The sequence below is a fragment of the Pseudomonas fluvialis genome (assembly GCF_002835605.1).
GTDB lineage: Bacteria > Pseudomonadota > Gammaproteobacteria > Pseudomonadales > Pseudomonadaceae > Aquipseudomonas > Aquipseudomonas fluvialis.
In genome coordinates, this window is the sequence record NZ_PIYS01000003.1 from 55610 (window position 1) to 113280 (window position 57671).

Here is a 57671-nt window from a genome sequence, read left to right on the forward strand (position 1 = left end):
GGGCCAAGGCTGCCGGCCAGGTAGCGTACGCCGGCTTCCAGGCTGGCCTTGGCCATGCCCATCACGTTGTAGTTGGGCATGGTGCGCTCGGCGCCCAGGTAGGAGAGGGTGAGGATGCTGCCATTGCGACCCTGCATCAGCGGGCGGCCGGCCTTGGCCAGCGCTACCAGGCTGTAGGCACTGATGTCGTGGGCAATACGAAAGCCTTCGCGGGTAGTGACTTCGGTGAAGTCGCCGTCCAGCTGGTCGCCCGGTGCGAAACCTACCGAGTGGACGATGCAGTCCAGACCGTCCCATTTCTGGCTCAGGGCTTCGAAAACCTTGGCGATCTCTTCGTCGTTGGCTACGTCACAGGGGAAGCACAGCTCGGCGCTGGAGCCCCAGCCGGCGGCGAACTCTTCGACGCGGCCCTTGAGCTTGTCGTTCTGGTAGGTGAAGGCCAGTTCGGCGCCTTCGCGGTGCATGGCGGCAGCGATGCCCGAGGCAATCGACAGTTTGCTGGCGACGCCAACGATCAGTACGCGCTTACCGGCGAGAAAACCCATATCCAACATCCTCATTCTGTGTGTGTGCGACAGCCGGGAACCATGAAGGCGGCTTCCAGCAGTTGCCTGGTATAGCTATGCCCGGGGTTGGCGAAAATCGCCTCGGCCGGCCCCTGTTCCACCACCTGGCCAGCCTTGAGCACCAGCAACTGGTGACTTAAGGCCCTGACCACCGCCAAGTCATGGCTGATGAACAGGTAGCTCAGGTTGTACTTCTCCTGCAGCCTGCGCAGCAGTTCCACCACCTGGCGCTGAACCGTGCGATCCAGCGCCGACGTGGGTTCGTCGAGCAGAATCAGCTCCGGCTTGAGCACCAGGGCGCGGGCAATGGCGATGCGTTGCCGTTGTCCGCCGGAAAACTCGTGTGGGTAACGATGCCGGGTTTGCGGGTCGAGGCCCACTTCCTCCAAGGCGGCGATGATTGCCTGTTCCCGGGCCTGGCTGTCGGCGCTGCCATGGATTTCCAGGCCCTCGCCGACAATCTGCGCCACGCTCATGCGCGGGCTGAGACTGCCGAAGGGGTCCTGGAACACCACCTGCATATGCCGGCGCAACGGGCGCACCTGCTTTTGCGAGAGGTCATCAATGGCCTGCTGGCGAAAGCGGATGGCCCCCTGGCTGCCGAGCAGACGCAGGATTGCCATGCCCAGGGTGGACTTGCCTGAGCCGCTTTCCCCGACAATTCCGAGGGTCTGCCCCTGTGGCAGGTCGAAACTGACGCCGTCGACGGCCTTGACGTGGTCCACCGTGCGCCGCAACAGCCCCTTCTTGATCGGGAACCACACCCGTAGCTCCTCGACGGACAGCAGCGAGGGGCCGGCGGGATTGCCAGCCGGTTGCCCGTCAGGCTCGGCTCCCAGCAGTTCCCGGGTGTAGGGATGTTGCGGCGCATGGAACAACGTTTCACACGATGCTTCTTCGACGACCGTTCCGCGCTGCATGACACATACCCGGTGGGCAATCCGCCGCACCAGGTTGAGATCGTGGCTGATCAGCAGCAGTGACATGCCCAGACGGGCCTGCAGTTCCTTGAGCAGGTCGAGAATCTTCAGCTGTACGGTCACGTCGAGTGCCGTGGTCGGTTCATCGGCAATCAGCAGTTCCGGCTCGTTGGCCAGCGCCATGGCGATCACCACGCGCTGACGCTGCCCGCCGGACAGTTCATGGGGGTAGGCGCGCAGGCGCTTGTGCGGCTCGGGAATACCCACCAGCTCAAGCAGTTCGAGGACCCGGGCGCGGGCTGCTGCGCCTGTCAGTCCCTTGTGCAGGGCCAGCACTTCGCCGATCTGCTGCTCGATCGTGTGCAACGGATTGAGCGAGGTCATGGGTTCCTGAAAGACCATGGCGATGCGGTTGCCGCGAATGGCGCGCAGGCGCGCTTCATCCAGTTGCAGCAGATCGGCACCGGCGAAGAGGATGCGCCCGCTCGGGTGGCTGGCCAGTGGGTAGGGCAGCAGGCGCAGGATGGAGTGCGCCGTTACCGATTTGCCGGAGCCGCTTTCGCCGACCAGGGCCAGGGTTTCCCCGCGGCGAATGCTCAGGTTCACCCCGTCCACTACGCGCTGCGGCGTGCCGCCCTGGCTGAAGGCTACCGCCAGATCATGGATTTCCAGCAGGTTGTCGCTCATCGCTTCACTTCCGGGGGTCGAAGGCATCACGGGCCGCCTCGCCGATGAACACCAGCAGGCTGAGCATCAGGGCCAGCACACAGAAGGCGCTGATGCCCAGCCAGGGCGCTTGCAGGTTGGATTTGCCCTGGGCGACCAGTTCACCCAGCGAGGGTGAACCGGCTGGCAGGCCGAAGCCGAGGAAGTCCAGGGCGGTCAGGGTGCCGATGGCGCCAGTGAGGATGAACGGCATGAAGGTCATGGTCGAGACCATGGCATTGGGCAGGATGTGGCGGAACATGATCTGTCCGTTGCCCATGCCCAGGGCACGGGCCGCCCGCACATATTCCAGGTTACGTCCGCGGAGGAACTCGGCACGCACCACGTCGACCAGGCTCATCCAGGAAAACAGCAGCATGATGCCCAGCAGCCACCAGAAGTTCGGCTGCACGAAGCTGGCCAGGATGATCAGTAGGAAGAGCACCGGCAAGCCCGACCAGATTTCCAGGAAGCGCTGGCCGAGCAGGTCGACCCAGCCGCCGTAGAAGCCCTGCAGGGCACCGGCGAACACGCCGATCAGCGAGCTGATCAGGGTCAGGGTCAGGGCAAACAGCACCGACACGCGGAAGCCGTAGATGACCCGTGCCAGCACATCGCGGCCCTGATCGTCGGTGCCCAGCCAGTTGGCTGGTGAAGGCGGCGCCGGGGCGGGGACCTGCAGGTCGTAGTTGATGCTGTCGTAGCTGAAGGGAATCGGCGGCCAGAGCATCCAGCCGTCCTTGGCGGCAATCAGTTCCTGGATGTACGGACTCTTGTAGTTGGCCTGCAGGGGAAATTCGCCGCCGAATACCGTTTCCGGATAGCGCTTGAATACCGGGAAATACAGCGCACCGTCGTACTTGACCAGCAGCGGTTTGTCGTTGGCGATCAGCTCGGCGCCCAGGCTGAGGATGAACAGGCCAAGAAATAGCCACAGCGACCACCAGCCACGGCGGTGTGCCTTGAACAGCTGCAGACGACGTTGGTTCATGGGTGACAGGGGCATGGCTTACTGCTCACGGCTGGCAAAGTCGATGCGCGGATCGACCAGGGTGTAGGTGAGATCACCGATCAGTTTCACCAGCAGGCCGAGCAGGGTGAAGATGAACAGGCTGCCGAACACCACCGGGTAGTCGCGGTTGAGGGCCGATTCGAAACTGAGCAGACCCAGCCCGTCGAGGGAGAAGATCACCTCGATAAGCAGCGAGCCGGTGAAGAAGATGCCGATGAATGCCGACGGGAAGCCGGCAATGATGATCAGCATGGCATTGCGGAACACATGCCCGTAGAGCACGCGCTTTTCCGAAAGGCCCTTGGCGCGGGCGGTGACCACGTACTGCTTGTTGATCTCGTCGAGGAAGCTGTTCTTGGTCAGCAGGGTCAGCGTGGCGAAGTTGCCGATCACCAGCGCGGTGACCGGCAGCACCAGATGCCAGAGGTAGTCGAGGATCTTGCCACCGGTGGACAGCTCGTCGAAATCATTGGAGGTCAGCCCGCGTAGCGGGAACCAGTCGAGGTAGCTGCCGCCGGCAAACACCACGATCAGCAGGATGGCAAAGAGGAACGCGGGAATCGCATAGCCGATGATGATTGCCGAGCTGGTCCAGACGTCGAAGGCACTGCCGTGTCGCACCGCCTTGGCAATGCCCAGGGGAATCGACACCAGGTACATGATCAGCGTGCTCCACAGGCCGAGGGAGATCGACACCGGCAGTTTTTCGGCGATCAGTTCCAGCACGCTGGCATCGCGGAAAAAACTACTGCCGAAGTCCAGGCGCGCATAGTTGCCAAGCATCTGCCAGAAACGTTCACTAGCCGGCTTGTCGAAGCCGTACATGCGTTCGATCTCGGCGACCAGTTCCGGGTCCAGCCCCTGGCCGCCACGGTAGCTGGAGGATGCCGAACTGACCTCGGCGGCGCCGCCGGACACCCGCCCGGTAGCCCCGCCGGCAGCGGCATCGAAGCCTTCCAGCTTGGCGATCATCTGTTCCACCGGTCCGCCCGGGGCCGCCTGAATGATCAGGAAGTTGATCAGCAGGATGCCGAACAGGGTAGGGATGATCAGCAGCAGGCGGCGCAGGATGTAAGCCAGCATCTAGCGGGACTCCTCGTTGCCGGCAGCGTCGGCGTCGGCATGCCACCAGCTCATCAGCGCGTAGTCGTACTCGGGCGTGCGCTCAGGACGGCGGATGTGCTGCCAGTGGGCGATGCGCCAGGTGTCGATGTAGTAGTTGGGCACCACGTAGTGACCCCAGAGCAGTACGCGGTCCAGCGCGCGGGCGTGGTTGAGCAGGCTCTGCCGCGAGTCGGCATTGACCAGCCCGTCGACCAGTGCGTCGATGGCCGGGTCTTTCAGACCGAGGTAGTTGCGGCTGCCGGGGTTGTCGGCACTGCTCGAATGCCAGTATTCACGCTGTTCGTTGCCCGGTGAATTGGACTGGCTCCAGACCATTGAGGTCATGTCGAAATCCCGTGAGCGCATGCGGTTGATGTACTGCGAAACATCCACGCGGCGAATCTGCAGGTCGATGCCCAGGCTGGCCAGGTTGCGTTTGAAGGGCAGCACTACGCGTTCCAGATTGGCCTGGGCGAGCAGGAACTCAAAGGCCAGCGGCTGGCCCTGGGCGTCGACCATGCGATCATTATCGATACGGTAGCCGGCTTCCTGGAGCAATTGGTAGGCGCGGCGCGTCTGCTCGCGGATGATGCCACTGGCATCGCTGCGCGGCGCGGCGAAGGGCGTGCTGAACACTTCATCGGGCACCTGGCCGCGCCAGGGCTCGAGCAGCGCCAGTTGCGCGGCATCGGGCAGGCCGCGTGCGGCCAGTTCGGAGTTCTCGAAGTAGCTCTGGTTACGCTTGTAGGCGCCGAAGAACAGTTGCTTGTTGGACCACTCGAAATCGAACAGCAGGGCAATCGCCTCGCGCACCCGGCGGTCCTGGAACATCGGGCGGCGCAGGTTGAAGGCAAAACCCTGCATGCCCACCGGGTTGCGGTTAGGCAGCGCTTCCTTGATGAAGCGCCCGTCACGTAGCGCCGGGCTGTCGTAGCCGGTCGCCCAGTCCTTGGCCGAATACTCGAGATTGAAGTCGAAACGCCCGGCCTTGAAGGCTTCCAGCGCCACCGACATGTCACGGTAGTAGTCGACGCTGATCACATCGAAATTGTATTGGCCACGGGTCACCGGCAGGTCGGCTCCCCACCAGTCCTTGACCCGCTCGTAACGCAGGCTGCGCCCGGCATCGACCTTGACCAGGCGGTACGGGCCGCTGCCCAGCGGCGGCTCCAGGCTGGTCCGCGAGAAGTCCCGCTCGGCCCACCAGTGGCGCGGCAGTATCTGCAACTGGCCGATGATCAGCGGCAGCTCGCGGTTGTCGGCATGCTGGAAGTCGAAGCGCACCTGGTGCGGCCCCTCGACAACCACCGCGCTGACATCCGCATAGTACTGGCGGTACATCGGGTGACCTTTTTCGATGAGGATGTCGAAGCTGAACTTGACATCCTCGGCGGTCAGCGGCTGGCCGTCATTGAAGCGTGCTTGCGGGCGCAGGTGGAAACGCACGAAACGGTTGTGCGGGTCGCGCTCGATGCGCTGGGCCAGCAGGCCGTACTCGGTAAACGGCTCATCGGGCGAATGGAAGGTCAGCGTGTCGTAGAGCAGGCCTAGCTGATCGGCTGCATTACCCTTGGCAATGAACGGGTTGAGACTGTCAAAGCCGTTCAGCCCGGCCAGCCGCAAAGTACCGCCCTTGGGGGCTGTGGGGTTGACCCAGCTGAAGTGGCTGAAGTCGGCAGGATAGCGCGGTGCTTCACCGTACAGGGTCAGGGCGTGTTCGGCCTGGGCCAGCGGAGCCAGGCCGAACAGCAGGCAGCCAAGCTGCAGGCAGCGACGCAGACGGGGCAGGATCATGGACGACTCTCCGGCGTGGTTTGCCACCAGGCCCGCAGCCCCAGGGTGTAGGGCGGGGTGCTGACAAAGGCGAAACGGTTGCGGTAGGCAAGGCGGTGTTGGCCGCTGTACCAGTTGGGAATGCTGTAGTGCTGCCAGAGCAGCACGCGATCGAGTGCACGCGCAGCAGCGACCTGTTGCTCGCGGCTGCGCGCGGCGAGGAGTTTTTCCAGCAGCGCATCGACGACTGGGTCGTTAACGCCGGCGTAGTTCTTGCCGCCTTTGACGGTGACCTGGCTGGAATGGAAGTACGACCATTGTTCCAGGCCGGGGCTGAGGGTCTGCGGCAGGGTCATCAGCGCCATATCGTAGTCATAGTTGTCCAGGCGTTGCTTGTATTGGGCACGATCCACCGTGCGCAGGCGTGCCTGAATGCCGATACGTGCCAGGTTGCTGCGGAAGTGCTGGAAGATGCGTTCCAGATTGGGGTTGACCAGCAGTATCTCGAACTGCAACGGCTGGCCCTGGGCATTGACCAATTGTTGCCCGTTGAGTTTCCAACCGGCTTTTTCGAGAAGTTGCAGCGCCTGGCGCAGGGTGTCGCGGGGGATGCCGCGTCCATCGGTACGCGGCAGCTGGAAGGGCTGTGTGAACAGGGCTTCCGGCAGCTGCTTGCGGTAGGGCGAGAGCAGCAGCCATTCGCGGCCCTGGGGTAGCTCGCGGGCGCTGAATTCGCTGTTTGGATAGTAGGTTTGCGCCCGCTGGTAGGCACTGTAGAACAACGTGCGATTGGCCCACTCGAAATCGAACATCAACCCCAGCGCCTGGCGAACCTCCAGGCTGGCAAAGTGCGGCCGCCGGGTGTTCATGAACAGCGCCTGGGTCTGGGTGGGAATCTGGTGAGGGATCTGCGCGCGGATCACCTCGCCGCGGCGTACGGCAGGAAAGTTGTAGCCGTTGGCCCAGTTTTTCGCCTGCTGTTCGATGTACAGGTCGAATTCACCGGCCTTGAAGGCTTCGAACGCCACATGGCTGTCGCGATAGAACTCCACTTCGACGCGGTCGAAATTGTACTTGCCGCGATTCACCGGCAACTGCGCACCCCACCAGTCCTTGACCCGCTCGAAGACCAGGCGGCGCCCCGGATCGACCTCGACAATCCGATAGGGACCGCTGCCCAGCGGTGGTTCGTAGCTGGTGCTGTTGAACTCACGCGCCCGCCAGTAGTGTGCGGGCAACACCGGCAGCTCCCCGAGGCGCTGGATGAGCAGGGGATTGCCGGCGCGTTTGAAGACAAAACGGATGCGCAGTGGAGCGAGGACGTCCACGCGCTTCACTTCCTGCAGGCTGGTGCGGTAGTTGGGATGGCCGAACTGGGCCAGCTGCCGGTAGGAAAAGCGCACATCCTCGGCGGTGACCGGCCGGCCGTCATGAAAACGGGCCTTGGGGTGCAGGTTGAAGACCACCCAGCTGCGATCCTCGCTGAACTCCAGGCTTTGCGCGATCAATCCGTAGCTGGACGCCGGTTCGTCACCCGAGGGGTCGTAGGCACCGCTGCCGACCAGCAACGGCTCGTTCAGTTCGCTGACCCCGTATTGCTGGAAAATCGCGCTGCTGCTTGGGCTGGTGCCCTTGAGAATGTAGGGATTGAGGCTGTCGAAACTGCCGTAGGTCATCACCCGCAGGGTGCCACCCTTGGGGGCATCGGGGTTGACCCAGTCGAAATGACGGAAGCTGGCCGGGTACTTGAGCTGGCCGAACTGGGCATAACCGTGCTGCCTGAACACTTCGCCAACCGTCGGCAGGCACAGGCAGGACAGCAGCAGGAAAAGGAAGGCTCGCATCAGGCGCAGGGTTCATCCATGGCGGTTTTGTCGCTCTTTGTCGGTACAGTAACAGCTTGTCAGTACAGGAAAAAGTGCGTCGCCATGGCGGCAGCCTGCCATCACTTTGGCTAGACTGTGACAAAGCCGCTGGAGAACCATCCGTGACAGATCGTTGTATTGGCCTTGAGGCCTGGATCGAACGTATCAGCCAGGCAGAACTGCCGGCCCTGGCTGCCGTAGTGCAGGACCTCAATCATCTGGCCAGTGGCAGCAATGCCTCGGTCCAGCAACTGGCGGAAGTCCTTCTGCGCGACGCCGCATTGACCTCGAAAGTGCTGCGCGTGGCCAATAGCGCCTACTTCAACCCCCAGCAGGACAGCATCAAGACCATTTCCCGGGCGATCATCCTGATTGGTTTTGACAATGTGCGGCAGATCGCCCTGTCGGTGAGCCTGATTGACAGCCTGCTTGGCCGGCAGCCGCGTGAGCAGTTGCTCGAACTGTTGGCGCGCTCTTTCCACGCGGCCGTCCAGGCGCGCAACATCTGTGGCTATGTACAGCCGCGTTACCAGGAAGAGGTGTTCATTGCCGCGCTGCTCCATCATCTAGGGGAAATGGCTTTCTGGGGATGTGCGGGCAGTCAGAGCGACGAGTTGAGCCATGCACTGCAGCAGCCGGGTGCTAATCCTGAACAGGTGGTCCAGCAACTGTTGGGGACCAGTTTCCGCCAGTTGACCCTGGGCCTGATGAAAAGCTGGAACCTCGGCGAAACGGCCTGCCTGGCGCTGGCCAGTGGCGGAGTACACGATCCACTGGTGCGTTCGGTACGTCTGGGCGTGGAGATCAGCGCCGCCGCCCTGCAGGGCTGGGACAGTGCGCCGTTGCAGTCGCTGCTTGACCAGATGTCAGGGTTTACCGGCACCACGCCCGAAGAGGCTCTGCAGCAGGTGCTGGCCAGTGCCGACGAAGCGGTCAAGGTCGCCAGCACCTTTGGCGCGCCGAGTCTTGGCCGGTTGATTCCCAATACCGACCCGGAACTGATCCGCCTGCAGCAAGAGGAGCGCCAGGCTCGCCTGCTGCAGCCGGACCTGTTGGTTCTCCAGCAATGCCTGCAAGACCTGGCGCTACTGGCCAACAGCAAGAGTGATGTGAATCTGGTGCTGGATACCCTGCTCAAGGGGCTGCATCAGGGCGCCGGCCTGGAGCGGGTGATGGTCAGCGTACTGGCCGAAGGACAGCGCTGTTTTCGCGTGCGTCGCGCCATCGGTGCGCAGAGCGAGGACTGGAGCAGGGACTTCGTCTTGCCGGCGCACAGTCCCGAGCAGCCGCATCTGTTCAGCTACGTGCTGAAAAGCAAGGAAAGCCTGTGGATGGGCGTGCCGGCCAGTTACAGCCTGAATGATCTGGTGACCCAGCCGATGCGCCACTGGCTGGGTAATGGCATGTTCTTCATTGCCGCACTGATGGCCGGCACGCGCGAAATCGGCGTGGTGTATGCCGATTGCCGGGTTTCCTCGCGCGCCTTGCGCCACGAGCAGTTCGTGGCCTTCCAGCGCTTCGTGCAGGCGACCGGGCGCTGCCTGGAGGCGATGGCTCAGCGCAAGTAGAGGGTCAGTACCTGGCCAGGCTTGAGGGCCTTGCTGGCCTGCGGATTCCAGCGCTGCAGTTGGGCCAGTTGCACCTTGTGACGCTTGGCGATCAGGTATAGCGAGTCGCCTTGGCGCACGCGGTACTGGGTGGGCTTGCCGGCAGTACTGTTCGTCGCCGCGGCAGCCTGGCCGCCCTGCAGGCGCAGTACCTGGCCAACCTTCAAGGCATTGCCTGGCAGATTGTTCCAGCGCTTGAGCTCATTGACGGAAACCCGCTGGGCCTTGGCAATGCTCCACAGATTGTCACCCTGGCGCACCCGGTACTGACGGCTGCTGCTGGCTGTTTGGGTGACCTGGTGAAGCGGCTGGTTGGGCTTGAAGCCCGGTGGCACGGGAATGTTCAGTGCCTGGCCGATGCGCAGGTGGTTGCTTTTCAAACCGTTGAGGTCTTTCAGGCTATTGACGCTGACATGGTAGCGGTTGGCAATGCTGTGCAGACTGTCGCCGCTGCGTACCTTGTATTGCTGCCAGTTGAGCTGTTCCTCGGGCTTGAGCAGAGCCAGGCTGGCTTGCAACAGCTCGGCCTTGTCGGTGGGCACCAGCAGATGCTTCGGACCGTCGAAGGTCACCCCCTGTTTAAAGGCCGGGTTCAGACGCGCCAGTTCGCCTTCGTCGATCTCGGCCATGTCTTCCAGACGGTTGAGTTGCAGACGGTGGTCGAAGGCGACTCGCTCGAAATACGGCTGGTTGGCGATCTCGGCCAGCTTGACGCCATAGGCCTCGGGACTGGCCACGACCTGCGACAGCGCCAGCAGCTTGGGCACGTAGTCGCGGGTTTCCTTGGGCAATGGCAGGTTCCAGTAGTCGGTCGGCAGGCCGAGTTTCTGGTTGCGCTCGATGGCGCGACTGACCGTGCCTTCGCCGGCATTGTAGGAGGCCAGGGCGAGCAGCCAGTCGCCGTTGAACATGTCGTGCAGGTATTGCAGGTAGGTCAGCGCCGCGCGGGTGGAGGCGGTAATGTCGCGCCGTCCGTCATACCAGTTGGTCTGCTTGAGTTTGAAGTGCCGTCCGGTGGAGGGGATGAATTGCCAGAGGCCTACAGCATGGGCCCGCGAGTAGGCGAGCGGGTTGTAGGCGCTTTCGATCATCGGCAGCAGGGCTAGCTCCTGCGGCATGTTGTTCTTTTCCAACTGCTCGACGATGTAGAAGATGTACGGGCTGCCGCGCTGGCTGGACTTTTCGATAAACGAGGGATTGCTGACAAACCACAGGCGCTGTTGCTCGATGCGCGGGTTGACCTCGATATAGTCCTGTAGCTGGTAACCAGCGCGCATGCGCTCCCAGACATCGGCGAACTGTTCGCTGTCGCTGTCGAGGTCTTCGCCTTCCAGCCAGCTGCTTGGTTGTTCCAGGCCGAGCGCGGGATCGGTGTCCTGATCGGCATCGCCGACCGGATTGGGCAGGCTTTGGCAGCCGCTGACCAGCAGTGCCAGCAGGCCCGCCGCGAGCAGGCGCCAGGGACTTGCCAAGGCTGCCGTACGGGGTCGTCGGTTCAGCAAGGAGGGCATGGCAATGCGGCCGTTATCAGCGAAAAGGACGGCGATTCTAGAAACCCTGAGCAACCAGGGTCAACCCGACAGTCTGTCGCAGCGGTCTCAAAACACGTCTTTCCAGGCGCGCAGGGTGGCGAACAGCTCGACCTCGTCAAGCGCTGTGCGTCCGGCACGCTGCTCCAGTTGCTGGCGTATTTCCGGCTGCAGGCAACGCAGGAAGGGGTTGCCGGCTTTCTCTTCGTCAATCCGGCTGGGCAGGCTGCACAGGCCGGCCTGGCGCTGAGCAGTCACGCGCTCTTGCCAGACCTGCAGGTGCGGATTACTCGGTTCGACTGCCAGGGCAAAACGCAGGTTGCTCAGGGTGTATTCATGTGTGCAATACACCAGGCAGTCGTCATCCAGGCTGGCCAGACGCTTCAGCGAAGCGAGCATCTGTGCAGGGCTGCCTTCGAACAACCGTCCACACCCGGCGGCGAACAGGGTGTCACCGCAGAACAGCAGGGGAGGCTGGTTATCCTGGCGCGGGCAATACAGGGCGATATGCCCCAGGGTATGGCCTGGCACATGCAGCACCTGCACGGGGCGGTCGAGCAGCGTGAGCTGGTCGCCATCGTGCAGCCACTGGTCGCAGACGGGCAGTCGTTCACCGGCCGGACCATGGATGCGTGCAGCGCTGGTGGCCTGCAATGCACGGCAGCCAGCGACATGGTCGGCATGGTGATGGGTGATGAAAATCTGCTCCAGGCGCCAGCCTGGGTGGGCATCCAGCCAGGCCAGTACCGGGCTGGCATCGCCAGGGTCGATGACCGCACAGCGCTGCTGCTCGGCGTCGGCGAGCAACCATATATAGTTGTCATTGAAGGCGGCCAGGGGCTCGATGCTCAGCATGCGCGGACTCTCCAGATAAGGCTGCGACAGTCTACCAGCTCACCGTCCGGCTGCCGCCAAGCAACGCAGCCGGGCGCCTGGCTTGCATCCCGCCGAAGGGCAGACCAGAGTAGCGACATTGCCGCGGAGGTTTGCCATGTTAAAGCAGCGTTTCGACAGTGCCGCACGCCTGCAACGGTTGCATGACCTGCAGGCCCAGCAGTGGTTTGCCCAGCCCCACGGCCAGCAGCTGCTGGAAGCCGCCCAGCCGTTGCTGGAAGAAGCACTGGCCGGCTTGTTTGGCGGCTATCTCGTGCATTGCGGACCCGCCCCCGCAGGCGTGCTTGCCCCGCGCATCCAGCGGCAGGTGTGCCTGGGGCCACCGGGTACGGCTACGCAGATTCATTGCGAGGAACATGCCTGGCCGCTGGCTGAGCATGCCGCCGATGTAGTGGTGCTGCAGCACAGTCTGGAGTTCAGCGCCTCGCCACAGTTGCTGCTGCGCGAGGCCGCGCGTTGCGTGCGTCCGGGCGGGCATTTGCTGATCTGTGCGATGAATCCCTGGAGCAGCTGGGGCGTGCGTCAGCAGTTTGCCGATGATGGTCAGGGCCTGGCGCGCTGCCTGGGTGCTGCGCGACTGGGCGACTGGCTGGGCCTACTGGGCTTTGCGCTGGAGAAACGTGCCTACGGGTGTTATCGTCCGCCGCTTTCCTCGGTCCGCTGGCAGCAGCGCCTGCAGCCACTGGAGCGTTTGGGGGCTCGCCTGCATGCGCCAGGTGCCGGTCTCTATCTGCTGATGGCGCGCAAGCTGGTAGTGGGCTTGCGTCCACTGCAGCGGCAGCGTCGCGAGCCGATGGGAAAACTCCTGCCCATGCCGGTGGCCAAGGTCAGCCGGCGCAATTGCGAAGAAACGAAGAGCTGAATGACTGATCTGGTTCAGGTGTATACCGATGGTGCCTGCAAGGGCAATCCCGGCCCGGGTGGCTGGGGCGCCCTGCTGGTCTACAAGGGCGTCGAACATGAATTGTGGGGTGGCGAGCGCGATACCACCAACAACCGCATGGAGCTAACTGCGGCCATCCAGGCCCTGGCAGCGCTCAAGCGCACCTGCCAGGTGCAGCTGGTGACCGACTCCGAATACGTCATGCGCGGTATCCAGGAATGGCTGCCCAACTGGAAGAAACGCGGCTGGAAAACCGCCGCACGCCAGCCGGTGAAAAATGCCGACCTCTGGCAGTTGCTCGATGAACAGGTGCAGCGTCACCAGGTGCAGTGGCAGTGGGTACGCGGGCATACCGGGCACCCCGGTAACGAACGTGCCGACCAATTGGCCAACCGTGGCGTCGAGGAGGCCCGCGCATGAGATATGTCGTTCTGGATACCGAAACCACCGGCATGCCGGTGGGGGATGGCCATCGCATTATCGAAATTGGCTGTGTTGAACTGATTGGCCGCCGCCTGACCGGCAAGCACTTCCATGTCTACCTGCAGCCAGACCGTGAAGTCGACGAAGGTGCCATCGCCGTTCACGGCATCACCAACGAATTCCTCATCGGCAAGCCGCGCTTTCGCGATATCGCCGACGAGTTTTTCGAGTTCATCAAAGGCGCCGAACTGATCATCCACAACGCGGCGTTCGACATTGGCTTCATCAACAACGAGTTTGCTCTGCTTGGGCAAACTGAGCGCAGCGACGCCTACGACTATTGCACGGTGCTGGACACCCTGCTGATGGCCCGCGAGCGTCATCCGGGGCAACGCAACAACCTGGATGCCTTGTGCAAGCGCTATGGTGTCGATAACTCCGGGCGCGACCTGCACGGCGCGCTGCTCGATGCGGAGATTCTTGCCGACGTTTACCTGGCGATGACCGGCGGGCAAACCCATCTGTCGCTGGCCGGCGACAATGCCGAAGGGGACAACTCCGGGCGTCAGCAGGCCTCGCCGATCCGCCGCCTGCCGGCTAGCCGCGCAGCGGGGCGGGTGATCCGCGCCAGTGAAGCCGAGCGTGCCGCGCATGCGGCCCGTCTGACGGCGATAGCCAAGGCCGCTGGTGGCCAGGCGCTGTGGCAGACCCTCGAGCCGGACGCGTAAAACACTGCGGCATTGCGACCTTTTCTTACAGATGGGGTGACGCGCGCTGCTGTGCAGCACTAACCTGAAGACCTGCAGCATGGCAAGCCTTCAGGAATCTCAGCATGTACAAAGACCTCAAGTTCCCCATCCTGATCGTGCACCGCGATATCAAGGCCGACAGCGTGGCAGGTGAGCGGGTGCGGGCGATTGCCGACGAACTGGCCCAGGACGGTTTTGCCATCCTGTCCACGGCGAGTGCCAGCGAGGGGCGCATCGTCGCCTCGACCCATCATGGCCTGGCTTGCGTGCTGGTGGCTGCCGAGGGCGCAGGGGAGAACCAGCGCCTGCTGCAGGATGTGCTGGAACTGATCCGCGTGGCCCGCCAGCGCGCCCCGCAGCTACCGATCTTCGCCCTGGGTGAGCAGGTCACCATCGAAAATGCCCCGGCCGAGGCCATGGCCGATCTCAATCAGTTGCGTGGCCTGCTCTACCTGTTCGAGGACACCGTACCGTTCCTTGCTCGCCAGGTAGCACGGGCCGCACGCAATTACCTCGATGGCCTGCTGCCGCCGTTTTTCAAGGCGCTGGTGCAACATACCGCGCAATCCAATTATTCCTGGCATACACCAGGCCATGGCGGGGGGGTGGCCTACCGCAAGAGCCCGGTTGGACAGGCGTTCCACCAGTTTTTTGGTGAAAACACCCTGCGTTCGGATCTCTCGGTGTCCGTGCCGGAGCTGGGCTCATTACTCGATCACACCGGTCCATTGGCGGAGGCCGAAGTGCGTGCCGCACGTAATTTTGGAGCCGACCACAGCTTCTTCGTGATCAACGGCACCTCCACGGCGAACAAGATCGTCTGGCACGCCATGGTCGGTCGTGACGATCTGGTGCTGGTCGATCGCAACTGCCACAAGTCGATCCTCCACGCGATCATCATGACCGGGGCTGTGCCGCTGTACCTGACACCCACCCGCAACGAGCTGGGCATCATCGGGCCGATTGCCCTTGATGAGTTCTCCCCGTCGGCGCTGGCCGCCAAGATTGCCGCCAGCCCGCTGGCCCGGGAGCGTGGTATTGACCCGGCCACTGCCCGGATCCGCCTGGCGGTAATTACCAACTCCACCTATGACGGCCTGTGCTACAACGCCGAGCGCATCAAGCAGGCGCTGGGTGACAGTGTTGACGTACTGCACTTCGACGAAGCCTGGTACGCCTATGCGGCGTTCCATGAGTTCTATCAGGGGCGTTACGGCATGGGCACTACACGCAGCGCGCACGCGCCGCTGGTGTTTACCACGCACTCTACGCACAAGCTGCTGGCCGCGTTCAGCCAGGCCTCGATGATCCATGTGCAGGATGGCGGGCAGGCACCACTGGACCGCGAGCGTTTCAATGAAGCTTTCATGATGCACATCTCCACCTCGCCGCAATACGGCATTCTGGCCTCGCTGGATGTTGCCTCGGCGATGATGGAGGGGCCTGCCGGACGCTCACTGATTCAGGAAACCTTTGATGAAGCACTGAGTTTCCGGCGTGCCCTGGCCAATCTGCGGCAGACGCTGGCCGATGGTGACTGGTGGTTTGATATCTGGCAGCCGGCTCAGGTCAACGGTACAGACAATCTGCAGGTCGCCGACTGGCTGTTGCAGCCAACGGCCGGCTGGCATGGCTTTGGTGCGCTGGCCGAGGACTATGTGCTACTCGATCCGATCAAGGTCACTCTGGTTACCCCTGGCCTGCGGGTCGACGGGCAAATGGACGAGCAGGGCATCCCCGCCGCACTGGTCAGCAAGTTTCTCTGGGAGCGCGGCCTGGTGGTTGAAAAGACCGGTTTGTACTCCTTCCTGGTGCTGTTCTCCATGGGCATCACCAAGGGCAAGTGGAGTACCTTGCTGACCGAGTTGCTGGAGTTCAAGCGCAGCTACGACAGCAACCAGCCGCTGCTTACGGCCTTGCCCAGCGTGTATCAGCAGGACCCGCAGCGCTATGCGGGGCTGGGGTTGCGTGATCTCAGCCAGCAACTGCACGATTGCTACCGCCAGCATGCAACACCGACGGCCATGCGCCAGATGTATACCGAATTGCCGCAGCCGGTCTGCAAGCCCTCGCAGGCCTACGATCAGCTGGTGCGCGGGGAGATCGAAGCCGTGCCGCTGGAGCAGCTGGCCGGCCGTATTGCCGCCGTGATGCTGGTGCCCTATCCGCCGGGCATCCCGCTGATCATGCCGGGTGAGCGTTTTACGAGCCAATGCACGGCGATCGTCGACTATCTGCGTTTTGCCTGCTGGTTCGACAGCCATTTCCCCGGCTTTGACAGTGATGTGCACGGCCTGCAGCGTCGCGATGGCCAGGCCTGGGTGAATTGCCTGCGTGAACACGCCTGCCCCTGAAACACCCCTGGGTGCCTCTGTATCCAACGAGTGATCCCAGACTGATCAAATGCTTGCGTGAGATAGCTGAACAATCGCTCAACTGTACGGACGTGGCCTGGGTCACAGTGGCCAGCATCGACATTTGATGCTCGCTTGTTATAGTTGGGCGATGCCTTCATGAAAATAACTCAATGAATGTCGAGCGTATCCGGCTGATGGCCTTGAGCTTTGCCATCGGTCCGACCTGCGGTGCTTGAGCAAAGACTCAGGCGAAGGGCGGCCTTGCCCCTTCGCGCCGACGCTGGACACTTCGCGCTGGGAGGCGCACAGACATTATGGTGAAGGGCGGAACATCCCTGGCGCTGGTTCGTGACGAACTCTACGCCACCATGGAGCAGGCGGAACTGAGCCTGGAGCAGTTCATTGTCGAGCGTGACAATGGCAGCCTGCTGCAACATGCCATCGAAGCCCTGCAGCAGGTGCGCGGCACCCTCAGCCTGATCGAGTTGACCGGTGCGGAAATGCTTGCCCAGGAGGTCTACCAGCAGGCCACCGACATTCCGACTGGTGCCGGCAGCGAGCGCGATGGGCAACTCTCGGCGCTGTGCAAGGCGTTGTTCGTCTTGCGTCGTTACCTGGAGAACGTCGAGTTGCTGCGCCAGGAGTTGCCCGAGGCGCTCCTGCCGACCATCAATGAACTGCGGCAGGCCGGTCATTTGCCCAGCCTGCCGGAAAGCTTCTTCTTCAGTGTGCGTCTTGACCAGCCACGCCCGCATGACGGCCATAGTGGTGCCGGTCTGGACGCCGCACTGTCGCGGCGCTTGCAGCACATGTATCAGCTCGGCCTGCTGGATTACCTGCGCGGTAACAACCTGCCGGCCAGCCTCAAACTGATGATGCGAGCCCTGCAGCGCATGGATGCCGGCCTGGCCGGTGAGCCTGGCCGGTTGTGCTGGATAGCCGCCGCAGCCCTGGAAACCTGTAGCGATGCCCAGTTGTTGCCACGTCGCTCGCGCAAGCAGTTGTTCTCCCGGCTTGAGCGAGAGCTCAAGCATGCCCTGCACAAGCCCGGACACGAAATCTCGCGTAGCCTGCTCAAGGAGCTGCTGTACCTGGTAGCACTGGGTGCCAGCCAGGGCGACTTGGCACGGCAGGTACGCAATACGTTCAACCTGACACCGCTGCCCTTTACCGATCATATGCTCGAGGATGCCTATCAGCGCCTGAGCGGGCCGGGACAGGCGGTATTGCGCTCCTTGTCAGCGGCCATCCATGAAGAGTTGGCCGGCCTGAAGGACTTGCTCGACCTGATTGAGCGCGGCACCGCCCAGCCGGAAAGCTATGCCAGCCTGCATGGGCTGCTTGGTAAACTGGCCAAGACCCTCGACATGGTCGGCCTGAGCTCAGCCGGCAATGCCTTGCAGGCCCAACTGCCGGTAGTCGCCGAATGGTCGGCCGAACAACCGCCACAGCCGGACAGCCTGCATCGTCTGGCTGATGCGGTGCTCTATGTGGAAAGCATGGTGGCCAGCCTGCAACGCGAGCAACGTCCAGCGGTCGTACCGCCCGGTCAGGAAGCACAGTCCTTTGCCAATCACCAGTTGACCGAAGCACATATCGTGGTGGTTGGTGAAGCTCAGGCCGGGCTTAATCTGGCCAAGCGGGCGATTACCTCTTACCTGGAATCCAGCGGTGACAAGCTGCATCTGGCCAACGTGCCGTCGACGCTGCAAGCCGTACGTGGCGGCCTGTGGTTCCTGCAACAGCAACGTGCCGCCTGGTTGGTGGGAGCCTGTGCCGAGTACATCCAGAAACAGATGCTGGAAGCGGCGCAAACGCCACCAGGGCAACTGCTGGAAACCCTGGCCGATGCCCTGTCGAGCCTGGAGTACTACCTGGAGTCGGGGGCAGTGATGCGTCCGGAAACACGACCCAGCGTGCTGGATCTGGCTGAGGAAAGCATCAAGGCGCTCGGCATGGCGGTTCCCGCGAATGCCTGAAGCACGCTGGCAGGTGGCCTGGCAAAGCCCGCCCTCTGCCAGCGGCTGGGTGCTATTGCACCAACGCCAACACTTTCTTGCTGACGACCATGGCTGTCTGTTCCCTCTGAACTGGGTGCAGCAGCAGGATCTACGTTGCCTGGCCCAGCATGGTATTGGCCTGTTCGATGGCGCTCCGGTGCAAGTCTGGGAGCTGGCCGAGCCGGAACTGTTGCCGGGCTGCCGCTGGCTGAGCTTGCGTGAGGTCATGCTGCAGCATGACGAACAGTTGTTTCGCCTGCTGGGTCATGCCAGCCAGATTGGCCAGTGGGCTCGTGAACACCGCTTCTGCGGTGCCTGCGGACAGGCCATGCAGTTGCTCCCCGGTGAGCGGGCCATGGCCTGTGAACCCTGCGGCTTGCGCCAGTACCCACGGCTGGCGCCGAGCATGATCGTGCTGGTCACACGCGGCGATGAGCTATTATTGGCCCGCTCGCCGCGTTTCGTCAGCGGCATGTACAGTACCCTGGCGGGCTTCCTGGAGCCCGGCGAGTCGGCTGAAGACTGTGTGCGTCGTGAGGTGCAGGAGGAGGTGGGGCTGTCAGTCGACAACATCCGTTACCTGGGCAGCCAGAACTGGCCTTTCCCGCATTCGCTGATGCTAGGCTTCCATGCCGACTACGCCGGCGGTGAACTGTGCCTGCAGGAAGACGAGATCGAGGATGCGCGCTGGTTTGCCATCGATCAACTGCCAACGCTGCCGGCTCCGCGCTCCATTGCCCGCTTTCTTATCGAGCATTACCTGGCGCAGCGCCTCGGTCATACCCTGCCGCGCCTTGACTAATTGCCGATCGACCAGTGTTGCCAGGCCAGGCGCGCACTGAGTGCCAGCACCATGAGAATGAACAACGGGCGAATCAGCCGGGCGCCGCCACCGATCGCGCTGCGCGCCCCCAGATAGGCGCCGGCCATCAGCGCCAGGCCCATGCCGATGCCCAGCACCCAGGCAACCTGGCCACTCAGCGCGAATACCGTCAATGCCATGGCGTTGCTGACGAAGTTCATGCTGCGCGCGACGCCACTGGCCCGGAGCAGGTCGAGCGGATACAGCAGCAAGCTACTGACTGTCCAGAAAGCGCCTGTACCCGGCCCGGCCACGCCATCATAAAACCCCAGGGCCAATCCTTGCGGCCATTGCCGTCCCGATGCGGGCGGCGCTTCCTGCGAACAACCGGCATTGGGCGTCGGCACTAGCAACAAATACAGACCGCAAGCAAACACCACCACGGGCAGCATGAGTTGCAACCAGCTGGCCGGCATGGCTTGGGCCAGCAGCGCCCCTAGCAAGGCACCACAGGCGGTACCTAGCAAGGCATTGCGCCAGTCTGTCGGACGGAACAAGCGACGCCGGTAAAACGCCAGGCTGGCGGTGGCGGAACCAAAGGTAGCGCACAGTTTGTTGGTACCCAGCACCAGATGGGCAGGCAGCCCGGCAGTGAGCAGGGCAGGGATGGTCAGCAGCCCTCCGCCACCGGCAATCGCATCGATGAAACCTGCGGTGAACGCCACCAGCAGGAGAACCATTAGTACGCCTGGGTCAAAGGCAAACGCCATAAAAACTCGATCTGTGTCAGATTGTGCGTGCCGGCAACTGGTTGCCATGCAACGGGCTGAGCATAATGCCGCCTATCGTGCAGAGAAGGAATCGACTCCATGCAGTATTACGCCCTGGCCATCGGCATTGCCGTACTTGCCTTGCTCCTGGCCTGGCAAGCCGCCGCCATGCTGTTGCGCAGCAACTGGCTGCTCGGCTGGTTGCGCGGCAGCGCGGGGCTGGCTTTGCTGGCGGGTGCAGGCGTGATCGGGGTGGTCGGCTACGACCTGCACAGCTATCAGATGCTCCCGGCTGATCGGCCCTTGCTGACCCTGACGTTCCAGGCCGATGGCGACAAGGATTATCGGGTGACCCTGCTTGAAGGCAGCGAGATGCGCGAGGTACGCCTGCAGGGTGATCTCTGGCAACTGGATGTTCGTCTGCTGCGCTGGAAGAGCCTGGCGGCACTGATCGGCCTGCAGCCGGGCTATCGCCTGGAGCGGCTCAGTGGGCGCTTCCTGTCCATCGAAGAACAGCAACTGGCCAGTCATACCGAAGTTAGCTTGGCACAGAGCCCCTATGGCGTGGACTTCTGGCGCTGGCTGCGCAGCCGGCAGGGTGACCTCTATGTGGTGACGCCCGAAGCACAGCGCGTGACCTACCTGCCGCTCGCCGATGGCGCCGCCTATTCGGTCAGCCTTTCAGCTGCCGGGCTCCTCGCCCAACCACTCAACCAGGCGGCCAACGAGGCGCTCGCCAACTGGCGCTGAACCGCACCCATAAAAATGGCCTCTTGCGAGGCCATTTTTTTACCCGTGCGGCTTAGGCCAGGTAACCACCGTCGACATTCAGCGCCACGCCAGTGGTGTAGCTGGACGCTTCGCTGGCCAGGTAGAGAACCGCACCGGCCATTTCGCTGGGGTCGGCAACGCGCTTGAGCGGAATGCGCTGCAGGGCCAGCTTGAGGATGGCATCGTTGCTGGTCAGCGCCGAGGCAAACTTGGTGTCGGTCAGGCCCGGCAACAGGGCGTTGCAGCGAATACCGAACTGCGCGCACTCCTTGGCGAACACCTTGGTCATGCTGATCACCGCGGCCTTGGTGACCGAATAGATGCCCTGGAACTCACCCGGGGTGACCCCATTGATCGACGCCACGTTGATGATGCTGCCGCCACCATTGGCTTTCATCAGCTTGCCGCCTTCGATGGACATGAAGTAATAGCCGCGAATGTTCACATCCAGGGTTTTCTGGAAGGCCCCCAGGTCGGTATCCAGCACGTTGCAGAACTGTGGGTTGGTGGCGGCATTGTTGACCAGGATATCCAGACGGCCAAACTGCTCGCGAATCTGTGCGAATACTTCGCTGATCTGCTGCATTTCACCAATATGGCAGGCGATAGCGGTTGCCTTGCCGCCCTCGGCGATGATCGCGTCAGCGACCGCCTGGCAGCCATCCAGTTTGCGGCTGGACACGATCACATGGGCGCCCTGCTGGGCGAGCAGCTTGGCAATGGCCTCGCCGATACCACGGCTGGCGCCGGAAACGAAAGCGATCTTGCCATCAAGGTCGAACAGGTGGGTCTTGGACATGGTGATTCCTTGGCAGTAAGCGGCTGTACAGCCGGTTAGAGGGTAGATTTGCCGATGACCTGCAGGCTCATCTGTTCCAGCAGCTTGTTCATCTGCACGAACTGGGCAAAGCGTTTATCCTGGGTCTGGCCGTGGTAGAAGCGGTAGTAGATCTGCTGCACGATGCCGGCCAGACGGAACAGTCCATAGGTGTAGTAGTAGTCGAAGTTGTCGATACGGATACCGGCTTTTTCGGCGTAGTAGTCAACGAACTCACGACGCGTCAGCATGCCAGGGGCATTGCTGGGCTGGCGGCGCATCAGTTGCACGGGGGCCGGATCGGCGGCTTCGATCCAGTAGGCCAGGGTGTTGCCCAGGTCCATCAGCGGGTCGCCGATGGTAGTCAGCTCCCAATCCAGAACCCCGATGATCTGCATCGGATTACCCGGATCGAGGATCACGTTGTCGAAACGGTAGTCGTTATGCACGATGCCGGGCTTGACGTGGTCGGCTGGCATTTTGTCGCGCAGCCAGGCCTTGACCGGTTCCCACAACGGCGCATCGGGCGTCAGGGCCTTCTCGTAGCGATCACTCCAGCCTTCGATCTGCCGTTGCACATAACCTTCCGGCCTGCCCAGGTCGCCCAGGCCGCAGGCCTGGTAGTCGACGTTATGCAGGTCAACCAGCTTGTCGATGAAGCTTTGGCATAGCGCACGGGTCTGCTCGGCGCTGAAATTCAGCTCCGCTGGCATGTCCGAGCGCAGGATGATGCCCTTGACGCGCTGCATCACGTAGAACTCGGCGCCGATCACCGATTCATCGGTGCAATGTACATAGGCCTTGGGGCAGTAGGGGAAGCCGGCATTCAACTGGTTGAGAATGCGGTATTCGCGTCCCATGTCATGCGCCGACTTGGCCTTGTGGCCGAAGGGCGGACGACGCAGGACAAACTCCTGCTCCGGATACTCGATCAGGTAGGTAAGGTTCGATGCGCCACCGGGAAACTGGCTGATCTTGGGCGTACCGCTCAGCCCGGGAATATGCGCCTTGAGGTACTGGTCGATAGTGCCTGCGTCTAGCTCTTCACCGGAGCGGATGCGGGTGGATTGATCAGTCAGCGTCATGTTAATCCCTTCTATTTATGATGAGGGCCATCGATTATTGGCTAATCTAATGCGCCTTCTGCCAGCCCTACAAGCCTGCGGCGGTGTTATAGATCGCACTGTTGCCGGTCAATCAAACTGCCTGATCTTTGCTGTAGACGAAAAAAAACCGGAGCATCAAGGCTCCGGTTTCTGGCAAGGCTGGCGTCGCTTAAACCGGGAACAGTTCGCCCAGTTTCATGGCCAGCATCATGTCGCCTTCAGCGCGCAGCTTGCCAGCCATGAAGGCCTGCATGCCGTCGGTTTCACCGCTGGTGATGCCTTTCAGGGTCTCGGTGTCCATGATCAGGGTAACGTTGGCATTGGCATTCTCGCCTTGCTCAACGGCACAGGTACCGTCCTTGACGATCAGCGCATAGTTCTCGCCGTCTTCGATGTTGAATTGGAACACCAGGTCCAGGCCAGCAGCAGCAGCGGCGTTGAACTTGGACTGCATGGTTTGAACGATTTCAGCAACGGTGGTCATGGTCTTTTCCTTTGTTTTGGGTTGTGCGACCTTGCAAGCCGCAGGTTGGCCGGCGCTCAACGATAGGTGATGAGCTCCGGCGCCTTCAACAGTTGCAAATGGGCGTGACTATTGAAGGAAGCCAGGTTCACTTGGTCGCCACGAAACTTCAGGCAACTGAGCGAAGTGTTGACGATCTGCCAGTTCATATCGAATGCCCTGGCTGCCGGAATGCCGGCAAAACGGTGTAGCAGTGCAGTAATGGTTCCGCCCGAGGTAAACAGGGCAATGTTGTCGCGCTTGTCGGCCTGGGCGAGCACCCGCTGCAAACCCTCGCACACTTTGTCGCAAAACGCTGTCCAGCTTTCCACGCTGTCGCTGTCCGTGGGCTGTTCCACCCAGCGCTGGATGATCTGCGCGAACAAACGCTGAAACTCCGCGCGCTGAGCGGCCGGATTGCGCATCACTTCCAAGGCGTGCGGCTCATCGCGCAACAGGTCGGGCAACAGCTGACGAATCACCGCATCGGCATCGAACTCATTGAAGGCGGCGTCGATTTCCAGGGCAGGACAGTGGCCCCCGCAAGCCGCCAGCTGCGCCATGGCAGCTTGCGCGGTATGCTGCTGGCGACGCAGGTCGCCACTCAGGCAGCGTTGCAAGTTGATACCCAGTGCCGCCAGATGTCGTCCGAGGACTTCTGCCTGTTGCACCCCGACAGGCGACAGAACGTCGTAATCGTCGCTGCCGAAAGAGGCTTGGCCATGTCGGATCAGGTAGATGCTGCCCACGTACGCAGGACTCTCGCTAGGCGTTGAGATGCGCCGAGGGTATGGGCAAGGCGGGAGACTGTCAACGAAAAAACATACGCTTGTTTGAATCCGCTAGGGTGCTGCGCTGCCGGGCTGGCTGGCGTCGGTTGCCACCGCTATGCTTGAGCCTTTGCCTGGTACTGCAGCAGCAGCTGCATGGGCCCTTTCAACAAGGAGGATGCGTGGAGTTTTTCAGCGAGTATGCGTTGTTTCTGGCCAAGACTTTTACCCTGCTGGTGGCGTTGCTGGCCCTGCTGGTGGTGGTAGCCGCTTTACGCAGCAAAGGACGGGGGCAGGGCGGTGAACTGCAGGTGCACAAACTCAATGAGTTCTATCAGGAGCTGCGCCAGCGCTTGCAACAACAGGTGCTCGACAAGCCGGCGCTGAAGGCGCTGCGCAAGGAAGAAGAGCGCCAGGCCAAGGCGCGCAAGAAGCAGGAAAACGACCGCCAGCGTATCTATGTGCTGGACTTCCAGGGCGATATCCGTGCCAGTGCGGCAGACAGTTTGCGTCATGAGGTGACGGCCCTGCTGAGCATGGCGCGTCCCGAGGACGAGGTGGTTGTGCGCCTGGAAAGCCCGGGCGGCATGGTGCATGGCTATGGCCTGGCCGCCTCGCAGCTGGCGCGGATACGCCAGGCGGAGATTCCGTTGACAGTCTGCGTGGACAAGGTCGCGGCCAGTGGTGGCTATATGATGGCCTGTATCGCCAACCGAGTGCTGGCGGCACCTTTTGCCATACTGGGTTCGATAGGCGTAGTAGCCCAGCTACCCAACGTACATCGTCTGCTCAAACGCCACGATATTGATTTCGAGGTGCTGACAGCCGGGCAATACAAGCGCACTCTGACAGTATTCGGCGAAAACACCGAACAGGGCCGGGAGAAATTCCAGCAAGATCTGGAAACTACCCATGCCTTGTTCAAAGCGTTCGTGGCGCGCTATCGGCCACAACTGAATATCGAAGCGATCGCCACGGGGGAAGTCTGGTTGGGACAGGACGCCCTGGCTCGACAGCTGGTCGATCAACTGGGCACCAGTGACGAGTACCTGGCGCAGCGCGCCAACGAGGCCGATGTGTACCAGCTGCATTATGTGCAGCGTAAAAGCCTGTCCGAACGCGTGGGCCTGGCAGCAGCCGGGAGTGTCGACGGGCTATTGCTCAAGGCCTGGGAGCGTTTGAACCAGGCAAGGTTTTGGCATTGAGAGGTTGCAAGATGAGCACATTCAAGGCACTTCAGGTCATTGAGCAGGATGGCCGCTTCGTCCAGCAGATCGTCCAGCGAGACCTGGCAGAACTGCCGGCCGGCGATCTGTTGATCCGCGTGCATTACTCCTCGCTGAACTACAAGGATGCCCTGTCGGCGAGCGGAAACAGGGGAGTAACCCGCCACTATCCCCATACGCCGGGTATCGACGCAGCGGGGGTGGTTGAGCAGTCATCCGTGGCTGAATTCACAGCTGGCGACGAAGTGATCGTTACCGGACACGACCTGGGCATGAACACCAGCGGCGGTATGGCCCAGTACATTCGCGTCCCGGCTGCCTGGGTGATCAAGCGTCCCTCCGGGCTGAGTTTGCGCGAAGCCATGTTGCTCGGCACCGCGGGGCTGACGGCCGGTTTGTGCGTGGAAAAACTGGAACAGGCCGGGCTGACCTGTGATGCCGGCCCGGTGCTAGTGACCGGCGCCAGTGGCGGGGTAGGCAGTGTTGCGGTGGCCCTGCTGGCACAACTAGGCTATCAGGTGGTCGCCAGTACCGGCAAGACCAGTCAGCACGACTGGCTGCTCAGCCTGGGGGCGCAGCGTATCCTGGCGCGCAGCGAACTTGAACAGGGCCGCGAGAAAGCCCTGCTCAAGGAGCAGTGGGCCGCTGCAGTGGATACCGTGGGTGGCGACATTCTGTTCAACGTCGTCAAGGCGCTGCGCTATGGGGCCAGCGCTGCCTGCTGCGGCCTGACCGCCGGCAGCCAGTTCCAGGCCAGCGTGCTGCCGTTCATCCTGCGCGGCGTCAGTCTGCTGGGGGTGGATTCCGTGGAGCTGCCCCTGGTGGTCAAGGCCTCCATGTGGGACAAGCTGTCGCTGCAGTGGAAACTCACCCAGTTGCCGCAACTGGCCGAAGAGATCAGCCTGGATGAAGTGCCGCAAGCCATTGAGCTGCTGCTTGCCGGGCAGTTGCAGCGGCGGCGCCTGGTACACATTGACTGAGTACAGCTCCGCGCATAAAAAAACCGGCGTAAGCCGGTTTTTTTATGCCAGATACAATCAGGCGCGCCGCCGGAACAATGGCAGCGGCTGATCAGCCGACGCCTGATAAACCTCGGCAAAGTCGGCGAAGGACTGCAGGGCATCCTGCGGGTCCTTGTCGGCACGCAGGGCGAAGGCATCGAAGCCAACGCGGCGCAGCGCGAACAGCTGGTCACGCAGCACATCGCCAATCGCACGCACTTCGCCACCATAGCCATAGCGCGTACGTAGCAGATAAGCCGTGGAGTAATGGCGGCCATCGGTGAAAGCCGGAAAATTCAGGGCAATCACCTGGAAGTGTTGCAACTGGTCGGCGATTTCCTCGATTTCCTCACCGGCATCCAACCACACACCCAGTCCGCCATCGCGGGCCAGCAGGGCGCGGTCATGTTCCACCCACAGGGCCAGCGGAACGATAATGTCCCCGCTGTTGCGGATGTCATCCAGGCTCGCGTCCTTGGGCAGCAACTGCCAGGTTTCGTCGATGATCTGGCTGTTCTTAATGATTCGCTGCATAGACGCGCTCCTTGAAGGGGTCGATACCGATGCGCTGATAGGTGTCGATGAACAGTTCGTCGGCATGGCGCTGCTCGACATACACGGCGATGATCTTCTCGATCACATCGGCCATATCATCCTGGGCAAAGGACGGGCCGAGGATCTGTGCCAGACGCGCATCACGGCCGGAGTGCCCGCCCAGCGAAACCTGGTAGAACTCCTGACCCTTCTTGTCCACGCCGAGGATGCCAATGTGCCCCACGTGGTGGTGACCGCAGGCATTCATGCAGCCGGAAATGTTCAGATCGATCTCGCCCAGGTCGAACAGGTAGTCGAGGTCATCAAAGCGACGCTGGATGGCTTCGGCGACCGGGATCGACTTGGCATTGGCCAGCGAGCAGAAATCGCCACCCGGGCAGCAAATGATGTCGGTCAACAGTCCCACATTGGGGGTGGCAAAGCCCAGTTCACGCAGTTCACCCCACAGTTCGAACAGGCGACGCTGCTCGACATCGGCGAGGATGATGTTCTGGAAGTGGCTGTTGCGCACTTCGCCGAAGCTGTAGCGGTCAGCCAGGTCGGCAATCGCATCCAGCTGCTTGTCGCTGACATCCCCCGGGGCGGTGCCCGTTGGCTTCAGCGAGAGGGTCACGGCTACATAACCGGCCTTTTTGTGCGGCGTGGTATTGCGGCTACGCCAGCGGGCGAAGCCCGGATGCTCGTTGTCCAGGCGAGACAGCTCATCATCCAGATCGACCAGTGCGAGGTAGGCCGGGTCGACGAAGTGACGGGCCACGCGCTCGACTTCCGCCTCGGTCAGCGTGGTCGGGCCGTCCTTGAGGTGGGCGAACTCGGCGTTGACCTTCTCGGCGAAGGCTTCCGCCCCCAGCGCCTTGACGAGAATCTTGACGCGCGCCTTGAACTTGTTGTCGCGGCGGCCATAGCGGTTGTACACGCGCAGGATGGCATCCAGGTAAGACAGCAGGTGCTGCCACGGCAGGAACTCGTTGATGAAGCTGCCGACCATCGGCGTGCGCCCGAGGCCGCCGCCTACCAGCACGCGGAAGCCCAGCTCGCCGGCGGCATTGTGTACGGCTTCGAGGCCGATATCGTGGACTTCGATGGCCGCACGGTCATTGCCGGCACCATTCACGGCGATCTTGAACTTACGCGGCAGCTGGCAGAATTCCGGATGGAAAGTCGACCATTGGCGAATGATTTCGCACCAGGGGCGCGGATCGATCAGCTCGTCACGGGCGACACCGGCAAACTGGTCGGTGGTGGTATTGCGCACGCAGTTGCCGCTGGTCTGGATCGAGTGCAGTTGCACGCTGGCCAGTTCAGCAAGGATTTCCGGGACATCTTCCAGGTCAGGCCAGTTGAACTGTACGTTCTGCCGGGTACTGATATGCGCATAGCCTTTGTCGTAGTCACGGGCAATTTGCGCCAACTTGCGCACTTGGCGTGAGGCCAACAGCCCATAGGGCACGGCAATCCGCAACATAGGCGCATAACGCTGGATATACAGACCGTTCTGCAGACGCAGCGGGCGGAATTCGTCGCCGGAAAGCTCGCCATTCAGGTAACGGCGGGTCTGGTCGCGGAACTGCTTGACGCGGTCCTCGACGATGCGTTGGTCGTACTCGTCGTATACGTACATGATTTTCCTGTGATCAGGCTGCTGGTCAGGCCATGGATGTTCTGCTGCGCCGCTGTCAGGGCGGCGGGGCGCGTCAGGCGCGACAATCGTGGCAGAGCGGCGCAAGATACCAGCTCACATTTATGCGTAAAAGTGATGTTTGTTCATATGGAAAGAAGTTTAAAGAATAAGTCGACGTTGACCCGGAATTTGCAGTCGGTCATAGCAAAGCGCTATGACTCCCATAGCGGCATTCAATAGGGGCACTGCAGCAAACCCACTATAATCGCTGCCCTTTTACAACTTCGTTGCTCCGATCATGCCGCGCTTTTGCCTGCCGCTGTTGTTGCTCCTGGTCACCTGGATGCCCTGCGGCTGGGCCAGCAGTGTGGTGTTTCTCAATCCCGGACATGCCGACGAGCCCTTTTGGCGTACCTATAGCCAGTTCATGCAGGCCGCAGCCACGGATCTGGGGCTGCAACTGGAAGTTGTTTATGCCGGCCGCAACAAGCAGCGCATGTTGCAGCAGGCCCATGAACTGCGCACCCGGACACCGCAGCCGGACTACCTGTTGTTTACCAACGAGGAATATGTCGGTCCGGAGTTGCTGCGGCTGTTTGCCGATTCGCCAAGCCGGCTGTTTGCCCTGCACAGCACCCTGACTGCCGATCAGCAGGCGCGAACCGGCGCGTCCCGGGAAAAGCATGCCAACTGGATCGGCAGCCTGGTGGTCAATGATCAACAGGCCGGAGCCTTGATGGCCGAGGGGTTGCTGGCACTGCACGCTACGCCGGCGCCTATCGAAATGCTGGCTTTTTCCGGAGCCCGCAATACACCTTCGGCGACCCTGCGCGAAGCAGGCCTGCAAGCGGTTTTGCAGACTCACCCCAAGGTACAGCTGCGCCAACTGGTGTATGGCGAATGGAATCGGCAACGCGCCTATGAACAGGCCCTCAGCCTGCTACAGCGCTACCCGCAGGTGAGCCATGTCTGGTCGGCCAACGACGAGATGGCTTTCGGCGTTCTGCAAGCCGCGCGCGAACTGGGGCGTCAGCCTGGGCGTGACCTGCACCTAACCGGCCTGAACAATTCCACTGCCTTGTTCCAGGCCTACCGGGCCGGCGACATAGAAGTGCTGGTGACGGGACACTTCACGCTCGGCGCCTGGGCGCTGGTCATGCTGCATGACCATGCCAAAGGGCTTGATTTTGCCGACTATGGCGGCAAGGACCAGGTTGCCAAGCTGTTCCGTCAGGTGAGTGCGGCACAAAGCCTGCGCCTGGAGCAGCGGCTGAGCCAGCCGGGGCAGGGTATCGATTTCCGTCGCTACAGCCGGCAAGCCAACCCACGTCTGCGCGCCTACCGTTTCAGCATCGACGCGTTGTTGCGCTAATTACTCGCCCGGCAACAAGCCCGCTTCACTCAATGCCTGCACGCGGACCCGCTCGTGCTCGGCAAAGTGACGACTCAGCAAGGCCTGATACTCGGCCTGGCGATCTTCTTCCGCCAACCCGGCCTGGTCCAACTGCAAGCGTTCCCGAGTGAAGTCGCGCAGGCGGGTTTGCCAGTGCGCACGCTGTGCATCCAATTTGGCCAGCTCATCCGCAGCCTCCGTGCCTAGCGCCTGGGCACGCAACTGGTAAACCTGTTCATCACTCGCACCCTGGCTGCGCAAATCGCTGACCTGGGCATATAGCTCGCCCGGCAGTGTCGCCTGACGGCGGGCTTCACGCAGGTCGTCGGGCAACTGCTCATCCAGCGCCGCCAGCTCAGCCGGGCTGGCGCCAACTGCCTGGGCCTGCAGGTGACGCAGCACATGTTGTTCTTCGGCCTGATCACGAGCAAATAACGCCTGCACCTCGGACTGGCTAAAATAGCGCTCGCGCAGCCCTTGCAAAGCCTCTGCACGCGCCTGCAAGGCAGGCAGATCAGCCGTCTCTGCCAGCGCCGGCAAGGTCTGCAGGGCCAGTCGATAATCGATGTAGCGCTGCAACAGTTCACGCGCCTGGTTCAAGGCTGGCTGTTGCAACTGGCTGGTCAGTTCATGGTGGATACGTGCCAGGACCTGAGCGACCGACTCGTCCTGCAGGGCCAGCAAATAGAACTCGAACAGCCGCAGCAAGCCTTCGTCGACGTGTAAGTGCCCTTGAGCATCAGTGACCAGTTGTACGCCATGACTGGCACCCGCCAGGCCGGCGGGCAGGGCAGGCGGCACACTTTGCTGCAGACGGGCGTCTGCCTGGATACGCTGGTTGATCTGACGCAGTTCGGTAGCGGGCATCTCTGTCGCGCGGTGCTCGATCATGCGGTGCTGCGGCGCCGGTAAAACGGCCCAGAGCAGGGCAAAGCCGCTGCAGGCAGCCAGCGGCAGAAGCAGGTAATAGTAGGGTTGACGCATGGAGGCAGGCCTCGTGCGACGCTGACCGCGGGCCAGCGTCGCAGACAGTTACAGACCGAGGTTCTTCAGCCGGTTGGCATGGTTGAGCATCAACGTCTTGGGGTTGCTCTCGAACAGCGAGACCAGGCCCAGTACATGATTGTTCACATCCAGGTGATTCATCCGGTAGTTGTCCTTGAGAACCTTGCCGAAATGGCTGGAGCAGCGCCCAGTCACACCATCGTTGGGCTCACTGATAGCCAGCGAGGTGATGGCAAACAAAGGGTCGGAAATGTCCAGCACATGGGTCAGCGGCGAGGTTCCGCTCCAGGAGAACAGATGGACATCATGCCCATTGACGCGCACCTTGGCCGGCCCCTCGCCACAGGCGGTACTGGGCACACCCAGTGGATAGCGCTGGTTATTGGCGGCCGCTCCCTGGCGATTGAACTCGGCAAGCATCGCTCGCACATCCGCCTGGCTTCTGCGGTTGTTCGACATCAGGTTGACCAGGTTACCCACGGTATTGGCAAACACCTCGAAGGTAACCCCCTGCAGCGTGCCCGCCGGGGCGATGCCGGTGGCCACGTCGGCCAGCGGCGAGCCCTTGTGCGGGGTATTCAGGGTGGTTACCGAGGCCACCAGATCGGGACGGGTATTGAGCACATAGCGCGCCGTGACGCCGCCCTGGCTGTGCCCGACAAGGTTGAACTTTTGCACCTTGCCTGCTGAAGCGGCGCGGATTTCCTCGAGCTGGGCAATCAACGCTTCGCCACGTTTTACCGAGCTATCGAAAGCGTTGATGCGCGGCACATAGACCTTGCCACCCTGTTGGCTGAGTGTGCTGGGAATCTTGTACCAGTAGTCGATGCCGGCAATCGTATCGAAGGCAAAGATGCCCGGCACCAGCACCATCGGATGACGTGTGGCGGCGCTGTTGGCCTGCACGGTGAGAGAACAACCCAGGGCTGCGGCAGCCAGGGTGACAGCGAGTTTTTTCGACATGGTGATGTCCTGTGTGACGTTTTTGTTGTTATTGCTCCGCACACAGCCAGCGGAGTGGACGCTATCTGAACAGCAGGCCGGGGCAGGCCACTTGTAAGAACTGCCGATTTCACCCATACGGGTGAAATCGTGCAAAACGCCAACCAGACAACGCCAGGGTGCCGGCCCATGGGCTATATCGGCTGGATCGCGGAGACCGATCATGCCTGCCAACACCCTCCTTTACCTCTGGCCACAGCGCACCTTCTACCTCGGCGAACTGGATGGCGCCGTGCACTTGCAGCTGGCCGCCAGTGTTTTGCTGTTTGCCCTTGATGCGCCCTTGTTGGCACGCTGCGGCAGCCATAGCCTGCGAGCCAGCAGCCTGTTGCTGCCAGTGGGTGAAAAAGTGGTGATAGAAGGTGGCGGGCGCATCGCGCTCTGCTATCTGGATGTGTTTGGCCATGACCTGCAGCACCTGTCACCCCGCCTGCAATGGCAGCGCGGCCCTGTGCGAGGTGCACTGGCTGAGCAGGATGCCGCTCTGGCCTGGCTGCATGAGCAAAGCCAGGCCGCATCGCCTGTCACGCTGGATGAGCTGGCTGCCTGGCTGGAGCAGCTGATCAACCCGCAGCAACAATCGGCAACCGTGCGCGGCGATCCGCGCATAGCGCGGGTAGTCGAGCTGATACAGGAGGATGTGGCCTGTAACCGGCAGATCGCCGAACTGGCCGCGGCGGTTGGGCTGAACGTGTCACGCCTCACTCAGTTGTTTCGTCAGCAGGTGGGTATTCCCGTTCGTCGTTACCGGCAATGGCATCGCCTGTTCGTCACCAGTTGCCTGGTGGCAGGTGGAGCCAGCCTGACCGATGCCGCGTTGCAGGCAGGTTTCAGTGACTCGGCGCACTTCTGCCACACCTTTCGTAGCCTTGCCGGAATGAACCCATCGCAAATTCTGTTGCGTCCTGGCCGACTGTTTCTACAGGCGGATCTGCGTCCACTGGCGGCGCTGCCAGATCAGGGCAAAGAGTGTCGATGACAGCCCACGCTGGATGATTTGCAGGCTCCAGATGGCTAGCAGTCCATAGCCCAGTACCGGGCCCAGCAGATAGGCCAGGGGCAGGAAGAACAACCACTGATTGCCCAGGCTGACCAGCATCACCGTGCGACTGGCGCCGGCACCCAGCAGCGCCTGGGTCAGCACCAGGGCCACGGCGTCCAGCGCCATGCCCAGGCCGGTCAGGCGCAGCGGCCAGGCGCCCAGCTCGATCAGTTGCGGGTCGCTGACGAACAGTCCGAGGATCGGCTCAGCCAGCAGCCAGAACGGCGCCCCCAGCAGTGCCAGGCACAACGCGGTGACCCGCGCCACATCCCAGCCCCAGCGATAGGCGGCCTCGGGGTTTTGCTGGCCGAGGCTCTGGCTGACCAGGGTGGTGGCCGCCATGCCCAGGCCGATACCCGGCAGGATGAGAAACAGCGCCAGGTTGATCAGCACATGGGCAATCGCCAGTTCCGCCGTGCCCACCTGGCCGATGATCCAGAACAGTGCGGTGATGCCGGCGGCGAAGAACAGTTGCTGCAGTGAGTTGGGCAGGGCCAGGCGCAACATGGCCTGCACTTCAATAAGCGCTGGAGGTTTACGGAGAAAACCCTGGCTGCGCCCGGCCTGCCAGGTCTGCCAGCCATACAGCAGCGCGCCCAGGTACAAGGCAATGCTGGTACCCAGACCGGCACCGGGTGCGCCCATGACTGGTAGGCCGAACAGTCCGTGAATCAGGCTGTAGCTGATCACCACGTTGGCCAGGTGCATGATCACCAGGGTGCGCATGTACACCCCGGAACGGTGGCTGCCGTTCCAATAGCCACGGAACGCGAAGTTCAGACCGACCGCCAGCACCGCCAGGACGCGCCACTCGAAGTACTCGACTGCCACGGCCAGCACAGCGCTGTCGTTGTTCAGCAGGGCAATGATGCGCGGCGCCTGCAATACGCCGAACAGGGTAATCGGCAGGGCCAGCAACAGGGCGATCAGCAGGCCGGCATTCAAGGGCACCGCCAGCTCCGCCTGCAGTCCCTGGCCACGGCGCCGCGCCACCATCGCCTGTACCGAGGCACCCAGGCCCATCACCAGGGCCACGGCGATAAAGTTGGCGTAGCTGCCGATGCCCACCCCAGCCAGCGCGGTTTGCCCGAGATGGCCGACCATGGCCGCATCGATCAGGTTGAGCAGGCTCTGGCTGAGCATGCCGCCCATGATCGGCAGGCCCAGTCGGAAGATCTGCCGGAGACGTTCACGCTCGATCATGGCTGCTCACCCGGCTCGCATTGGCACAAGGCGTGGCGAGCTGCAAAAGCGCGCATGGTAACGGCTGTGCAGGCTTCGCGCAGCCCGGATTTATTCGAAGCTGGGCAGTTGTGGCGCAACCAACGGCTTGCCAGCGGCCTGCCAGGCATCGAAGCCACCGGCCAGCGACTGTACCTGCAGATAGCCCATCTCCTGCAGACTGCGTGCGGCAAGCGCCGCGCGGCCACTGGTCTTGCAATAGATCAGCAGCGGCAGATCGCGGGCCTCAAGCTCCGGCATCGCACTCAGGCGAAACTCCAGTACGCCACGCGGGATATTCATCGCCCCGGGCAAGTGCCCGGCCTGGAATTCCTCGGGCTCGCGCACGTCGATCAATGCTGCGGCATCACGAATGGCGGCATCAGCCTGTTCCAGGCTCACCTCGCGAATCAGCGCTTTGGCTTCGGCAACCAGATCATGGGCGTTCTTCATGCTGTGCTCCAGGCAGTTAGATACTCAGGGGAGTACATGCTGGGCGTCAGGCAGCAAGCCGTCAAGCCCGCTGCGGCAGGCGGTCGCGGGGTATCAGTCAAGCTGCCGGGTCTTGATGCGTCGCTCGGCGCGGGCACGCAACTGGCCGCAGCCGCCGTCGATATCCTGGCCGGCGGAATTGCGCACCTTGGTAAGCACGCCGCGGCTGTGCAGGTAACGCACCATCTCGATGATGCGCTCCCCGGAGGGGCGCTGGTAACTGTCGCCTTCCAGACTGTTGTAGGGGATCAGGTTAAGCACGGCAAATTTGCCCTTGAGTAGACGCAGCAGCCCATCCAGCTCATCCTGGCCATCATTGACTCCAGCGAGCAGGGTCCACTGGTATTGGATCGGGTAGTCCACCCGGCGAGCATAGGCCTCGCCCAGCTCGACCAGTTCTTGCGGGCTGAGAGGTGCGGCATTGGGCAGCAGTTCGCGGCGCTTGACCGGACAGGTGCTGTGCAGCGACAGGGCCAGCGCCGGCTTTACCTCGCGCTGGCCGAGGCGTTCGAAGACCCGTGGATCGCCCACCGTGGAGAACACCAGGTTCTTGTGGCCGATGCCACCATCACCGGCCATCAAGTCGATGGCCTGTAGTACGTTATCCAGGTTGTGCGCCGGCTCGCCCATGCCCATGAACACCACTTTCTTGACCGCGCGCAGACGCCGCGCCTGGGCCAGCTGGGCGAGCAGTTCCAGGCTCGACAACTGACGCAGCAGGCCACTCTTGCCGGTCATGCAGAAACGGCACCCTACCGCACAGCCTATCTGCGTCGACACACACAGGCCGCCACGCGGCAGCAACACGCTCTCGACCAGCTGGCCGTCGGCCAGGGCCAACAGCAGGCGCTCGGAGCCATCGGCAGCAGGATGCCTGCTGTGCAGGCGCAGCAGGCCATCGAGCTGTTCCGACAGGGCTGGCAAACCCTGGCGCACGGCGAGGGGCAGGAAGTTCTCGGCCTTTTGCAGGCGCGTACCACTGTCCAGGGGCAGGCCTTTGAGCCAGGCCCGCTGGATACGTCCGATATGGCATGGCTTGGCGCCGAGGCTGGCCAGCTGTGCTTGGAAATGACTGATCTGCATGGGCGCGCATGCTACCACCAGCGCCCGGCATACGCAGTGCTTTGCCTTTGCCAACAAGCGCTTAGCCAAGGTAAATGACGGGTAAAGAGACTAGGCGCGACACGCGAGAGTGCTTATCGTTTGGCCTCGTTTATTTATCACTGGTCGATCATGCCTGCTTCCTCTGCATTCCCGCTGTCCATCGTGCGTCGTTACTGGCCCTGGCTGGTTCTGCTGATCTTGCTCGGCGGGGCCTTTTTCTGGTGGCAGGGCAAGGGCAGTGGTGCACCGGCTGGCGGTCCCGGAATGGGTCCGGGCATGGGCAGAGGAGCCTGGGGCGGGGTCACTCCGGTACGTGTCGCCACGGTCAGCCAGGGCGACTTTGCCGTCTACCTCAAGGCGCTGGGTACGGTCAGCGCGCTGAATACGGTGAGCGTTCGCAGCCGGGTGGCCGGCGAACTGGTGGAACTCGGCTTCAGCGAAGGTCAAACGGTGCAGCAGGGCCAGCTCTTGGCGCGGATCGATCCACGCCCCTATGCAGTGGCGGTGCAGCAGGCTGAGGGCGCCCTGGCTCAAACCCAGGCGCAACTGCGCAATGCCGAACAGGAGCTGCGCCGTTATCAGCAACTGGCCGAGGATGACAGCATTGCCCGGCAGACCCTGGACAGCCAACGCGCGCTGGTCGAGCAATACCGTGGTCAGCTCAAGAGCAGCCAGGCCAGCCTGGCCGAAGCCCGCCTGAACCTGCAATTTACCCGCATCAGCGCGCCGCTGAGTGGCCGGGCCGGGTTGCGTCAGGTGGATGTCGGCAATCTGGTTGGTGCCAATGACAGCACGCCGTTGCTGACCATCACCCAGACCCAGCCGATCGCCGTGCAGTTCACCCTGGCCGAAAGCCTCTTGCCGCAACTGATCGAGGCCGTACGTGCCGGCCAGCGCCTGCCGGTGGAAGCCTGGGACCGCAGCGAGCAACAGCGTCTGGCCAGCGGTGAGCTGCTGAGCATGGACAACCAGATCGATGCCACGACCGGCACCCTGCGTTTCAAGGCACAGTTCGCCAATCAGGATGAGCACCTGCTGCCCAACCAGTTCGTCAATGTGCGGGTACTCGCGCGCACCCTCAAGGACAGCCTGCTGCTGCCGGTCGCCGCCGTGCAGTTCGGCAACCAGGGCAACTTCGTCTTCGTGGTCAAGGACCAGCAGGTCAGCCTGCGCGCAGTCGAGGTCGGCCCCAGTGACGAACGGCACAGCGTGATTCTGTCCGGGCTCAGTGTCGGTGAGCAGGTGGTGCTGGAAGGCACCGATCGCCTCAAGGACGGCGCCAGGGTAGAGGTGGTCGAGGGCCTGTCCAAGCCGGCCAGTGAAGCCGCACCTGGCCCGCGGCCAGGGCAGGGCGAGGGCGCGGGGCGGGGGCCGCGCGGGTGAACATTTCCCGTCCGTTCATCCTCCGTCCGGTCGCCACCACCCTGTGCATGCTGGCCCTGCTGCTGGCTGGGCTGCTCGCCTATCGGCTGCTCCCCGTTTCAGCACTGCCGCAGGTGGACTATCCGACCATTCGCGTGATGACCCTGTATCCCGGAGCCAGTCCGCAGGTCATGGGCAGTGCGGTCACCGTGCCGCTGGAGCGTCAGTTCGGCCAGATGCCCGGCCTCGCGCAGATGTCCTCGAGCAGCTCCGGCGGTGCCTCGGTGATCACCTTGCGCTTTGCTCTGGAGTTGTCCATGGACGTGGCCGAGCAACAGGTGCAGGCGGCGATCAATGCGGCCAGCAACCTGCTGCCCAACGACCTGCCGACCCCGCCGCTGTACAACAAGGTCAACCCGGCCGACACCCCGGTACTGACCCTGGCCATCACCTCGGAGCATGTGCCGCTGCCACGCGTACATGACCTGGTGGATACGCGCATGGCGCAGAAACTCGCCCAGGTCAGCGGGGTAGGTCTGGTCAGCCTGGCCGGCGGGCAGCGTCCGGCGCTGCGCATTCGCGTCAACCCGCAGGCCCTGGCCAGCTACGGCATGACCCTCAGCGACGTGCGGCAACTGGTCAACGCGGCCAACGTCAACCAGCCCAAGGGCAACTTCGACGGGCCGACCAAGGTGTCCATGCTGGATGCCAATGACCAGCTGAAAAGCCCACAGGACTACGCGGAGCTGATCCTCGGCTACCAGGACGGTGCCACCCTGCGCCTGCGCGATGTTGCGCAGATCATCGATGGGGCGGAAAACCAGCGGCTGGCCGCCTGGGCCAACGAGAACCGTGCCGTGCTGCTGAATATCCAGCGTCAGCCGGGAGCCAATGTCATCGAGGTGGTCGAGCGCGTGCAGGCGCTGTTGCCGCAACTACAGGCCAGCCTGCCGGGCGGCCTGCAGGTGACGGTGCTCACGGATCGCACGCAGACCATCCGCGCCGCGGTGCGCGATGTGCAGCACGAGCTGTTGCTGGCCATCGCCCTGGTGGTGATGGTGACCTTCGTGTTCCTGCGCCGACTGTCTGCCACGCTGATTCCCTCCATCGTGGTGCCGCTGTCGCTGGTGGCCACCTTCGCGGTGATGCACCTGGCCGGATTTTCCCTGAACAACCTGACCCTCATGGCGCTGACCATTGCCACTGGTTTCGTGGTCGACGACGCCATCGTCATGCTGGAGAACATCACCCGCTACCTGGAGCAGGGCGAAACACCATTGAATGCCGCGCTCAAGGGCGCCCGGCAGATCGGTTTCACGCTGATTTCGCTGACCTTCTCGCTGATTGCCGTACTCATTCCGCTGCTGTTCATGCAGGACGTGGTGGGCCGGTTGTTCCGCGAATTCGCCATTACCCTGGCCGTGGCCATCCTGATTTCCCTGCTGGTCTCGCTCAGCCTTACCCCGATGATGTGCGCGCGCCTGCTCAAGACCGGCCGGCAGCATGCCGACGCGGAGGATGACTGGCTGAGCCGCCTGATCGCCGGCTATGCCCGTGGCCTGCAGTGGGTACTGGGCCACCAGCGGCTGACCCTGGCCACGGCGCTGGCCACCCTGGGGCTCACCGTGCTGCTCTACCTGGCGCTGCCCAAGGGCTTTTTCCCGGTGCAGGACACCGGCCTGCTGCAGGGTATTTCCGAAGCGCCGCAGTCGATTTCCTTCCAGGCCATGAGCGAACGCCAGCAGCGCCTCAGCGAGGTCATCCTCGCCGACCCGGCAGTGGCCAGCCTGAGTGCCTATATCGGTGTGGATGGCGACAACAGCACGCTCAACAGCGGACGTCTGCTGATCAATCTGAAGCCGCACGGCGAGCGCGAAGTCAGCGCACAGCAGGTCATCGAGCGACTGCGTCCGGCATTGGCCGGCGTGCCGGGCATCGAGCTGTTTCTGCAGCCGGTGCAGGACCTGTCCATCGAGGACAAGGTCAGCCGAACCCAGTACCAGTTCAGCCTGGAATCGCCGGACAGCACGCTGCTGCACGAGTGGGCACCGCGCCTGCTGGCCGCCTTGCAGGCCCAGCCGGCCCTGCGTGACGTCAGCAACGACCAGCAGGAACAGGGCCTGCAGGTCTACGTGGAAATCGACCGGGATGCCGCCGCACGGCTGGGCGTGAGCGTCAGCAGCATTACCGATGCGCTCTACGATGCCTTCGGCCAGCGGCAGATCTCCACGGTGTTCACCCAGAGCAGCCAGTACCGCGTGGTGCTGGAAAGTGCCGAGGCCAGCCAGGCCGGCCCGCAGGCGCTAGAACAGTTGCATGTCGCCGGCAGCGGCGGGGTGCCTGTGCCGCTGGCCAGCCTGGCGCGTTTCGAACAGCGCCCGGCAGCCCTGGTGATCAACCACATCGGCCAGTTCCCGGCGGTTTCCTTCTCCTTCAACCTGGCGCCAGGTCTGGCTCTCAGCGATGCCTTGCAGGCGCTCGAGGAGGCCCGCCAGGCCAGCGGCCTGCCGGAAGGCGTGGAAGTCCGCCTGCAGGGGGCCGCACAGGCCTTCCAGGCCTCGCTGTCGAGCACCCTGTGGCTGATCCTCGCCGCGGTGCTGACCATGTACATCGTGCTCGGCGTGCTCTACGAGAGCTATATCCACCCGATCACCATTCTCTCCACCTTGCCCTCGGCGGCCGTTGGCGCCTTGCTGGCCTTGCTGCTGGATGGCAGCGAACTGGGGCTGATCGCCATCATCGGCATCATCCTGCTGATCGGCATCGTCAAGAAGAACGCCATCATGATGATCGACTTCGCCCTGGAGGCGCAGCGCGAGCAGGGCATGAGCGCCGAGCAGGCCATTTACCAGGCGGCGCTGCTGCGTTTCCGGCCGATCCTGATGACCACCCTGGCCGCGCTGTTCGGTGCCGTGCCGCTGATGCTGGCCTCCGGCTCCGGGGCCGAGCTGCGCCAGCCGCTGGGCCTGGTGATGGTCGGCGGGCTGATCGCCAGCCAGTTGCTGACCCTGTTCACCACGCCGGTCATCTACCTGTTCTTCGACCGCCTCAGCCAGCGCTTGCGTGGCCAGGCCGTCGCGCCGGCTGGCCAGTGAGGCATCGCCCGCGATGAATCTGTCCGCGCCCTTTATCCAGCGTCCGGTGGCGACGCTGCTGCTCAGCCTGGCCTTGCTGCTGGTCGGCGCGCTGAGCTACCGCCTGCTGCCGGTGGCACCGCTGCCGGACATGGACTTCCCGACCATCACCGTGCAGGCCAGCCTGCCCGGTGCCAGCCCGGAGGTGATGGCCACCACCGTGGCCGCACCACTGGAACGCGCGCTGGGCAGCATCGCCGGGGTCAGTTCGATGAACAGCCGCAGCGGCCAGGGCAGCACGCGGATCATCCTGCAGTTCGAGCTGGGCCGCGATATCAACGCCGCCGCCCGTGAAGTGCAGGGCGCCATCAATGCCGCGCAGAAGCTTCTGCCCAGTGGCATGCGCAGCCCGCCCAGCTATCGCAAGATCAACCCTTCGCAGGCGCCGATCATGGTGATTGCGCTGACCTCGCCACAGTTGAGCAAGAGCCAGCTCTACGACCTGGCCGACAGCCTGCTCGGCCAGCGCCTGGCGCAGGTACAGGGCGTCGGCGAGGTGCAGATCGGCGGCAGTTCGCTGCCGGCAGTGCGCGTGCAGTTGCAACCGCAGCAACTGGAACACTACGGCCTGGCGCTGGACGAAGTGCGGGCCGCCATCGCCAGCGCCAACCTGCGCCGGCCCAAGGGGCAGGTGGAGGATGCCCAGCGCCACTGGCAGGTGCAGGCCAACGAACAGTTGAGCCACGCCGCGCAATACCGCGATCTGGTGATCCGCCAGCGCGATGGCGCCATCCTGCGCCTGGCCGATGTGGCTCAAGTCGAAGACAGCGTGGAGAACCGCTACAACAGTGGTTTCTTCAATGATCAGGAAGCCGTGCTGCTGGTGATCAACCGCCAGGCCGGGGCCAACATCATCCAGACCATCGACGACATCAAGGCGCAGTTGCCGCTGTTGCGGGCGGTCTTGCCGAGCAGTGTCGAACTGGACGTCGCCATGGACCGTTCGCCGGTGATCCGCGCCACCCTGGCCGAGGCTGAACGTACCCTGCTGATCGCCGTGGGCCTGGTCATCCTGCTGGTCTGGCTGTTTCTCGGCCGCGCGCGCCGGGCACTAATTCCCGCGCTGGCCGTGCCGGTTTCCCTGGTCGGCACCTTTGCGGTGATGTATCTGGCCGGCTTTTCCCTGAACAACCTGACGCTGATGGCGCTGATCATCGCCGCCGGGCTGGTGGTGGACGACGCCATCGTGGTGCTGGAAAACATCGCCCGGCATATCGACCAGGGCATGCCGCCTTTGCAGGCTGCGCTGCAAGGCACCCGCGAGGTTGGTTTCACCCTGCTGGCGATGAACCTGTCGCTGGTGGTGATCTTCGTCGCCATCCTGTTCATGGGCGGACTGGCCAGCCAGCTGTTCCACGAGTTCTCCATCACCCTGGCCGTGGCCATCCTGATTTCCCTGCTGGTATCGCTGACCCTGACCCCAATGCTCTGCGCCCGCTGGCTGAAGGCCGAGCCGGCGGAGCAGGGCAGTGGCCTCGTCGCATTCAGCCAGCGCGCCAACCAGAGGCTACTGGCCGGCTACCAGCGTGGCCTGGACTGGGCTCTTGCGCGCCCGGCGCTGATGCTGGCCAGCCTGTTACTGGCCATCGGCCTGAGCGTGGCGCTGTACATCCAGGTACCCAAGACCTTGCTGCCGATGCAGGACACCGGCCAGCTGGCCGGCTTCATTCGCGGCGACGACGGGCTGTCGTTCCAGGTCATGCAGCCGAAGATGGAAATCTTCCGCCGCGCCGTGCTGGAAGATCCCGCGGTGCACAGCGTCGCCGGCTTCATCGGCGGCGACGGGGCCAGCAACAACGCCTTCATGATCGTGCGGCTCAAGCCGATGGCCGAGCGTGACTCGGCGGAGCAGGTGGTGGCCCGGCTGCGCCGCAATCTGCCGCTGGTACCGGGCGGGCGGCTGATGCTGATGCCCGATCAGGACCTGATGTTCTTCGGTGGCCGCCAGGGCAGCAGCTCGCAATACGAGTACAAGCTGCTGTCCAGCGACTTGCAGCTGTTGCGCCAGTGGCGGCGCAGTGTGGCCGAGGCGTTGCGCAGCCTGCCGGAACTCACCGCCATCGACGCCAATGACGGCAGCGGCGCGGAGCAGGTGCGCCTGGTCATCGACCGGGTGGCGGCACGCCGCCTCGGCCTGCAGATGGACGAAGTCAGCGCCTTGCTCAACAACGCCTTCAGCCAGCGGCAAGTTTCCACCATCTATGCCAGCCTCAACCAGTACAAGGTGGTGCTCGAGGTCGACCCGCGTTACGCGCAGTCACCGCAGGTACTCAAGCAGATCCACCTGATCGCCAGCGATGGCCGGCGTGTGCCGCTAGCGACGTTTTCCCGCTTCGAGCGCAGCCTGGCCGACGACCGGGTCACCCATGACGGCCAGTTTGCCGTGGAAAACATCAACTTCGACCTGGCCGAAGGCGTGAGCCTCGACCAGGCGGTACGCGCCATCGACCGGGCCATGGCGGCCATCGGCCTGCCTGGGGAAATCCAGGGCAGCCTGGGCGGCAGCGGCCAGCAATTCCAGCAGGCCCAGCAAAGCCAGCCACTGATGCTGCTGGGCGCCTTGCTGCTGGTCTACCTGCTGCTGGGCATCCTCTATGAAAGCTACCTGCACCCGCTGACCATTCTCTCCACCTTGCCCTCGGCCGGCCTGGGTGCCTTGCTGGCCATCGAGCTGAGTGGCGGGCAGTTCAGCCTGATCTCGCTGCTCGGTTTGTTCCTGCTGATCGGCATCGTCATGAAAAACGCCATCCTGATGATCGACCTGGCCCTGCAACTGGAGCGCGAACAGGGCCTCGACCCGCTGCAGGCCATCCGCCAGAGCTGCCTGTTGCGCCTGCGGCCGATTCTGATGACCACCCTGGCCGCGGTGCTGGGTGCCGTGCCGCTGCTGGTCGGCGGCATGGAAGGCGCGGAAATGCGCCAGCCGCTAGGCCTGGCGGTGATTGGCGGGCTGCTGCTCAGCCAGTTGTTGACCCTGTTCACCACTCCGGTGGTCTATCTCAGCCTGGAGCGCCTGCGCTTGCGCTTGCGCGGCCGCTCCCTGTCTCGCCTGGAACGTCTGTCATGAATGCATTGCCGCCCCTGTTTCTGTTGTCCAGCCTGCTGCTGGCCGGCTGTACCATCGGCCCTGACTACCAGCGTCCGGCCACGCCGCAAGCCACGCACTACCAGGCCATGCCCGGCTGGAAAGCCGCCACGCCAGCCGATATATCTGGCGCAGGGCGCTGGTGGCAGGGTTATGCCGACGCCGAACTGGACCGCCTGCTCACTCAGCTCGAAACTGACAACCTGCGTCTGGCCAGTGCCGAAGCACAATACCGCCAGGCGCGAGCCCTGGCCGGTGGCGCGCGGGCTGGCTTGTTCCCCAGCCTGGATCTGGGCGCCGGCATGCAACGCAGCGGACAGGGGCAGGGCAGTGCGGCGCAGCACAGCAAAAGCTACGACGCCAACCTAGCGATGAGCTGGGAAGTCGATCTGTGGGGCAAGGTGCGCCGCGAACTGCAAGCCGCCGACAGCAGCGCCCAGGCCAGCGCGGCAGAACTGGCCGCCTTGCGCCTGAGTCTGCAAAGTGAACTGGCGCAGAATTATCTGCAACTGCGCAGCCAACTGCGCCAGCGCGATCTGCTCGAAGAGACGGCCAAGGCTTACCAGCGGGCCTTGCAGATGAGCGAAAGCCGCTACCAGGCAGGACTGGTCAGTCGCGCGGATGTCAGCCAGGCCATCACCCAGCTGCGCAACACCCAGGCGCAGGCCGTAGAGCTGGATGGGCAAATCGCCCAATTGCGCCACGCCATCGCCGTTTTGCTGGGCCAGACACCCGGCCAGCTGCAACTCAGCGGGCGCCGTGAACTGCCCAGCCTGCCGGCCTTGCGTGCCGAGCTGCCTTCGGCCTTACTGGAACGCCGCCCCGATGTGGCAGCCGCGGAGCGCCGGGTGATGGCCGCCAACGCGCAAATCGGTGTGGCCGAAGCGGCGTATTTCCCGGATTTTCGCCTCAGTGCCAGTGCCGGCTATCGCAGCAGCCAGCTGGGCGACTGGATCAGTGCACCCAATCGGGCCTGGTCACTCGGCCCGCAGCTGGCGCTCAACCTGTTCGACGGCGGCTTGTTGCGTTCACGCGTCGAACAGGCGCGTGCGCAGTACGAACAGACCGTGGCGGATTACCGGCAACAGGTCTTGCAGGCGATTGCCGAGGTCGAAGACCAGTTGGTGCTACAGGACGCCTTGCAGCGTGAAATCCAGCTACGTCAACAAGCCCTGGACGCCGCCCGCGATGCCTTGCGCCTGGCAGAGAACCAGTACAGCGCCGGCACCGTCGACTACCTGAACGTAATCAGCGCGCAAAACACCGCACTGCAAACCGAGCGCACGCTGATCGGCTTGCAAGGCAGTTTGTTGATCAGCAGCGTAAAACTCACCGTGGCCTTGGGCGGCGATTGGTCGAACACGCCGGATGATGCACGCTAGGTGTTCGTTGACAGCCTGGCATAGTGGAATAGATGCCGCAGAATCGCGGCATTGACCTTCCTGCTGATGCGTTATGTAATTTCGCATAATGTGCATTATGTTAAATAGGTATTATTGAACGCCCCGGACTGTCTGTCATGCCAATGCTTCCTCAGCAAGACGCAACGACAATAAGCACTCGCCCTGTTTCTGCAGGCTGTCTATGATCGTCGCCCTATCATCCGCCCGGAGCGCTGTGTGTGACATCCGTGTCGGCCTATCTGGGCCTGTTCTTCAGTGCGCTGCTCGCCGCCACGCTGTTTCCCGCGCAATCGGAGGCCGTATTGCTGGCGTTGCTGCACGCCGGACAGCAAGCACCCTGGCTGCTTTGGCTGGTTGCCACGTTGGGTAACGTGTTGGGTTCGCTGGTCAACTGGGGGCTGGGCCTGTTGCTGCTGCAACCACGCGTCAACCAGGCCTGGTGGCAACCCAGCGAGCAGCGCCTGCAACAGGCCCAGGCCTGGTACCGCCGCTATGGACGCTGGAGCCTGTTGCTCAGCTGGATGCCGGTGCTGGGCGATCCGCTGACCCTGGTTGCCGGGCTGCTGCGCGAGCGACTCGTGGTGTTCCTGCTGCTGGTCAGCCTGGCCAAGGGCGCGCGCTATCTGCTGCTGATCGCCCTGGCACAGGCCTGGCTGGACTAGCCAGACTTACTGCAGGGCTGCCAATGCCGCGGCATAGTCCGGCTCATTGGCAATCTCGCTGACCAGCTCGGCGTGCAGCACGCGGTTGTTTTCGTCCAGCACCACCACCGCACGGGCAGCCAGACCGGCCAGTGGGCCGCTGGCCAGGGCCACGCCATAATCCGTGAGGAAGGCTGCACCACGCAGGGTTGACAGGTTGACTACCTTATCCAGCCCCTCGGCGGCGCAAAAGCGCTTCTGGGCGAACGGCAGATCGGCAGAAATGCACAGCACCACGGTATTGGCCAGGCTGGCGGCCTGGGCGTTGAAGGTCCGCACGGAGGTTGCACAGGTCGGCGTATCCACGCTGGGGAAGATATTCAGGACCTTGCGCTGGCCGGCAAAGTCCTGCAAGCCGACATCCGTCAGGTCGCCGTTGACCAGACGGAAATCCTTGGCGGTCTCGCCTACTTGGGGAAACTGGCCGAGGACGGCAAACGGGGTGCCTTTGAGGGTAACCTGGGACATGGAAATCTCCTTGTGCGCTGGTAGGAATTGAGTGCTCAGTGAAGCACAGCCCAGCGATACCGACCAGCCTTGCCGGCATTGATCCAGCACAAGACAGTCCGCTCGGTGCAGCTTATGCTAGCCGGCAGCTTCCCCACCCTGCGGAGTCATCATGCTCAAGTACGCCCTGCCCCTGCTCTCCCTGCTGGCCCTGCCCCTCGCGCAGGCACACGACTATCAGTTGGCCGACCTGCACATCGATCATCCCTGGTCACGCGCCATGCCGCCGAATGCTCCGGCGGGCGCCGCTTACTTCCTGGTGGAAAACCGGGGCAACAGCGCGGATCGTCTGGTGGCCGTCAGCACACCGCGCGCCGGCAAGAGCGAACTGCACAACCATGTGCATGAAAACGGCCTGATGAAGATGGTGCATGTGCCCGCCGTGGACGTGGCACCCGGCGCGCAGGTGGAGTTCTCGCCGGGCGGCTACCACGTGATGCTTTTCCAGCTCAACCAACCGCTGCGGGCCGGCGACCGCTTCCCGCTGACCCTGCAGTTCGAGAAAGCTGGCAGCATCGAGGTGGAAGTTCAGGTGCAGGAAGGTAGCAGCGCCGCGCACCACTGAGCGTTCGCTTGCTCAGAGGTAGCGACTGATTTCCAGCAGATTGCCGTCAGGGTCGCGGAGGTACAGCGACTCGATAGGCCCCAGGGCGCCGGTACGCAATACCGGCCCCTGCTCTACCGGCACCTGCAGAGCCGCCAGGTGTTCTTGCAACGTGGCCAGCGACCAGTCGGTGATCAAACACAGATCGGCCGAGCCCACCTGAACAGCAGCAGCCTTGGGCTCGAACTCATGTCCGTGCAGATGCAGGTTGATCTTCTGCTGGCCAAAGCACAACGCATGGCGTCCCTCGCCAAATAGCTCATGACGCATGCCCAATACCTCTTGGTAGAAAGCCAGGCTACGCGACAGGTCGCTGACGGTGAGTACCAGATGGTCAAGACGCAGCAGCATGCTCAATCCCGGTCGAGCAGATGGAAACGCGGCAGCGCCAGGCCCCAGCGCAGCGCCGCTACACGGGTCAGCAGCACCACCAGCATGGCGATGCCGGTATCCAGCCAGTGCGGCGTGCCCAGATCACGCAACACGATGAAGGTCAGCGAGCCGGCAATGCAGGCCGTGGCATAGATTTCCTTCTTGAAGATCAGCGGAATCTCGTTGCAGATCACGTCGCGCATCACCCCGCCCGCCACGCCGGTCATCACCCCCATGATCACCGCGGTGCTGTTCGGCACCTGATTCTGCAGGGCCACTTCCGTGCCGATCACCGTGAATACCGCCAGTCCGAAGGCGTCGGCAAGCAGCAGACCGCTCTCATGGATGGGCCGGGTCAGACGCACCCAGAGCACCGTACCCACTGCCGACAGCGACGCCACCAGGATATACAGGTCGTTGCGAATCCAGCTGACCGGGTGATTGTCGAGGATCAGGTCGCGCAGCGTACCGCCGCCCAGCGCGGTGATGATGGCAATGACCAGCACGCCAAACAGATCCATGGACTTGCGCCCGGCCATCAGTGCGCCGGTAATGGCGAATACCGCCACGCCAAACAGGTCGGACAGGTAGAAAAGTTGTTCGATACTCATGCCAGGCAGGCCTTACAACGGGGTGCGCATGGTAACAAACTCCTCGGCGGCCGTCGGGTGGATGCCGATGGTTTCATCGAACACCTGCTTGGTTGCCCCGGCCTTGAGCGCCACGGCGATCCCCTGCAGCATCTCCCCCGCCTCGGCGCCAACCATATGGCAGCCCAGCACGCGGTCAGTCTCGGCATCCACCACCAGCTTCATCAGCGTGCGCTCCTGGCAATCGCTGAGGCTCAGTTTCATGGCGCGAAAGCGACTTTCGAAGACTTTTACCGAATAGCCGGCGGCACGTGCCTGTTCTTCACTGAGACCTACCGTGCCGATGTTCGGCAGACTGAATACTGCGGTGGGGATCAATTGGTAATCCACCGGACGATAGCTCTGCGCCTGGAACAGACGGCGTGCCACTGCCATGCCTTCGGCCAATGCCACGGGCGTAAGCTGGACACGACCGATCACGTCGCCAATCGCCAGGATCGACGGGGTACTGGTTTCGTAGCGGTCATTGACCTGGATGAAGCCCCGCTCATCCAGCGCCACGTCCACCTGCTCCAACCCCAGGTTGTCGAGCATCGGGCGCCGCCCGGTGGCGTAGAAGATGCAGTCGGCGCTGACTTGTCGGCCATCGGCCAGGCAGGCCAGCAGCGAGCCGTCGGCCTGCCGTTCGATGCGCTGGATATCGCTGTTGAATTGCAGGTCGATGCCCTTGCGGCTCAGCTCATCCCGCAGGTGCAGGCGTACCGCCTGATCGAAGCCGCGCAGGAACAGATCACCGCGATACAGCAGGCTGGTCTGGCTGCCCAGGCCATGGAAAATCGAGGCGAACTCCACAGCGATATAGCCGCCGCCGACTACCAGCACGCGGCGTGGCTGCTCCGAAAGATGGAACACCTGGTTGGAGTCGGTGGCATGTTCGATACCCGGGATGTCCGGGCGCTGCGGCCAGCCGCCCACGGCAATCAGGATGTGCTCGGCGCTGTAGCGTATGCCGGCCACGTCGACATGGTGGGCATCGACCAGCCGTGCGTGCCCTTCGAGCAACTGCACGCCACTGTTCACCAGCAGGTTGCGGTAGATACCATTGAGACGCTGGATTTCACGATCCTTGTTGCCGACCAGCGTCGCCCAGTCGAAACGCGCCTGCTCGACCTGCCAGCCGAAACTCGCCGCCAGGCCGAGGTCTTCGTGCAGGTGCGCGCTGTACACCATGAGCTTTTTCGGCACACAGCCAACATTGACACAGGTGCCGCCCAGGTAGCGGCTTTCGGCTACCGCCACGCGCGCGCCAAAACCGGCAGCAAAGCGCGCTGCGCGCACGCCGCCGGAACCGGCACCGATGACAAACAGGTCGAAATCAAAGGCCATGGCAATTCACTCCCAAACGCTATTGGCATACGGCCGGGAGCATACCTGTTCCTGACCGGCGGCGCAGGTCTGCACGGCCGGCATGATCGGCATCAATTGCCGTGCTCAGCGCACACCCGTACACTGCGCGCCCTTTTCCTGCCATTTGGGCGAATATCCATGCTGTTTACCCTGCGTATGTCGATGATGGGCATACACTTTCTGATCGCCGGCACGCTCGGCCTGATTCTCGGCCTGTGCCGTCCGTTCAACCCGGACAACAGCCGCCTGTGCGCGCGCCTGTATTCCTGGCCAGCCTTGCGCCTGCTGAATATCAAGGTGGATACCGCCACCGAAGGACTGCGCGATCATCAGCGCTCCTGTGTGATCGTCGCTAACCATCAGTCCAACTACGACCTCTACGTGCTGGGCAAGGTGGTCCCGAAACGCACCGTGAGCATCGGCAAGAAAAGCCTCAAGTGGGTGCCTTTTTTCGGCCAGCTCTACTGGCTGGCCGGCAACGTGCTGATCGATCGCGGCAACGCGCGCCAGGCCAAGCAGGCCATGCTCACCACCACCGAAACACTGCAACATCAGGACACCTCGATCTGGGTGTTCTGCGAAGGCACGCGCAATCTCGGCAAGGGCCTGTTGCCCTTCAAGAAGGGTGCCTTCCAGATGGCCATCGCCGCCGGGGTGCCGATCATTCCGGTGTGTGTCAGTACCTATGCCGGCAAACTCAGCCTCAACCGCTGGCTGGGCGGGCGCATTCGTATTGAATCCTTGCCTGCCATTCCCACTAGCGGGCTGAGCATGGACGACCTGCCGGCATTGATCGAACGTTGCCGTGAGCAGATGCAGGCCTGCATCGCCCGCCTGGATAACCAGTTGCAGTTGGCCAAGGGCTGAATAAACAACGGGCGCCGCAAGGGCGCCCGACGTTCACCTCAGGCGCTACGCCGCGCGTTGGCGACGAAACGCATCATCCACTCACCTACCGTCTTGCCGTGATGCTCACGCTCGAGGCTTTCCCGGGCACGCTTGTACACAGGTTCGGCGAACTGCTGCTGGCGCACCTCCATCAGCGCGCGGGAATAGTCGGCGACGAACTCCGGGTGGCCCTGGAAACACAGCACCTGGTCACCAATCCGGTAGGCGGCGTTGGCACAAAAGTCGCTGCTGGCCAGGCGCGTGGCCTGCGGCGGCAATTCGGTCACCTGGTCCTGGTGACTGATCAGCAGGTGTAGTTCCGGAAGGGCCGGCTGCATCCACTCGGCTTGCTCATGCAGCTGATAGACATGGTTACCCAGCCCCCAGCCCTGACTGGCCCGCTCAGCCTTGCCCCCCAGGAGCAGGGCCAGCAACTGATGGCCGAAGCAGATGCCAAGCAGTTTGTCGCCGGCCGCGTAGCGCTTGAGCAGATAGTCCTTGAGCACCTGAATCCACGGATCGCTGCCGAAAGAATCGGCCTTGCTGCCGGTAACCAGATAGGCGTCATAGTGCTGCTGCTCGTCGGGATAATGCCCGGCGACCACATTGAAAATCTCGAAGCGGGCCGGAATCGGCTGATGGGCAAACAGCTGCTCGAACATGCAGCCATAGCCTCGGTATTGCTCGACGAACTCCGGTCGCAGGTCGTCGGTTTCCAGAATACAGATACGCAGGGGATGGGCGCGCTCGGTCATGGCGGGTATTGCTTGAACCTCTTGGGCAGGTGGGTCAGGGAACCAGCAGGCGCTGGTTGGACTTGGCGCAATGCGCCTGGGTGCCGGCCGGCAAACGCAGGCTGGCCAATTGCGTGGTACAGCGCGCCATATTGGCGGTTTTCTCCACGCGCAGGCGCTGTTCGCCGTCGACAAGGAATAAATAGGTATGGTCGTAGCGATCACGGTCATGCCAGGCCTCGAAGGCCTGCTCGCTGAGCACGCAGCGGTAGCTGATCTGCACTGTGTAGCCTTTGGCCTTATGCCGCTGGAACACATGGTGATATCGGCCCCAGTCCTTGTCACGCAGGCTCTGCAGGCGCACGGACTCACAGTCCTCCAGGCGCGTGATGTCTGCTTCGTGGAGCAGCACGCTTTGCCCGAAGGTGGTTCCGCCCAACTCCACGTTGGCCAGCAGGTAGACCCGCGATTCACCGGCCATGCACAGCGGAGCCAGCAGCAAGCCAAGCCAAGCAAAACGCCTCATGGTCCACTCCTTCCCCGTCGAAAACGCAGAGCCTAAACAAGGCTGACAGGCTTGACCATCCTGGCTTCAACAAAAAGCGCAGCATCCCGCACGGATGCTTGTCAGGGCGCCGCAGGTTGACGTTAACGTCAATTACGCTTACGTTAACGTCAACCCATGCAATGAATGCTTATATGTCGAAAATCTACTACAGCATCTCCGACCTGGCCCGTGAGTTGGATATCACCACGCGGGCCATTCGTTTCTATGAAGAGCAAGGCATGCTCGCTCCGGAGCGACGCGGCCAGGAACGTATCTACTCAGCCAAGGACCGCGTGGCACTTAAGCTCATTCTGCGTGGCAAACGCATCGGCTTTTCCCTGGCCGAATGCAAGGAACTGATCGAGCTGTACGACCCGGCCGGCGGCAACCGCAAGCAGCTGGATACGTTCATGGAGAAGATCGCCGAGCGGCGCGCCCAGCTGCAACAGCAACTACTGGACATCCAGCAGATGCAACTGGAACTCGACACGGCCGAGGAGCGCTGCCTTGCCGCGTTAGAACAAACTCAAGCCTGACAAGCACTTATCTACCAAAGCTAACAAATACAATGAAAGGTGGAACCATGCGCTATCCAACCCTCAACTTCGCTCTCGGCGAGACCATCGACATGCTGCGCGACTCGGTTTACCAGTTCGCCCAGGCCGAGCTGGCCCCACGTGCGGCGCAGATCGACCGCGACAACGAGTTCCCCATGGACATGTGGCGCAAGTTCGGCGACATGGGCCTGCTCGGCATGACCGTGGAAGAGGAATACGGTGGCAGCAACATGGGCTATCTGGCACATGTGATCGCCATGGAGGAGATCAGCCGCGCCTCGGCCTCGGTCGGCCTGTCCTACGGCGCCCACTCCAACCTGTGCGTCAACCAGATCCGCAAGAACGGCAGCGAGGCGCAGAAGCAGAAATACCTGCCCAAGCTGTGCTCCGGCGAACACATCGGCGCGCTGGCCATGAGCGAGCCGAATGCCGGCTCCGACGTGGTGTCGATGAAGCTGCGCGCCGAGAAGCGCGGCGACCGTTACGTGCTCAACGGCAACAAGATGTGGATCACCAACGGCCCCGACGCCCACACCTATGTGATCTACGCCAAGACCGACAGCAATGCCGGTTCCAAGGGCATCACTGCCTTCATCGTCGAGCGCGACTTCAAGGGCTTCTCCCGTCACCAGAAGCTCGACAAGCTGGGCATGCGCGGCTCCAACACCTGCGAGCTGGTGTTCGAGGACTGCGAAGTGCCGGAGGAGAACATCCTCGGCGCCGAGGGTGCCGGCGTGCGCGTGCTGATGAGCGGTCTGGACTACGAGCGCACCGTGCTCTCCGGCGGCCCCACCGGGATTATGAGCGCCTGCATGGACGTGGTGCTGCCCTACGTGCATGAACGCCAGCAGTTCAAGCAGTCGATCGGCGAGTTCCAGCTGGTGCAAGGCAAGCTGGCCGACATGTACGCCGGCATGAACGCCTCCAAGTCCTATCTGTACAACGTGGCCAAGGCCTGCGACCGCGGCGAGGAATCGCGCAAGGACGCCGCCGCGGTGATCCTCTACACCGCAGAAATGGCCACCAAGATGGCCCTCGACACCATCCAGCTGCTGGGCGGTAACGGCTACACCAACGAATACCCGGCCGGCCGCCTGCTGCGTGACGCCAAGCTCTACGAGATCGGTGCCGGCACCAGCGAGATCCGCCGCATGCTGATCGGCCGCGAGCTGTTCAACGAGACCAAATAAAGCCGCTGGAGGCTCGAGGCTGAAGGCTCGACGGAAAGCAGCCACAGCCCTCGTCCAGCCTCCAGCCTATAGCGCTGTTTCGAGGGGTTTATGACCATCCTGCATACCCAGATCAACACGCGCTCGGCGGAGTTTGCCGCCAATAGCGCAGCCATGCTCGCCCAGGTCAACGACCTGCGCGCCCTGCTCGCCCGCGTCCACGAAGGTGGCGGCGCCAAGGCCCAGGAACGCCACACCTCGCGTGGCAAGCTGTTGCCGCGCGAGCGCATCAACCGCCTGCTGGACATCGGCTCGCCCTTCCTCGAAGTCGGCCAGCTGGCCGCCCACGAGGTGTACGGCGAAGACGTACCGGCCGCCGGCGTGGTCGCCGGTATCGGTCGCGTCGAAGGCGTCGAGTGCATGATCATCGCCAACGACGCCACGGTGAAAGGCGGCAGCTACTACCCGCTGACCGTGAAGAAGCACCTGCGCGCGCAGACCATCGCCCAGCAGAACCGCCTGCCATGCATCTACCTAGTGGACTCCGGCGGCGCCAACCTGCCGCGCCAGGAAGAGGTGTTCCCCGACCGCGAGCACTTCGGGCGGATCTTCTTCAACCAGGCCAACATGAGCGCCCAGGGCATCCCGCAGATCGCCGTGGTCATGGGCTCCTGCACCGCTGGCGGCGCCTATGTGCCGGCGATGAGCGACGAGACCATCATGGTGCGCAACCAGGCCACCATCTTCCTGGCCGGCCCGCCCCTGGTGAAGGCCGCCACAGGCGAAGTAGTGAGCGCCGAGGAGCTGGGCGGCGCCGATGTGCACTGCAAGACCAGCGGCGTGGCCGACCACTACGCGGAAAACGACGAGCACGCCCTGGCCATCGCCCGGCGCTGCATCGCCAACCTGAACTGGCGCAAGCTCGGTCAGTTGCAGGCTCGCACGCCCATCACCCCGCTCCACGCAGCGGACGAGCTGTACGGGGTGATCCCGGCCGATGCCAAGCAGCCCTTCGATGTGCGCGAGGTGATTGCGCGGGTGGTCGATGGCAGCGAGTTCGATGAATTCAAGGCGCTGTTCGGCACCACCCTGATCTGCGGCTTCGCCCACGTCCACGGCTACCCGCTGGCGATCCTCGCCAACAACGGTATTTTGTTTGCGGAGGCGGCGCAGAAAGGCGCGCACTTCATCGAACTGGCCTGCCAGCGCGGCATCCCGCTGCTGTTCCTGCAGAACATCACCGGCTTCATGGTCGGCAAGAAGTACGAGGAAGGCGGCATCGCCAAGCACGGCGCCAAGCTGGTCACCGCCGTGGCCTGCGCCAAGGTGCCGAAGTTCACCGTGATCATCGGCGGCAGCTTCGGCGCCGGTAACTACGGCATGTGCGGCCGCGCCTTTGAGCCGCGTTTCCTATGGATGTGGCCCAACGCGCGGATCGGCGTGATGGGTGCCGAACAGGCTGCCGGCGTGCTGGTGCAGGTCAAGCGCGAGCAGGCGGCCCGCGCCGGCCATCCGTTCAGCGACGAGGAAGAAGCGCGCATCAAGCAGCCCATCGTTGCCCAGTACGAACAGCAGGCCCACGCCTACTACTCCAGCGCCCGCCTGTGGGACGACGGCGTCATCGACCCGGCGCAGACCCGCGACGTGCTCGGACTGGCGCTGTCCGCCAGCCTCAATGCGCCCATCGAGCCGACCCAGTTCGGCGTGTTCAGAATGTAACGAACAACGAGAACAGCGCTGGAGGGCGGCTGGAGGCTTGACGTCCAGCCCTCCAGCCTCAAGCCAAGGGCCGCAGGCCTTCGTCTGCAGGAAATCGAATATGCACACCCCCCCATTTCAGACTATTGAACTTGAACGCTCCGCACGGGGCTTCGCCACCCTGTGGCTCAACCGACCGGAGAAAAACAACGCCTTCAACGCCGAGATGATCCGCGAGCTGATCCTCGCCATCGACGCGATCGCCGCCGACAAGACCTTGCGCTTCCTGCTGCTGCGCGGCCGCGGCAAGCACTTCTCCGCCGGCGCCGACCTGGCTTGGATGCAGGCTTCGGCCAAGCTCGACTACAACGCCAACCTGAATGACGCCCGCGAACTGGCCGAGCTGATGTACAACCTCAACGGCCTGAAGATCCCGACCCTGGCCGTAGTCCAGGGCGCGGCCTTCGGCGGCGCCGTGGGCCTGGTCAGCTGCTGCGATATGGCTATCGGTGCGGACGACGCGCTGTTCAGCCTGTCCGAAGTGCGCATCGGCCTGGCGCCGGCGGTGATCAGCCCGTTCGTGGTCCAGGCCCTGGGCGAGCGCGCCGCACGCCGCTATGCGCTGACCGCCGAACGTTTCTCCGGCAGCCGCGCCCGCGAGCTGGGCCTGCTGGCCGAGGCCTACCCGGCCGCCGAGCTGGATGCCCAGGTCGAAGCCTGGGTGAACAACCTGTTGCTCAACAGCCCGCAAGCCATGCAGGCCAGCAAGGACCTGCTGCGTGAAGTGGCCAGTGGCGTACTCAGCCCCAACCTGCGCCGCTACACCGAGAACGCCATCGCCCGCATCCGTGTCAGCCCCGAAGGCCAGGAGGGGCTCAACGCCTTCCTGGAAAAACGCACGCCCGCCTGGCAGGAGCAATAAGCATGATGATTTCCTCCCTGCACACCTTGCTCGGCAAAGCGCTGGATAAACGTTCAAACCTCCGGCAGGAGCCGCAAGCATGAGCCACACGCACATCGACACCCTGCTGGTCGCCAACCGCGGCGAAATCGCCTGCCGGGTGATGCGCACCGCCAAGGCCCTCGGCCTGCAGACCGTGGCCGTGCACAGCGCCATCGATACCCATGCACGGCATGTGCGCGAGGCCGACATGGCGGTCAACCTCGGCGGCGCCAAGCCGGCCGACAGCTACCTGCTGATCGACAAGATCATCGCCGCGGCCAAGGCCAGCGGCGCCCAGGCCATCCACCCGGGCTACGGCTTCCTCTCCGAGAACGCCGGCTTCGCTCGCGCCTGTGATGCCGCCGGCTTGGTGTTCCTCGGCCCGCCTGCCTCCGCCATCGATGCCATGGGCAGCAAGTCCGCGGCCAAGGCGCTGATGGAAGAAGCCGGCGTGCCGCTGGTGCCCGGCTACCACGGCGAGGCCCAGGACGTGGAGACCTTCCGCGTCGCCGCCGAGCGCATCGGCTACCCGGTGCTGCTCAAGGCCGCCGCCGGTGGCGGTGGCAAGGGCATGAAGGTGGTCGAAACGGAGGATCAGCTCGCGGAAACCTTCGAATCCGCCCGGCGTGAAGCGCAGTCGGCCTTCGGCGACGCGCGCATGCTGGTGGAGAAATACGTGCTGCAGCCGCGCCACGTGGAGATCCAGATATTCGCCGACAGCCACGGCAACTGCCTGTACCTCAACGAGCGCGACTGCTCGATCCAGCGCCGTCATCAGAAAGTGGTCGAGGAAGCCCCGGCCCCCGGCCTCTCACCCGAACTGCGCCGCGCCATGGGTGAGGCGGCAGTCAAGGCCGCCCAGACAATCGGCTATGTCGGCGCCGGCACCGTGGAGTTCCTGCTCGATGCCCGCGGCCAGTTCTTCTTCATGGAGATGAATACCCGCCTGCAGGTGGAGCACCCGGTCACCGAAGCCATCACCGGCCTCGACCTGGTGGCCTGGCAGATCCGCGTGGCCCGCGGCGAGGCGCTGCCGATCACCCAGGACCAAGTGCCGCTGAATGGCCACGCCATCGAAGTGCGCCTGTACGCCGAGGACACCGACAATGACTTCCTGCCCGCCTCCGGGGACCTCAAGCTGTATCGCGAACCCGCTGCCGGCGAGGGCCGCCGGGTGGACAGCGGCGTGGCCGAGGGCGATACCGTCTCGCCCTTCTACGACCCGATGCTGGCCAAGCTGGTCGCCTGGGGCGAGGATCGCGAACAAGCCCGCCAACGTCTGCTGGCCATGCTGGAAGAAACCGCCGTTGGTGGCTTCGCCAGCAACCTGCCTTTCCTGCGTCGCGTGTTGGCCCATCCGGCTTTTGCCAACGCGGAACTGGATACCGGCTTTATCGCTCGCCATCAGGAAAAACTGCTGCCGGCCGTGACCGAGCTGCCGGGCGAGTTCTGGCAACTGGCCGCCGAAGCCTGGTTGCAGAGCGAAGCGCCGCGCCGTAGCCACGAGGACTATCACTCGCCCTGGGCTACCAGCAGCGGCTGGCGCTCCGGCCTGAGCGCGGAAACCGATGTGCACCTGCGCAGCGGCGAGCAGCGCCACACCGTGTACCTGCGAGGCCCCGCGCAATCGCGCCTGCAGGGCGAGCAGCTGTGGAGCGAGCAGGATGGCCTGCGCCGCGCGCACCGGGCAATTCGCCAGGGCGATGCGCTCTATCTGGAATGGCAGGGGCGCCTGCATGAGGTACGCCGAGTCGACCCGATCGCCGAGGCCGAGGCCAGCCACGCCCAGCACGGCGGGCTGACGGCCCCGATGAACGGCAGTATCGTCCGCGTGCTGGTCGAAGCCGGCCAGACCGTGGAAGCCGGCACCGCCCTGGTGGTGCTGGAGGCCATGAAGATGGAGCACAGCATCCGCGCGCCGCATGCCGGCACGGTCAAGGCACTGTACTGCGCCGAGGGCGACATGGTCGGCGAAGGCGCCGCCCTGGTAGAGCTGGAAGAGGCCTGAGGGCCACCTACGAAGCGAGAGAGAACACAATGAACCTGCCGCAACATGTCCGCCTGGTTGAAGTCGGCCCGCGCGACGGCCTGCAGAATGAGAAGCAGCCGATCAGCGTGGCCGACAAGGTACGCCTGACCAACGACCTAAGCGCCGCCGGCCTGGTCTACATCGAGGTGGGCAGCTTCGTCTCGCCCAAGTGGGTGCCACAGATGGCCGGCAGCGCCGAGGTGTTCGCCGGCATCCAGCGTAAGCCGGGCGTGGTGTATGGAGCGCTGACGCCCAACCTCAAGGGCTTCGAGGCTGCCGTCGAGGCTGGGGTGAAGGAAGTGGCAGTGTTCGCCGCGGCCTCCGAGGCTTTCTCCCAGCGCAACATCAACTGCT

General features: G+C 63.1%; 51 protein-coding genes (2 of these 51 running past the window's edge). 25 read left to right on the top strand and 26 right to left on the bottom strand.

The features are described from left to right. The 6 genes in view from fabI to CW360_RS02065 are tightly spaced (at most 11 nt apart) and all read right to left on the bottom strand, a layout consistent with a single transcriptional unit that may run on beyond the window. Positions 1-545, bottom strand: the 5' portion of a protein-coding gene (gene fabI, locus CW360_RS02040; RefSeq protein WP_093986878.1) for an enoyl-ACP reductase FabI. 250 nt of this gene lie to the left of the window's left edge; 545 of the gene's 795 nt are visible here — the first part of the coding sequence; its start codon is at positions 543-545; its stop codon lies off the left edge, out of view. 11 nt (positions 546-556) lie between these two features. Continuing rightward, positions 557-2173: an ABC transporter ATP-binding protein gene (locus CW360_RS02045; RefSeq protein WP_101192572.1), complete on the bottom strand. Its 1617-nt coding sequence runs from the start codon at positions 2171-2173 to the stop codon at positions 557-559. A gap of 4 nt (positions 2174-2177) precedes the next feature. Next, on the bottom strand, positions 2178-3197 hold the full coding sequence (locus tag CW360_RS02050) for an ABC transporter permease (RefSeq protein WP_101192573.1): 1020 nt from the start codon (positions 3195-3197) through the stop codon (positions 2178-2180). 3 nt (positions 3198-3200) lie between these two features. After that, on the bottom strand, positions 3201-4286 hold the full coding sequence (locus tag CW360_RS02055; RefSeq protein WP_093986875.1) for a microcin C ABC transporter permease YejB: 1086 nt from the start codon (positions 4284-4286) through the stop codon (positions 3201-3203). Beyond that, the gene (locus CW360_RS02060) at positions 4287-6101 is read right to left on the bottom strand and encodes an extracellular solute-binding protein (RefSeq protein WP_101192574.1); all 1815 of its coding nucleotides are present in this window, start codon (positions 6099-6101) and stop codon (positions 4287-4289) included. It lies immediately after the preceding gene. Next, on the bottom strand, positions 6098-7924 hold the full coding sequence (locus CW360_RS02065) for an extracellular solute-binding protein (protein ID WP_101192575.1): 1827 nt from the start codon (positions 7922-7924) through the stop codon (positions 6098-6100). Before CW360_RS02065 ends, CW360_RS02060 begins: the two co-directional genes overlap by 4 nt. A 143-nt stretch (positions 7925-8067) precedes the next feature. On the opposite strand from CW360_RS02065, the gene CW360_RS02070 reads away from it, so the two are divergent. Beyond that, positions 8068-9513, top strand: a complete 1446-nt coding sequence (locus tag CW360_RS02070; RefSeq protein WP_101192576.1) for an HDOD domain-containing protein — start codon at positions 8068-8070, stop codon at positions 9511-9513. Here the strand turns inward: CW360_RS02070 and CW360_RS02075 are convergent. Together CW360_RS02075 and gloB are read right to left on the bottom strand one after the other, a co-directional pair. Beyond that, positions 9501-11063 carry a lytic transglycosylase gene (locus CW360_RS02075; protein ID WP_101192577.1) on the bottom strand — a complete coding sequence of 521 codons (1563 nt, stop codon included), beginning with the start codon at positions 11061-11063 and terminating at the stop codon, positions 9501-9503. The genes CW360_RS02070 and CW360_RS02075 overlap by 13 nt on opposite strands. A gap of 87 nt (positions 11064-11150) precedes the next feature. Next, positions 11151-11936 carry a hydroxyacylglutathione hydrolase gene (gloB, locus tag CW360_RS02080; protein ID WP_101192578.1) on the bottom strand — a complete coding sequence of 262 codons (786 nt, stop codon included), beginning with the start codon at positions 11934-11936 and terminating at the stop codon, positions 11151-11153. A gap of 136 nt (positions 11937-12072) precedes the next feature. Between gloB and CW360_RS02085 the strand changes: the two genes are divergently transcribed. The 6 genes from CW360_RS02085 to nudC all read left to right on the top strand — a co-directional run bounded on the left by CW360_RS02085 (position 12073) and on the right by nudC (position 19189). Further along, entirely contained in the window at positions 12073-12837 is a 765-nt protein-coding gene (locus CW360_RS02085; protein WP_093986869.1) for a class I SAM-dependent methyltransferase, read from the top strand. Continuing rightward, on the top strand, positions 12838-13278 hold the full coding sequence (gene rnhA / locus CW360_RS02090) for a ribonuclease HI (protein WP_093986868.1): 441 nt from the start codon (positions 12838-12840) through the stop codon (positions 13276-13278). Continuing rightward, positions 13275-14009 (top strand): DNA polymerase III subunit epsilon, encoded by a 735-nt coding sequence (gene dnaQ, locus CW360_RS02095; RefSeq protein WP_093986867.1) that lies wholly within the window; start codon positions 13275-13277, stop codon positions 14007-14009. Before rnhA ends, dnaQ begins: the two co-directional genes overlap by 4 nt. A gap of 104 nt (positions 14010-14113) precedes the next feature. Continuing rightward, the gene (locus tag CW360_RS02100; protein ID WP_101192579.1) at positions 14114-16384 is read left to right on the top strand and encodes an Orn/Lys/Arg family decarboxylase; all 2271 of its coding nucleotides are present in this window, start codon (positions 14114-14116) and stop codon (positions 16382-16384) included. Positions 16385-16701: 317 nt separating this feature from the next. Next, complete coding sequence (locus CW360_RS02105; protein WP_093986865.1) at positions 16702-18366, top strand: FimL-related protein; 1665 nt, start codon at positions 16702-16704, stop codon at positions 18364-18366. Continuing rightward, on the top strand, positions 18359-19189 hold the full coding sequence (nudC, locus tag CW360_RS02110; RefSeq protein ID WP_093986864.1) for an NAD(+) diphosphatase: 831 nt from the start codon (positions 18359-18361) through the stop codon (positions 19187-19189). Before CW360_RS02105 ends, nudC begins: the two co-directional genes overlap by 8 nt. Here the strand turns inward: nudC and CW360_RS02115 are convergent. Further along, positions 19186-19959, bottom strand: coding sequence for a TSUP family transporter (locus CW360_RS02115; RefSeq protein WP_101192580.1), 774 nt, complete (start codon positions 19957-19959; stop codon positions 19186-19188). The two genes, nudC and CW360_RS02115, sit on opposite strands and share 4 nt — an antisense overlap. A 99-nt stretch (positions 19960-20058) precedes the next feature. Here CW360_RS02115 and CW360_RS02120 point away from each other — a divergent pair, with 99 nt between their 5' ends. Next, a complete protein-coding gene (locus tag CW360_RS02120; protein WP_093986862.1) occupies positions 20059-20709 on the top strand; it encodes a hypothetical protein in 651 nt (216 codons plus the stop codon). Positions 20710-20761: 52 nt separating this feature from the next. Here the strand turns inward: CW360_RS02120 and CW360_RS02125 are convergent, their stop codons facing one another. From CW360_RS02125 to CW360_RS02140, 4 genes are all read right to left on the bottom strand, one after another. Beyond that, complete coding sequence (locus tag CW360_RS02125) at positions 20762-21529, bottom strand: SDR family oxidoreductase (RefSeq protein ID WP_093986861.1); 768 nt, start codon at positions 21527-21529, stop codon at positions 20762-20764. 35 nt (positions 21530-21564) lie between these two features. Continuing rightward, positions 21565-22632: a phosphotransferase family protein gene (locus CW360_RS02130; protein ID WP_101192581.1), complete on the bottom strand. Its 1068-nt coding sequence runs from the start codon at positions 22630-22632 to the stop codon at positions 21565-21567. Between the two features lie 190 nt (positions 22633-22822). Then, on the bottom strand, positions 22823-23137 hold the full coding sequence (locus CW360_RS02135) for an SCP2 sterol-binding domain-containing protein (protein WP_093986859.1): 315 nt from the start codon (positions 23135-23137) through the stop codon (positions 22823-22825). A gap of 56 nt (positions 23138-23193) precedes the next feature. Further along, the gene (locus tag CW360_RS02140) at positions 23194-23904 is read right to left on the bottom strand and encodes a histidine phosphatase family protein (protein ID WP_101192582.1); all 711 of its coding nucleotides are present in this window, start codon (positions 23902-23904) and stop codon (positions 23194-23196) included. A gap of 203 nt (positions 23905-24107) precedes the next feature. On the opposite strand from CW360_RS02140, the gene sohB reads away from it, so the two are divergent. Beyond that, on the top strand, positions 24108-25130 hold the full coding sequence (gene sohB / locus CW360_RS02145; RefSeq protein WP_101192583.1) for a protease SohB: 1023 nt from the start codon (positions 24108-24110) through the stop codon (positions 25128-25130). Between the two features lie 11 nt (positions 25131-25141). Then, positions 25142-26131, top strand: coding sequence for a YhdH/YhfP family quinone oxidoreductase (locus CW360_RS02150; RefSeq protein WP_101192584.1), 990 nt, complete (start codon positions 25142-25144; stop codon positions 26129-26131). Between the two features lie 57 nt (positions 26132-26188). Here CW360_RS02150 and CW360_RS02155 read toward each other — a convergent pair whose 3' ends face one another. Then, positions 26189-26686, bottom strand: a complete 498-nt coding sequence (locus CW360_RS02155; RefSeq protein ID WP_101192585.1) for a DUF934 domain-containing protein — start codon at positions 26684-26686, stop codon at positions 26189-26191. After that, positions 26670-28328, bottom strand: coding sequence for a nitrite/sulfite reductase (locus CW360_RS02160; protein ID WP_101192586.1), 1659 nt, complete (start codon positions 28326-28328; stop codon positions 26670-26672). The genes CW360_RS02155 and CW360_RS02160 overlap by 17 nt, the downstream gene beginning before the upstream one ends. 298 nt (positions 28329-28626) lie before the next feature. On the opposite strand from CW360_RS02160, the gene CW360_RS02165 reads away from it, so the two are divergent. After that, entirely contained in the window at positions 28627-29700 is a 1074-nt protein-coding gene (locus CW360_RS02165) for an ABC transporter substrate-binding protein (RefSeq protein WP_245874649.1), read from the top strand. Here CW360_RS02165 and CW360_RS02170 read toward each other — a convergent pair whose 3' ends face one another. Further along, positions 29701-30705 carry a lipase secretion chaperone gene (locus tag CW360_RS02170; RefSeq protein ID WP_093986853.1) on the bottom strand — a complete coding sequence of 335 codons (1005 nt, stop codon included), beginning with the start codon at positions 30703-30705 and terminating at the stop codon, positions 29701-29703. A gap of 48 nt (positions 30706-30753) precedes the next feature. Next, complete coding sequence (locus tag CW360_RS02175) at positions 30754-31689, bottom strand: lipase family alpha/beta hydrolase (RefSeq protein ID WP_093986936.1); 936 nt, start codon at positions 31687-31689, stop codon at positions 30754-30756. Between the two features lie 202 nt (positions 31690-31891). On the opposite strand from CW360_RS02175, the gene CW360_RS02180 reads away from it, so the two are divergent. Further along, positions 31892-32707 carry a helix-turn-helix transcriptional regulator gene (locus CW360_RS02180; protein WP_101192587.1) on the top strand — a complete coding sequence of 272 codons (816 nt, stop codon included), beginning with the start codon at positions 31892-31894 and terminating at the stop codon, positions 32705-32707. Here the strand turns inward: CW360_RS02180 and CW360_RS02185 are convergent. The 3 genes from CW360_RS02185 to CW360_RS02195 form a co-directional block, all read right to left on the bottom strand. Then, entirely contained in the window at positions 32648-33973 is a 1326-nt protein-coding gene (locus CW360_RS02185) for an MATE family efflux transporter (RefSeq protein WP_101192588.1), read from the bottom strand. The genes CW360_RS02180 and CW360_RS02185 overlap by 60 nt on opposite strands. A 90-nt stretch (positions 33974-34063) precedes the next feature. Continuing rightward, entirely contained in the window at positions 34064-34444 is a 381-nt protein-coding gene (locus CW360_RS02190; protein ID WP_093986850.1) for a rhodanese-like domain-containing protein, read from the bottom strand. Positions 34445-34537: 93 nt separating this feature from the next. Next, positions 34538-35566 carry an RNA methyltransferase gene (locus CW360_RS02195; protein ID WP_093986849.1) on the bottom strand — a complete coding sequence of 343 codons (1029 nt, stop codon included), beginning with the start codon at positions 35564-35566 and terminating at the stop codon, positions 34538-34540. A gap of 150 nt (positions 35567-35716) precedes the next feature. Between CW360_RS02195 and CW360_RS02200 the strand changes: the two genes are divergently transcribed. The 5 genes from CW360_RS02200 (at position 35717) to CW360_RS02220 (ending at position 45233) form a co-directional block, all read left to right on the top strand. Beyond that, complete coding sequence (locus CW360_RS02200) at positions 35717-36970, top strand: MdtA/MuxA family multidrug efflux RND transporter periplasmic adaptor subunit (RefSeq protein ID WP_101192783.1); 1254 nt, start codon at positions 35717-35719, stop codon at positions 36968-36970. Continuing rightward, on the top strand, positions 36967-40044 hold the full coding sequence (locus tag CW360_RS02205) for an MdtB/MuxB family multidrug efflux RND transporter permease subunit (RefSeq protein ID WP_101192589.1): 3078 nt from the start codon (positions 36967-36969) through the stop codon (positions 40042-40044). Before CW360_RS02200 ends, CW360_RS02205 begins: the two co-directional genes overlap by 4 nt. 13 nt (positions 40045-40057) lie before the next feature. Continuing rightward, positions 40058-43150: an efflux RND transporter permease subunit gene (locus CW360_RS02210; RefSeq protein WP_101192590.1), complete on the top strand. Its 3093-nt coding sequence runs from the start codon at positions 40058-40060 to the stop codon at positions 43148-43150. Further along, positions 43147-44550, top strand: a complete 1404-nt coding sequence (locus tag CW360_RS02215; protein ID WP_101192591.1) for an efflux transporter outer membrane subunit — start codon at positions 43147-43149, stop codon at positions 44548-44550. Before CW360_RS02210 ends, CW360_RS02215 begins: the two co-directional genes overlap by 4 nt. Before the next feature lie 239 nt (positions 44551-44789). Further along, positions 44790-45233 carry a YqaA family protein gene (locus tag CW360_RS02220; protein ID WP_101192592.1) on the top strand — a complete coding sequence of 148 codons (444 nt, stop codon included), beginning with the start codon at positions 44790-44792 and terminating at the stop codon, positions 45231-45233. A 6-nt stretch (positions 45234-45239) separates the two neighbouring features. On the opposite strand, the gene tpx is transcribed toward CW360_RS02220, so the two are convergent. Then, positions 45240-45740: a thiol peroxidase gene (gene tpx, locus CW360_RS02225; protein WP_093986845.1), complete on the bottom strand. Its 501-nt coding sequence runs from the start codon at positions 45738-45740 to the stop codon at positions 45240-45242. Between the two features lie 151 nt (positions 45741-45891). Here tpx and CW360_RS02230 point away from each other — a divergent pair, with 151 nt between their 5' ends. Continuing rightward, positions 45892-46344, top strand: a complete 453-nt coding sequence (locus CW360_RS02230; RefSeq protein WP_101192593.1) for a copper chaperone PCu(A)C — start codon at positions 45892-45894, stop codon at positions 46342-46344. Positions 46345-46356: 12 nt separating this feature from the next. Here CW360_RS02230 and CW360_RS02235 read toward each other — a convergent pair whose 3' ends face one another. The 3 genes from CW360_RS02235 to gorA are packed head-to-tail and all read right to left on the bottom strand — an operon-like array spanning position 46357 to position 48731. Next, complete coding sequence (locus tag CW360_RS02235) at positions 46357-46734, bottom strand: VOC family protein (protein WP_093986843.1); 378 nt, start codon at positions 46732-46734, stop codon at positions 46357-46359. Between the two features lie 2 nt (positions 46735-46736). Beyond that, entirely contained in the window at positions 46737-47360 is a 624-nt protein-coding gene (locus CW360_RS02240; protein ID WP_101192784.1) for a trimeric intracellular cation channel family protein, read from the bottom strand. Positions 47361-47378: 18 nt separating this feature from the next. Continuing rightward, complete coding sequence (gene gorA, locus CW360_RS02245; RefSeq protein WP_101192594.1) at positions 47379-48731, bottom strand: glutathione-disulfide reductase; 1353 nt, start codon at positions 48729-48731, stop codon at positions 47379-47381. A gap of 159 nt (positions 48732-48890) precedes the next feature. On the opposite strand from gorA, the gene CW360_RS02250 reads away from it, so the two are divergent. Further along, positions 48891-49619 (top strand): 1-acylglycerol-3-phosphate O-acyltransferase, encoded by a 729-nt coding sequence (locus CW360_RS02250; protein WP_101192595.1) that lies wholly within the window; start codon positions 48891-48893, stop codon positions 49617-49619. Between the two features lie 38 nt (positions 49620-49657). Here the strand turns inward: CW360_RS02250 and CW360_RS02255 are convergent, their stop codons facing one another. Together CW360_RS02255 and CW360_RS02260 are read right to left on the bottom strand one after the other, a co-directional pair. Further along, positions 49658-50395: an amidotransferase gene (locus CW360_RS02255; protein ID WP_101192596.1), complete on the bottom strand. Its 738-nt coding sequence runs from the start codon at positions 50393-50395 to the stop codon at positions 49658-49660. A 34-nt stretch (positions 50396-50429) separates the two neighbouring features. Further along, positions 50430-50900, bottom strand: a complete 471-nt coding sequence (locus CW360_RS02260; RefSeq protein WP_101192597.1) for a hypothetical protein — start codon at positions 50898-50900, stop codon at positions 50430-50432. Between the two features lie 173 nt (positions 50901-51073). On the opposite strand from CW360_RS02260, the gene CW360_RS02265 reads away from it, so the two are divergent. The 6 genes from CW360_RS02265 to CW360_RS02290 all read left to right on the top strand — a co-directional run. Further along, positions 51074-51457, top strand: coding sequence for a MerR family transcriptional regulator (locus CW360_RS02265; protein WP_101192598.1), 384 nt, complete (start codon positions 51074-51076; stop codon positions 51455-51457). Positions 51458-51504: 47 nt separating this feature from the next. Continuing rightward, complete coding sequence (locus CW360_RS02270) at positions 51505-52668, top strand: isovaleryl-CoA dehydrogenase (RefSeq protein WP_101192599.1); 1164 nt, start codon at positions 51505-51507, stop codon at positions 52666-52668. Positions 52669-52758: 90 nt separating this feature from the next. Further along, on the top strand, positions 52759-54366 hold the full coding sequence (locus CW360_RS02275; RefSeq protein WP_101192600.1) for a carboxyl transferase domain-containing protein: 1608 nt from the start codon (positions 52759-52761) through the stop codon (positions 54364-54366). 100 nt (positions 54367-54466) lie between these two features. Beyond that, the gene (locus tag CW360_RS02280) at positions 54467-55267 is read left to right on the top strand and encodes a gamma-carboxygeranoyl-CoA hydratase (RefSeq protein WP_101192601.1); all 801 of its coding nucleotides are present in this window, start codon (positions 54467-54469) and stop codon (positions 55265-55267) included. A gap of 79 nt (positions 55268-55346) precedes the next feature. Continuing rightward, entirely contained in the window at positions 55347-57296 is a 1950-nt protein-coding gene (locus CW360_RS02285) for an acetyl-CoA carboxylase biotin carboxylase subunit (RefSeq protein WP_101192602.1), read from the top strand. Between the two features lie 29 nt (positions 57297-57325). Then, positions 57326-57671, top strand: partial view of a hydroxymethylglutaryl-CoA lyase gene (locus CW360_RS02290; protein WP_101192603.1) — the beginning only. The gene runs 563 nt beyond the window's last position; only the first 346 of its 909 coding nucleotides appear in the window; it begins with the start codon at positions 57326-57328; its stop codon lies off the right edge, out of view.

Bases quoted from the DNA above. Each gene is read 5' to 3' on its own strand.
- CW360_RS02045 (WP_101192572.1), bottom strand. From the start codon at position 2,173: ATGAGCGACAACCTGCTGGAAATCCATGATCTGGCGGTAGCCTTCAGC.
- CW360_RS02050 (WP_101192573.1), bottom strand. From the start codon at position 3,197: ATGCCCCTGTCACCCATGAACCAACGTCGTCTGCAGCTGTTCAAGGCA.
- CW360_RS02055 (WP_093986875.1), bottom strand. From the start codon at position 4,286: ATGCTGGCTTACATCCTGCGCCGCCTGCTGCTGATCATCCCTACCCTG.
- CW360_RS02060 (WP_101192574.1), bottom strand. From the start codon at position 6,101: ATGATCCTGCCCCGTCTGCGTCGCTGCCTGCAGCTTGGCTGCCTGCTG.
- CW360_RS02065 (WP_101192575.1), bottom strand. From the start codon at position 7,924: ATGCGAGCCTTCCTTTTCCTGCTGCTGTCCTGCCTGTGCCTGCCGACG.
- CW360_RS02075 (WP_101192577.1), bottom strand. From the start codon at position 11,063: ATGCCCTCCTTGCTGAACCGACGACCCCGTACGGCAGCCTTGGCAAGT.
- gloB (WP_101192578.1), bottom strand. From the start codon at position 11,936: ATGCTGAGCATCGAGCCCCTGGCCGCCTTCAATGACAACTATATATGG.
- CW360_RS02085 (WP_093986869.1), top strand. From the start codon at position 12,073: ATGTTAAAGCAGCGTTTCGACAGTGCCGCACGCCTGCAACGGTTGCAT.
- rnhA (WP_093986868.1), top strand. From the start codon at position 12,838: ATGACTGATCTGGTTCAGGTGTATACCGATGGTGCCTGCAAGGGCAAT.
- dnaQ (WP_093986867.1), top strand. From the start codon at position 13,275: ATGAGATATGTCGTTCTGGATACCGAAACCACCGGCATGCCGGTGGGG.
- CW360_RS02100 (WP_101192579.1), top strand. From the start codon at position 14,114: ATGTACAAAGACCTCAAGTTCCCCATCCTGATCGTGCACCGCGATATC.
- CW360_RS02105 (WP_093986865.1), top strand. From the start codon at position 16,702: ATGGTGAAGGGCGGAACATCCCTGGCGCTGGTTCGTGACGAACTCTAC.
- nudC (WP_093986864.1), top strand. From the start codon at position 18,359: ATGCCTGAAGCACGCTGGCAGGTGGCCTGGCAAAGCCCGCCCTCTGCC.
- CW360_RS02115 (WP_101192580.1), bottom strand. From the start codon at position 19,959: ATGGCGTTTGCCTTTGACCCAGGCGTACTAATGGTTCTCCTGCTGGTG.
- CW360_RS02120 (WP_093986862.1), top strand. From the start codon at position 20,059: ATGCAGTATTACGCCCTGGCCATCGGCATTGCCGTACTTGCCTTGCTC.
- CW360_RS02125 (WP_093986861.1), bottom strand. From the start codon at position 21,529: ATGTCCAAGACCCACCTGTTCGACCTTGATGGCAAGATCGCTTTCGTT.
- CW360_RS02130 (WP_101192581.1), bottom strand. From the start codon at position 22,632: ATGACGCTGACTGATCAATCCACCCGCATCCGCTCCGGTGAAGAGCTA.
- CW360_RS02135 (WP_093986859.1), bottom strand. From the start codon at position 23,137: ATGACCACCGTTGCTGAAATCGTTCAAACCATGCAGTCCAAGTTCAAC.
- CW360_RS02150 (WP_101192584.1), top strand. From the start codon at position 25,142: ATGAGCACATTCAAGGCACTTCAGGTCATTGAGCAGGATGGCCGCTTC.
- CW360_RS02155 (WP_101192585.1), bottom strand. From the start codon at position 26,686: ATGCAGCGAATCATTAAGAACAGCCAGATCATCGACGAAACCTGGCAG.
- CW360_RS02160 (WP_101192586.1), bottom strand. From the start codon at position 28,328: ATGTACGTATACGACGAGTACGACCAACGCATCGTCGAGGACCGCGTC.
- CW360_RS02165 (WP_245874649.1), top strand. From the start codon at position 28,627: ATGCCGCGCTTTTGCCTGCCGCTGTTGTTGCTCCTGGTCACCTGGATG.
- CW360_RS02170 (WP_093986853.1), bottom strand. From the start codon at position 30,705: ATGCGTCAACCCTACTATTACCTGCTTCTGCCGCTGGCTGCCTGCAGC.
- CW360_RS02175 (WP_093986936.1), bottom strand. From the start codon at position 31,689: ATGTCGAAAAAACTCGCTGTCACCCTGGCTGCCGCAGCCCTGGGTTGT.
- CW360_RS02180 (WP_101192587.1), top strand. From the start codon at position 31,892: ATGCCTGCCAACACCCTCCTTTACCTCTGGCCACAGCGCACCTTCTAC.
- CW360_RS02185 (WP_101192588.1), bottom strand. From the start codon at position 33,973: ATGATCGAGCGTGAACGTCTCCGGCAGATCTTCCGACTGGGCCTGCCG.
- CW360_RS02190 (WP_093986850.1), bottom strand. From the start codon at position 34,444: ATGAAGAACGCCCATGATCTGGTTGCCGAAGCCAAAGCGCTGATTCGC.
- CW360_RS02195 (WP_093986849.1), bottom strand. From the start codon at position 35,566: ATGCAGATCAGTCATTTCCAAGCACAGCTGGCCAGCCTCGGCGCCAAG.
- CW360_RS02200 (WP_101192783.1), top strand. From the start codon at position 35,717: ATGCCTGCTTCCTCTGCATTCCCGCTGTCCATCGTGCGTCGTTACTGG.
- CW360_RS02210 (WP_101192590.1), top strand. From the start codon at position 40,058: ATGAATCTGTCCGCGCCCTTTATCCAGCGTCCGGTGGCGACGCTGCTG.
- CW360_RS02215 (WP_101192591.1), top strand. From the start codon at position 43,147: ATGAATGCATTGCCGCCCCTGTTTCTGTTGTCCAGCCTGCTGCTGGCC.
- tpx (WP_093986845.1), bottom strand. From the start codon at position 45,740: ATGTCCCAGGTTACCCTCAAAGGCACCCCGTTTGCCGTCCTCGGCCAG.
- CW360_RS02230 (WP_101192593.1), top strand. From the start codon at position 45,892: ATGCTCAAGTACGCCCTGCCCCTGCTCTCCCTGCTGGCCCTGCCCCTC.
- CW360_RS02235 (WP_093986843.1), bottom strand. From the start codon at position 46,734: ATGCTGCTGCGTCTTGACCATCTGGTACTCACCGTCAGCGACCTGTCG.
- gorA (WP_101192594.1), bottom strand. From the start codon at position 48,731: ATGGCCTTTGATTTCGACCTGTTTGTCATCGGTGCCGGTTCCGGCGGC.
- CW360_RS02250 (WP_101192595.1), top strand. From the start codon at position 48,891: ATGCTGTTTACCCTGCGTATGTCGATGATGGGCATACACTTTCTGATC.
- CW360_RS02255 (WP_101192596.1), bottom strand. From the start codon at position 50,395: ATGACCGAGCGCGCCCATCCCCTGCGTATCTGTATTCTGGAAACCGAC.
- CW360_RS02260 (WP_101192597.1), bottom strand. From the start codon at position 50,900: ATGAGGCGTTTTGCTTGGCTTGGCTTGCTGCTGGCTCCGCTGTGCATG.
- CW360_RS02265 (WP_101192598.1), top strand. From the start codon at position 51,074: ATGTCGAAAATCTACTACAGCATCTCCGACCTGGCCCGTGAGTTGGAT.
- CW360_RS02270 (WP_101192599.1), top strand. From the start codon at position 51,505: ATGCGCTATCCAACCCTCAACTTCGCTCTCGGCGAGACCATCGACATG.
- CW360_RS02275 (WP_101192600.1), top strand. From the start codon at position 52,759: ATGACCATCCTGCATACCCAGATCAACACGCGCTCGGCGGAGTTTGCC.
- CW360_RS02280 (WP_101192601.1), top strand. From the start codon at position 54,467: ATGCACACCCCCCCATTTCAGACTATTGAACTTGAACGCTCCGCACGG.
- CW360_RS02285 (WP_101192602.1), top strand. From the start codon at position 55,347: ATGAGCCACACGCACATCGACACCCTGCTGGTCGCCAACCGCGGCGAA.